At 59.7% G+C, this 57,671-nt stretch carries 47 protein-coding genes and 4 pseudogenes; 28 read left to right on the top strand and 23 right to left on the bottom strand.

All coding sequences use genetic code 11. The features are described 5' to 3' along the window. Positions 1-306: 306 nt before the first annotated feature. Both BKX96_RS33670 and BKX96_RS31350 read left to right on the top strand, forming a co-directional pair. Positions 307-408: pseudogene (locus BKX96_RS33670) on the top strand (transporter); the annotation flags it as partial. 65 nt (positions 409-473) lie between these two features. Continuing rightward, the gene (locus BKX96_RS31350; protein ID WP_082240522.1) at positions 474-2,120 is read left to right on the top strand and encodes an aspartate-alanine antiporter-like transporter; all 1,647 of its coding nucleotides are present in this window, start codon (positions 474-476) and stop codon (positions 2,118-2,120) included. Positions 2,121-2,313: 193 nt separating this feature from the next. On the opposite strand, the gene BKX96_RS31345 is transcribed toward BKX96_RS31350, so the two are convergent. From BKX96_RS31345 to BKX96_RS31335, 3 genes are read right to left on the bottom strand one after another with little or no spacing between them, the layout of a single operon-like run. Continuing rightward, positions 2,314-4,530, bottom strand: a complete 2,217-nt coding sequence (locus tag BKX96_RS31345; protein ID WP_077186349.1) for a DUF3604 domain-containing protein — start codon at positions 4,528-4,530, stop codon at positions 2,314-2,316. A 39-nt stretch (positions 4,531-4,569) separates the two neighbouring features. Then, positions 4,570-5,568 carry a HupE/UreJ family protein gene (locus BKX96_RS31340; RefSeq protein ID WP_077186348.1) on the bottom strand — a complete coding sequence of 333 codons (999 nt, stop codon included), beginning with the start codon at positions 5,566-5,568 and terminating at the stop codon, positions 4,570-4,572. Further along, complete coding sequence (locus tag BKX96_RS31335) at positions 5,565-6,476, bottom strand: peptidylprolyl isomerase (protein ID WP_077186347.1); 912 nt, start codon at positions 6,474-6,476, stop codon at positions 5,565-5,567. The genes BKX96_RS31340 and BKX96_RS31335 overlap by 4 nt, the downstream gene beginning before the upstream one ends. Before the next feature lie 184 nt (positions 6,477-6,660). Here BKX96_RS31335 and BKX96_RS31330 point away from each other — a divergent pair, with 184 nt between their 5' ends. Both BKX96_RS31330 and BKX96_RS31325 read left to right on the top strand, forming a co-directional pair. Further along, complete coding sequence (locus tag BKX96_RS31330; protein ID WP_077186346.1) at positions 6,661-7,008, top strand: hypothetical protein; 348 nt, start codon at positions 6,661-6,663, stop codon at positions 7,006-7,008. 205 nt (positions 7,009-7,213) lie between these two features. Continuing rightward, positions 7,214-8,632, top strand: a pseudogene (locus BKX96_RS31325) (IS1182 family transposase). A gap of 193 nt (positions 8,633-8,825) precedes the next feature. Here BKX96_RS31325 and BKX96_RS31320 read toward each other — a convergent pair. After that, positions 8,826-9,728 (bottom strand): LysR family transcriptional regulator, encoded by a 903-nt coding sequence (locus tag BKX96_RS31320; protein ID WP_046817340.1) that lies wholly within the window; start codon positions 9,726-9,728, stop codon positions 8,826-8,828. A gap of 107 nt (positions 9,729-9,835) precedes the next feature. Between BKX96_RS31320 and BKX96_RS31315 the strand changes: the two genes are divergently transcribed. From BKX96_RS31315 to BKX96_RS31300, 4 genes are all read left to right on the top strand, one after another. Continuing rightward, positions 9,836-10,675 (top strand): HalD/BesD family halogenase, encoded by an 840-nt coding sequence (locus BKX96_RS31315; RefSeq protein WP_077186345.1) that lies wholly within the window; start codon positions 9,836-9,838, stop codon positions 10,673-10,675. Positions 10,676-10,829: 154 nt separating this feature from the next. Beyond that, positions 10,830-11,795 carry an ABC transporter substrate-binding protein gene (locus BKX96_RS31310; RefSeq protein WP_046817342.1) on the top strand — a complete coding sequence of 322 codons (966 nt, stop codon included), beginning with the start codon at positions 10,830-10,832 and terminating at the stop codon, positions 11,793-11,795. Positions 11,796-11,899: 104 nt separating this feature from the next. After that, positions 11,900-13,018, top strand: coding sequence for an S-(hydroxymethyl)glutathione dehydrogenase/class III alcohol dehydrogenase (locus BKX96_RS31305; RefSeq protein ID WP_046817343.1), 1,119 nt, complete (start codon positions 11,900-11,902; stop codon positions 13,016-13,018). 68 nt (positions 13,019-13,086) lie between these two features. Then, positions 13,087-13,470, top strand: coding sequence for a VOC family protein (locus tag BKX96_RS31300; protein ID WP_046817344.1), 384 nt, complete (start codon positions 13,087-13,089; stop codon positions 13,468-13,470). Between the two features lie 534 nt (positions 13,471-14,004). On the opposite strand, the gene BKX96_RS31295 is transcribed toward BKX96_RS31300, so the two are convergent. Next, complete coding sequence (locus tag BKX96_RS31295) at positions 14,005-14,463, bottom strand: hemerythrin domain-containing protein (protein ID WP_077186344.1); 459 nt, start codon at positions 14,461-14,463, stop codon at positions 14,005-14,007. Between the two features lie 304 nt (positions 14,464-14,767). Here BKX96_RS31295 and BKX96_RS32725 point away from each other — a divergent pair. Both BKX96_RS32725 and BKX96_RS31285 read left to right on the top strand, forming a co-directional pair. Then, positions 14,768-14,910, top strand: a pseudogene (locus BKX96_RS32725) (methyl-accepting chemotaxis protein); the annotation flags it as partial. A gap of 83 nt (positions 14,911-14,993) precedes the next feature. Next, positions 14,994-15,650 carry a sensor histidine kinase gene (locus BKX96_RS31285; RefSeq protein ID WP_235431838.1) on the top strand — a complete coding sequence of 219 codons (657 nt, stop codon included), beginning with the start codon at positions 14,994-14,996 and terminating at the stop codon, positions 15,648-15,650. Between the two features lie 386 nt (positions 15,651-16,036). Here the strand turns inward: BKX96_RS31285 and BKX96_RS33385 are convergent, their stop codons facing one another. Continuing rightward, positions 16,037-16,477 (bottom strand): DUF2513 domain-containing protein, encoded by a 441-nt coding sequence (locus BKX96_RS33385; RefSeq protein WP_077186342.1) that lies wholly within the window; start codon positions 16,475-16,477, stop codon positions 16,037-16,039. Here BKX96_RS33385 and BKX96_RS33380 point away from each other — a divergent pair. The 4 genes from BKX96_RS33380 to BKX96_RS31265 all read left to right on the top strand — a co-directional run bounded on the left by BKX96_RS33380 (position 16,472) and on the right by BKX96_RS31265 (position 19,135). Then, complete coding sequence (locus BKX96_RS33380; protein ID WP_235431844.1) at positions 16,472-16,597, top strand: DUF1214 domain-containing protein; 126 nt, start codon at positions 16,472-16,474, stop codon at positions 16,595-16,597. The two genes, BKX96_RS33385 and BKX96_RS33380, sit on opposite strands and share 6 nt — an antisense overlap. A 10-nt stretch (positions 16,598-16,607) precedes the next feature. Further along, positions 16,608-16,769 carry a hypothetical protein gene (locus BKX96_RS33375; RefSeq protein ID WP_235431839.1) on the top strand — a complete coding sequence of 54 codons (162 nt, stop codon included), beginning with the start codon at positions 16,608-16,610 and terminating at the stop codon, positions 16,767-16,769. Positions 16,770-17,706: 937 nt separating this feature from the next. After that, positions 17,707-18,312, top strand: a complete 606-nt coding sequence (locus BKX96_RS31270; protein WP_410454555.1) for a LysR substrate-binding domain-containing protein — start codon at positions 17,707-17,709, stop codon at positions 18,310-18,312. 163 nt (positions 18,313-18,475) lie between these two features. Next, complete coding sequence (locus tag BKX96_RS31265; protein WP_082240524.1) at positions 18,476-19,135, top strand: c-type cytochrome; 660 nt, start codon at positions 18,476-18,478, stop codon at positions 19,133-19,135. Between the two features lie 126 nt (positions 19,136-19,261). On the opposite strand, the gene BKX96_RS31260 is transcribed toward BKX96_RS31265, so the two are convergent. The 9 genes from BKX96_RS31260 to BKX96_RS31220 all read right to left on the bottom strand — a co-directional run bounded on the left by BKX96_RS31260 (position 19,262) and on the right by BKX96_RS31220 (position 29,500). After that, positions 19,262-20,848 (bottom strand): arylsulfatase, encoded by a 1,587-nt coding sequence (locus BKX96_RS31260; protein WP_046817348.1) that lies wholly within the window; start codon positions 20,846-20,848, stop codon positions 19,262-19,264. A 124-nt stretch (positions 20,849-20,972) separates the two neighbouring features. Continuing rightward, positions 20,973-21,605 (bottom strand): SDR family NAD(P)-dependent oxidoreductase, encoded by a 633-nt coding sequence (locus BKX96_RS31255; RefSeq protein WP_046817349.1) that lies wholly within the window; start codon positions 21,603-21,605, stop codon positions 20,973-20,975. Further along, a complete protein-coding gene (locus BKX96_RS31250; RefSeq protein ID WP_046817350.1) occupies positions 21,602-22,249 on the bottom strand; it encodes a TetR/AcrR family transcriptional regulator in 648 nt (215 codons plus the stop codon). The genes BKX96_RS31255 and BKX96_RS31250 overlap by 4 nt, the downstream gene beginning before the upstream one ends. 123 nt (positions 22,250-22,372) lie before the next feature. Beyond that, positions 22,373-23,197 carry an SDR family NAD(P)-dependent oxidoreductase gene (locus BKX96_RS31245; protein ID WP_046817351.1) on the bottom strand — a complete coding sequence of 275 codons (825 nt, stop codon included), beginning with the start codon at positions 23,195-23,197 and terminating at the stop codon, positions 22,373-22,375. A gap of 30 nt (positions 23,198-23,227) precedes the next feature. Continuing rightward, entirely contained in the window at positions 23,228-23,644 is a 417-nt protein-coding gene (locus tag BKX96_RS31240) for a MaoC family dehydratase (protein ID WP_046817352.1), read from the bottom strand. A 14-nt stretch (positions 23,645-23,658) separates the two neighbouring features. Next, positions 23,659-24,099 carry a MaoC family dehydratase N-terminal domain-containing protein gene (locus BKX96_RS31235; protein ID WP_046817353.1) on the bottom strand — a complete coding sequence of 147 codons (441 nt, stop codon included), beginning with the start codon at positions 24,097-24,099 and terminating at the stop codon, positions 23,659-23,661. Positions 24,100-24,128: 29 nt separating this feature from the next. After that, entirely contained in the window at positions 24,129-25,313 is a 1,185-nt protein-coding gene (locus tag BKX96_RS31230) for a lipid-transfer protein (protein WP_077186340.1), read from the bottom strand. Positions 25,314-25,339: 26 nt separating this feature from the next. Then, positions 25,340-26,440, bottom strand: coding sequence for an acyl-CoA dehydrogenase family protein (locus tag BKX96_RS31225; protein WP_235431845.1), 1,101 nt, complete (start codon positions 26,438-26,440; stop codon positions 25,340-25,342). 246 nt (positions 26,441-26,686) lie between these two features. Further along, positions 26,687-29,500 carry a winged helix-turn-helix domain-containing protein gene (locus tag BKX96_RS31220; protein WP_077186339.1) on the bottom strand — a complete coding sequence of 938 codons (2,814 nt, stop codon included), beginning with the start codon at positions 29,498-29,500 and terminating at the stop codon, positions 26,687-26,689. A gap of 197 nt (positions 29,501-29,697) precedes the next feature. Here BKX96_RS31220 and BKX96_RS31215 point away from each other — a divergent pair, with 197 nt between their 5' ends. The 14 genes and pseudogenes from BKX96_RS31215 (at position 29,698) to BKX96_RS31150 (ending at position 47,814) form a co-directional block, all read left to right on the top strand. Next, positions 29,698-29,976: a CoA transferase gene (locus BKX96_RS31215; protein WP_046817357.1), complete on the top strand. Its 279-nt coding sequence runs from the start codon at positions 29,698-29,700 to the stop codon at positions 29,974-29,976. A 35-nt stretch (positions 29,977-30,011) separates the two neighbouring features. Next, positions 30,012-30,815 (top strand): enoyl-CoA hydratase/isomerase family protein, encoded by an 804-nt coding sequence (locus BKX96_RS31210; protein WP_077186338.1) that lies wholly within the window; start codon positions 30,012-30,014, stop codon positions 30,813-30,815. Positions 30,816-30,872: 57 nt separating this feature from the next. Next, positions 30,873-32,432 (top strand): annotated as a pseudogene (locus BKX96_RS31205) (acyl-CoA synthetase); the annotation flags it as partial. Next, entirely contained in the window at positions 32,432-32,866 is a 435-nt protein-coding gene (locus BKX96_RS31200) for a PaaI family thioesterase (RefSeq protein ID WP_046817360.1), read from the top strand. The pseudogene BKX96_RS31205 and the gene BKX96_RS31200, both read left to right, overlap by 1 nt. After that, on the top strand, positions 32,857-34,380 hold the full coding sequence (locus BKX96_RS31195; RefSeq protein ID WP_046817361.1) for an acyl-CoA synthetase: 1,524 nt from the start codon (positions 32,857-32,859) through the stop codon (positions 34,378-34,380). The genes BKX96_RS31200 and BKX96_RS31195 overlap by 10 nt, the downstream gene beginning before the upstream one ends. A 244-nt stretch (positions 34,381-34,624) precedes the next feature. Further along, a complete protein-coding gene (locus BKX96_RS31190; protein WP_046817362.1) occupies positions 34,625-35,764 on the top strand; it encodes an acyl-CoA dehydrogenase family protein in 1,140 nt (379 codons plus the stop codon). 31 nt (positions 35,765-35,795) lie between these two features. Continuing rightward, positions 35,796-36,989 carry a lipid-transfer protein gene (locus BKX96_RS31185; protein WP_077186336.1) on the top strand — a complete coding sequence of 398 codons (1,194 nt, stop codon included), beginning with the start codon at positions 35,796-35,798 and terminating at the stop codon, positions 36,987-36,989. A 233-nt stretch (positions 36,990-37,222) separates the two neighbouring features. Next, positions 37,223-39,055, top strand: a complete 1,833-nt coding sequence (locus tag BKX96_RS31180) for a DUF1302 domain-containing protein (RefSeq protein ID WP_046817364.1) — start codon at positions 37,223-37,225, stop codon at positions 39,053-39,055. A 43-nt stretch (positions 39,056-39,098) separates the two neighbouring features. Beyond that, a complete protein-coding gene (locus BKX96_RS31175; protein ID WP_046817365.1) occupies positions 39,099-40,466 on the top strand; it encodes a DUF1329 domain-containing protein in 1,368 nt (455 codons plus the stop codon). Between the two features lie 135 nt (positions 40,467-40,601). Continuing rightward, positions 40,602-42,758, top strand: a complete 2,157-nt coding sequence (locus tag BKX96_RS31170) for a LuxR C-terminal-related transcriptional regulator (RefSeq protein WP_077186335.1) — start codon at positions 40,602-40,604, stop codon at positions 42,756-42,758. 132 nt (positions 42,759-42,890) lie between these two features. Then, entirely contained in the window at positions 42,891-44,243 is a 1,353-nt protein-coding gene (locus BKX96_RS31165) for a coniferyl aldehyde dehydrogenase (RefSeq protein WP_046817367.1), read from the top strand. A gap of 28 nt (positions 44,244-44,271) precedes the next feature. Beyond that, positions 44,272-45,357: a Zn-dependent alcohol dehydrogenase gene (locus tag BKX96_RS31160; RefSeq protein WP_046817368.1), complete on the top strand. Its 1,086-nt coding sequence runs from the start codon at positions 44,272-44,274 to the stop codon at positions 45,355-45,357. A 107-nt stretch (positions 45,358-45,464) separates the two neighbouring features. Then, complete coding sequence (locus BKX96_RS31155; protein WP_046817369.1) at positions 45,465-46,658, top strand: acyl-CoA dehydrogenase family protein; 1,194 nt, start codon at positions 45,465-45,467, stop codon at positions 46,656-46,658. Between the two features lie 13 nt (positions 46,659-46,671). Further along, the gene (locus tag BKX96_RS31150) at positions 46,672-47,814 is read left to right on the top strand and encodes an acyl-CoA dehydrogenase family protein (protein WP_077186334.1); all 1,143 of its coding nucleotides are present in this window, start codon (positions 46,672-46,674) and stop codon (positions 47,812-47,814) included. A gap of 271 nt (positions 47,815-48,085) precedes the next feature. Here the strand turns inward: BKX96_RS31150 and BKX96_RS31145 are convergent, their stop codons facing one another. The 8 genes from BKX96_RS31145 to BKX96_RS31110 all read right to left on the bottom strand — a co-directional run. After that, complete coding sequence (locus BKX96_RS31145) at positions 48,086-48,745, bottom strand: TetR/AcrR family transcriptional regulator (protein ID WP_052760649.1); 660 nt, start codon at positions 48,743-48,745, stop codon at positions 48,086-48,088. Positions 48,746-48,774: 29 nt separating this feature from the next. Beyond that, a complete protein-coding gene (locus BKX96_RS31140) occupies positions 48,775-50,403 on the bottom strand; it encodes a methyl-accepting chemotaxis protein (protein WP_046817371.1) in 1,629 nt (542 codons plus the stop codon). Positions 50,404-50,467: 64 nt separating this feature from the next. Continuing rightward, the gene (locus BKX96_RS31135; protein ID WP_046817372.1) at positions 50,468-51,619 is read right to left on the bottom strand and encodes an acyl-CoA dehydrogenase family protein; all 1,152 of its coding nucleotides are present in this window, start codon (positions 51,617-51,619) and stop codon (positions 50,468-50,470) included. Next, a complete protein-coding gene (locus BKX96_RS31130) occupies positions 51,601-52,725 on the bottom strand; it encodes an enoyl-CoA hydratase/isomerase family protein (protein WP_077186333.1) in 1,125 nt (374 codons plus the stop codon). The genes BKX96_RS31135 and BKX96_RS31130 overlap by 19 nt, the downstream gene beginning before the upstream one ends. Next, positions 52,722-53,618 carry a 3-hydroxyisobutyrate dehydrogenase gene (gene mmsB, locus BKX96_RS31125; RefSeq protein WP_077186332.1) on the bottom strand — a complete coding sequence of 299 codons (897 nt, stop codon included), beginning with the start codon at positions 53,616-53,618 and terminating at the stop codon, positions 52,722-52,724. Before mmsB ends, BKX96_RS31130 begins: the two co-directional genes overlap by 4 nt. Positions 53,619-53,728: 110 nt before the next feature. Next, a complete protein-coding gene (locus BKX96_RS31120) occupies positions 53,729-55,237 on the bottom strand; it encodes a CoA-acylating methylmalonate-semialdehyde dehydrogenase (RefSeq protein WP_077186331.1) in 1,509 nt (502 codons plus the stop codon). A gap of 101 nt (positions 55,238-55,338) precedes the next feature. After that, complete coding sequence (locus tag BKX96_RS31115; RefSeq protein WP_077186330.1) at positions 55,339-57,042, bottom strand: AMP-binding protein; 1,704 nt, start codon at positions 57,040-57,042, stop codon at positions 55,339-55,341. Between the two features lie 351 nt (positions 57,043-57,393). Continuing rightward, positions 57,394-57,671: OprD family outer membrane porin (locus BKX96_RS31110; protein WP_143512492.1), on the bottom strand; the 278-nt coding region annotated here is incomplete at its 5' end.

Here is a 57,671-nt window from a genome sequence, read left to right as displayed (position 1 = left end):
ATACTGCAAGGCAGGGTCATGCCTCACTACACAGATAGCTACACCAACAGTGGTAATAGCGGGGTCAACTAAAACTAGTAGGAATCGAGAAAATTTCGAGTAATACGGTTTGGATCAGATAACTGCTGCGTAAAGATGTTTCCCAAATACTTCTCGCTTGAGAACAATTGCATATTTATCACTGTTGCCTACGCTTATCCCTTGCTGCGCTTCTGTCGACCAAAGGTGATGAAAAATGGAATTGAAGGAGCGATGGAGTTGCACCTTCTGGCATTAGTAGGGTTCGGCAGAATTGGCCAATCAAGCCCTCAACTCTTCCTTTCCTACACCACCAGCACCTTCACCACGTACGGTATGAATACCGAATCCACCTGCAACTGGCAGTCACGGGAATGGTCGGTACCCCTCGCCGGGCTGGCCGTTCGCGATTGGCCGAGGAACCGCTCCTGGCGCTATAGAAGGGAGTTCGCGTCATGCTTGAGTTTCTGCTTCATGCCTTGCGTACCGATCCGGAAATTGCGGTATTCCTGGCGATCGCACTGGGCGTGTTCATCGGTCGGATTCGTATCGGTAGTTTTCACCTAGGCTCAGTAGCGGGTGCGCTCTTGATGGGACTGCTGATTGGTCAGATCGGCCTGGAAGTGCCGACGGGTTTAAAGTCGGTATTTTTTGTGATGTTCATCTACGCCGTCGGCTTCAAGAGCGGGCCGGAGTTCTTCGGCAGCCTCAACCGCGGTACGTTGAAGCTGGTGGTGCTCAGTGTGGTGCTGTGCGCAACCGCGCTGGGCGCAATTTTGCTGATGAACGCAATATTCCACTTCGATGCCGGTTTCACCGCCGGGCTCGGTGCCGGTGCATTGACGGATACGGCGATCATGGGCACGGCCACCAGTGCGATCAATCAACTGGCGATCGATACCGCCGCCAAAGCCGAACTCAATAGCCATATGGCAATTGCCTACGCGATCACCTACCTGTTCGGCACCATCGGCCTGATTGTCTTCGTCGGCAGCATTGCGCCGAAACTGCTGGGCGTCGATCTGCGGGCGGCGGCCCGTGACCTGGAACTGGAACTGGGCATCGCCAAAGACGAAGACGCGATTACCATCCCCTACACCCGCATGGTGGTGCGCGCGCATCAGGTCGCGCGCAACAGTGCAGCGAATGGGCTGAGCATTGCCGACTTTGAAAAAATGCACGAGTCGCTGACCATCGAGCGGGTGGTACGCGAAGGTCTGATTATCGAGCGTGATGAAGGTGTGGCCCTCAGGGCCGGCGACATCGTCGGGGTCTACGCTTTACGTGAAGCCGTTGGCCCACTGTCGCAGTGGGTGGGCCCGGAGATCGACCATGCCCAATCGCTGTCCTTTCCAACACGCGAGGTCGATATTGTCCTGACCTCACCGGAATTCGCCGGCAAGACCATTGCCCAAGCCAAGTCGCGACTGGAAAACACTCGGCGCCTGGGCTGCTTCATCAACGCTATCACCCGCCAGGGCTACGAGCTGCCGTTATTGCCCAATACCGTGTTGCGCCGCGGCGACGTGCTCAAGATGACCGGACGCACCGCCAGCGTCGAGGCACTGGCCAAGCGCTTGGGGCGGATTCGTGAAAGCAGCTACAAAAGTGATATTGCCGTGCACACGCTCGGAATGGTCCTGGGTTCATTACTGGGGTTGCTGTCCACGCATATAGGGATGATCCCGGTAGAACTCGGCATCGGCGGTGGCGTGTTGGTCGCCGCGCTATTGATTGGCTGGTACAACTCCAGGCACCCGGAAGTCGGTGCATTGCCGCCCGCCGCGCAATGGGCGTTTTCAGAGTTCGGCCTGACCGCATTCGGGGCAGTGGTTGGCCTCCTGGCAGGGCCTGCCGCATTTGCAGCCATGAAGGAGCAGGGGTTGGCGCTGTTGTTCTCCGGGGCAGTGGTTACCATCCTACCGCCTCTGGTGGCCCTTTATTTCGGTCGCTACGTGCTGCGCCTGCACCCGATGATCCTGTTTGGCGCCTTGGCCGGGGCACAGACCGAAGCGGCGTCGATGAACAACGATGAAACCACCTATTTGAATTCCTTGAGGAAGCGTGGTTCACCGCTCCTCAAGAACCTCGATTTAGGTTGACTGACTTCCTCAGGGCGTGAAGCGGTCTTCCATCGATGGCTGCTTTCGGCAACAGCGACCATTCAAGTATCAATGTCTGAATAAGTACATTGGGGTCTATTCGCGAACAGCTTTCTTTCTGAGCTACGGCAACATCGGTCCGCGTCAATCTGCCAGTACCGATGTATGCAGAGCATCGGTACTGGCTTCGGCGCTACTTGACCTCCTCAACCTCATAATTCACATAGCCGAACTCGTTGCTGCGAGCCGCCATGTATTTGCCGTTTTGCTCGAATACTGTGGCCTCGAAGGGCGTGCCGCCGAGTGTTGTCACTAAATGCCCGTCCTTGATTTCATATTTAGCCGGCACGCCAAACTGGCCGTCGTGCAACATGTTCAGGTATTCCCCCTGCGTAGGCGGCTTGCCATCGACGCTGGTGACCAGGCGTTGACCTTCGGTGCCATAGACGATCTCGAACGTCTGGCCGGTGACGGTATTGCGCACCTTGACGGTTTTGCCCACCACGTAGGCTTGCAGCTGCTCGTTAGTGAGCGCTTTGGCGCCTTCGGTTTTCAACTGGTCGATGGTTTTGCCAGCAGTGACAAGCTTGCTGTCCTCAACGGTCGGCGTGTACCAGATCGGCGAACTCCACGCACGTTCCTGGACGGTGGCCGAGACATCGGCCGGTGGCGGCACTTGCAACTTGGCCGCGTCATAGGTGCTCCAGCGCGGGGTCGGAATCTGTAGCACGCGGGCGTAGTAGAACGCGTGCAGGGCCGGATCGAAATCCGGATCGACCCAGACTTTTTTCAGCTCGGTGGCACCAATGGTATTGGTGTAAGTCGCCTTGGAAACATCGACCGTGGAGCCCACAGGTGGGATTTTGCCGGTGGCCTGGTCCAGATGGCGATCACCGGACCAGGCGACGTCGTAGATCTTCTCGAAGGTCTGGCCGTTTTGGGTCCAGCCCTTGATGATCTGGATTCGGTCGAGGTTGCCATCGTCGGCATCCTTGACGGCCCACACCACGAAGGACGGCGTCTGTTTACCCTGTTTTGCCGGCAAGTCGCCACCCATGGGAACGCCCTTGGCGTAGGCAGCATGCACCCAGTCTTTTTCATTCCACACACTGCTGTCGAAACCCCAGCCACCAAACATACGCAGGGGGATGCGCACGCCGCTGGTGCCATAGACTTCTTTGCGCTTCATGGCATCGAAGATCGATTCACGGGTGTTCTCTTCGGCCCAGACACCGGCCAAACCGGAGGTGCTGGTTTGCAAGGCAATCATCCCCGAGTTCTGTTTGCCGGAAAGACGCGCCGCCGGGGTGCTGTCGGTAAAACCGTGGGAGCCGAAGTTGTAGCTCTGCGAATAAGGAATCACCCCGTTGTGCGAGTCGCTGGCGCCTACCACGCCCATTTTGTAAGGGTTGTATCCACGAGCTTGCTGCAAAGCCATGCCGTTTTGCCAGGCTTGCCTGATGTAACTGCCATTGATTTTCGACGTGCTGTTGTCGAGGCCGAGCAGGAAATTCATGATTTCATAATTGGCAAACTCGTCTGTCGGCGACAACTCGGGGTGGGTTTCCGAGGTGCCCTTTACCTGGTGAATTTCGGTGAGGGATTCATTGCGCATCCGCGACTCGGCCCAGGCGGCATCGATGGGGCGGCCACGGTCATCTACGTCCACCGGAAACATCAGGCCGTTGCTGAGGTTGGCATTGTGGGAGATCGCCAGCACGTCGTTGCCTTTTTTGCGTTGGTCGTCCATCCAGCCCCACAAATCCTCCGGTTTGTCCGAATCGAGGGCCGTGAAGGGCAGGTCCGGCACCTTCTTCGAGTCGCGGAAAAACACATTGCGGTGCATGTTTTGATTGTTGGGGGCTGAGGTCCATTCATAGGCGACAAACGTGGTGAACTTGCCGGGTTTGTAGTACTTGTCGGCGATGGCGATGTTCTGCTGCCAGATATTGCCGGCAACCTTCGGATCAATCAGCTCCTTGATCGGGTGGCTCAAGCTACCGGCGATCCATTTGAACACCCGGTTGAAATCTTCCGGGGTTTTGACAATCAGCTTTTGAGCGATGGGCAGCTTGCTGAAGTCTGACTTCGGATCGTTGGCCAGGGCGATCACGCCCACGTATTCCGAGTGGTCGGTCACGCCATGGAAATCCAGCGGGCGACCCTTGAGTTGCACTTCAAACCCCATGGGATGCTTGATCGGCATCCCAAGTGAATATTGGTACGTCTGCTCGGGATCGACCTGGTGGTTTCCGATCAGGTAGGCATCAATCGACCAGGAACTGTGCGAGTGCGTCTGGCCAAAGTAAACCTCGCGATCCGGGTTGCCCTCTGCCAGTGCCAGCGTGCTGACTGTTAATACGGCGCAACCGAGCAGTGTTGGCGCGGTGAAGTGTGTAGGGGTTTTCATATTCCACGTCTCCGGAATACGGCAATGACAGGGTGCAACTCAGGACAAGAAACTCGAGACTGTTTCGAACAACCAGAAGGCAGCCAGCGTGCCCAACCCGTAAGAAGCAATCGGTCGGGCATACAGGACTGCAGGCTGTGGCAGTCGACAACGCAGCAGCAGTTTGCGCAGGCTCAACACGACGGCGACGAACATCAACTGGCCAATCTCGACGCCGATATTGAAGGTGAACAGCGCCAGCGGCAGGTCGCGCTGCGGCAATCCGATTTGCGCGAGCGCACCAGCAAAACCGAAGCCATGCAACAAGCCAAAACAGAACGCTACCACCCATGGCCACTGGAGGGTGAAACTGGTTTCGTCACGGTTCTTGCGGGCGACTTCCACTGCCAGTAACAGGATGCTCAGCGCAATCGTCGCTTCCACAGGAGGGCCGGGCAATTGCACCGCACCCAGTGTAGCGAGTGCCAGAGTGACGGAATGGGCGAGGGTGAATGCGGTGATGGTTTTCACCAGCATCCAGCCATTATCCACCAGCAGCAAGAGACCGAAGACGAACAGCAGGTGGTCGAAGCCTCCCAGGATGTGGTGGATGCCATGGACCAGAAACGCGCCGGCCACCGAAAACGCTCCCGGCGTGGCAGTGATCTCTATCCAGGGTTGCGCAGGGTGGACGAGGGTGGTCGTCAGGCTGCCGTCCAGGTGCGATACACGCACCAGCACATCGGTGATGCTCGCTTGCAGGCCGATGAATTCAATACGTTGCCCGACCAATCCTGCGGGGCCGGCTTCAATGACCCGACGCTCGATCAGTGAATCGTTCAGTTTGCTTTCCACGGGCTCAACGACCGTGTGCACACCTTCGGCAAACCGGAGCGCAACCGGCAATCGCATGCCTGAAAGCACAGGCGTGCGCCACAGTACGTCAAAGCGCCCGGTGGCTGTTTCGTTGAGTTCCAGGTAAGCGGGGCGCGACTCATGGGCCATGGCTGTCAGCCCCACGAACCAGAGCACCAACAGCAGCCATACTGCGCGCCTCATTGCGGCCGCTGCGTCTGTGTGGCGGCAATCTCACCGGAAGCAGCAGGCATCATCACTACGACCTCATAGCGTGCTTTGAGCGCATCGAGACTTGCGCGTTTCGATGCGCTGCGTTGTTCGGACAACCAATCGGACTTGACCTGCAGGGCCACGGTTTCGAAGGACGGAGGAGGTGATTTGGCCAGCGCATCAATCCACACCAGGTGCCAGCCAAAACCCGACTCCACGGGACCCACCCAGCTACCTGGTGTTTGCTTGAACAATGAAATGGCGAACGTTGAACCAAAGACTCGCGCCACCTGATCCTGGGATTGTTCTGTGTAGGCGTTTTTAAACATAAACGCATCGCCTTCACCATTGTTCTTGTCAGACAGCCCACTGAGTGCGGACTGGGCCTGCGCTTGCGCATCCGCACCCCGTTTGTCCAAGGCGAAAAACAAATGATGGAACGTCAACAGTGGCGGCGGGGCGTATTGGTCCTGATGCTGGTTGTACCAGGCCTCAAGTTCACCGGGTGCCGGCTCGCGAAGTGAGGCCACATCTTCGGCAAGGAAGTCCATTTTTTGCGCCAGTCGGCGGCGAATAATAGTGTCGTCTTTATCCAGGCCAAGTTTAAGTGCTTCGCGATAGAGGATTTCCTCTTTCACATATTCCTCAATCAGGCCCTGCAACTGTTGCTCCGATGCAGGTCGCTGCCATCGCGCCAGCCAGGAAATCGCGATTCGCTGAACCACTTCAGGGGTGATATTGATGCGTTGCGGGTCTTGATCAAGGGTTGAAGGGTGTAAACCTCCGTACAACACAAAGAGTGCAAAGCCGGCGATCAGAAAGTGCAATAGCGGCTCGTGGAGGCAACGCTTAATTAACGAAAATCGAGATTCTTTCGCTTCGCAGACGGTTAAGTTCATGACTTATTGTCCCACGCTATACTGCGAATAGTTTTCGCGGCCGAATGGAGTATTGCTGCTGTGCCGGAACTTTCCACCAAGGCTAATCACGATAAGCACTAAGTCTTAGTAGCAATCGGATTAACCAATTCCCCAGGGCCGTCCAGTCTTGCACCTATACAACCCGGGATGGAGCGCCCATGTGATGAAAGGACTGGTTGTTTTCGCCGCGATCATCGAGGCCGCCACTGGTGTGGCGCTGATACTTGCCCCGTCGCTGGTCGGGCAACTTCTGCTTGGCATCGATCTGACGGGCGTCATCGTCCCCGTGGTTGGCATTGCCCTCATTGCATTGGCCATCGCCTGCTGGCCCGGACCAGCAATGCTCGGGATGTTGATCTATAACGCAGGCGTTACGCTTTATCTCGCCTATGTTGGTATCTCGGGGGAATTGAGTGGGGTTTTATTGTGGCCAGTGGTCGTATTGCACGGGATCGTGACGGTACTTTTGATTCGAGCAATAACAAGCCAGACGAGGAACTCACAGACGTAGTCAACACTTGGCAATACGCGTTTTCAGACACCGGCAAAACCTACGGTTTTAAGGGGCACGGTCATCTACTCCTTGTCGGTTGCAGTGCTCCAGATGATTTGAAGCCAGGACAAAAGTTCAACGACTGCTTTTGGCCCAGAGTGTGTAAAAACGCTTTCGCAAACCCTTGCTATGATTTCTGAGGATTTCATCGCAAGGATTGCTCATGAAGCGCTTTATCCAAGGTGAACATCGAGGCCAAAGCACCTTCCTTTCCGAGTGCCTCGACGACTACGTCAGCGATACCAATCCGGTACGCGTAGTCGACGTTTTTGTCGACGAACTCGACCTGGTCAAACTGGGTTTTGAAGGCGTCATACCGGCAGATACGGGCCGGCCTGCTTACCATCCCGCGATCCTCCTGAAGATCTATATCTACGGCTATCTGAACCGCATTCAGTCGAGCCGGCGCCTGGAGTGAGAAGCCCAGCGTAACGTCGAATTGATGTGGCTGACCGGCCGCTTGATGCCTGATTTCAAGACCATTGCCAACTACCGAAAAGACAACAGCAAGGCCATCCGAGGCGTCTGCCGCCAATTCGTGGTGCTGTGCCAGCAGCTGGGATTATTCGGAGAAAATCTGGGCAGTAAATTCAAGGTTGTCAACAATCGCGACCGCAATTTCACCAGCGAGAAACTGAAGCGGCGCATGGAAGAAATTGAATCGAGTATCAACCGGTATCTGACTGCGCTCGACGAAGCCGATCGACAAAAAAAAACCGATCGCACAACCCAAGGCTGCTCGTCTGCAAGAGAAAATCGACAAGCTCAAAGCTCAGATGAAAGAGTTACAGGTCATTGAAACTCAGCTCAACGAATCGCCGGATAAACAGGTCTCACTGACCGATCAAGACGCCCGCTCCATGATGACGCGCGGCACGGGAATCGTCGGCTACAACGTGCAGACAGCGGTCGATACCCAGCATCATTTGATCGTTGCGCATGAGGTGACCAACGTCGGTTCCGACCGCGATCAACTCAGCTCGATGGCCAAGCAGGCCCGCGAAGCGACGGCGTCGGAAACGCTGTCGGTGGTGGCTGACCGAGGTTACTTCAAAAGCGAAGAATCCTGGCTTGTCACGATGCAGGCATCACCGCCTATGTGCCCAAGACGATGACCTCTGGAGCCAAAGCAGACGGGCGTTTCAATAACAATGCCTTCATCTATGACGCGGCAAAAAACGAATACGTTTGCCCGGCTGGAGAGGCGTTGATCTGGCGCTATACCAATGTTGAAAAAGGTCTGACGTTGCACCGTTACTGGAGTTCTAATTGCCAGGGATGCGTACTGAAATCGAAGTGCACACCAAGCAAGCAACGGCGAGTTCGGCGATGGGAGCATGAAGCCGTATTGGAGGAAATGCAGAACAGACTGAGCAATGCGCCGGAGATGATGCGGATCCGAAAACGGACGGTTGAGCATCCCTTCGGGACGCTCAAGCAATGGATGGGTGCGACGCACTTCCTGACGCGAAAGCTGGCTGGGGTGAGTGCGGAGATGAGTTTGAATGTGCTCGCCTACAACATGAAACGGGTCATGAAAATCATCGGTGCTCACGGTTTGATTAAGGCGCTGTCGGCATAAAAAAGGCTGGTTCTGGCCCATTCCAGAGGCTGTAAAAACAGCGTTGATGTGTTCCTGGTCGCGATCGGTGCGACACGCGGCATTGACCGTGCGATCGCTCAGCCAACGAACGTCGATGACCCAAGACGATGAAGCCTGAGCGTTTCTACACACTCTGGGCCGGTTGCTGCCTGCCGTGAAGCATTAGCAGCGATCAGCCTTTTTCAACATTCTTGATCCAGGTCTCAAGCTCCATCACCATCCTGTTAACCTCGCTGTCCTGCCGTTCAGAGGGACGAACGATGGCGTTCCAGGCAATGTCGAGGCCGTCGTTGAGTGCCGCCCAGGCAAGCTCACCGCGTTCGAGGCTGGGGCTCACCAGGTCCCGCTGCAGGATGCTGATGCCGTAGCCTGAGCGGACCAGTTCAACGATGGCTTCGATCAGTTCCACGGTGATCATGCGGCGCGGCAAGATGCTGGCAGGGGCGAAGAAGCGGTCGTATTCCCAGCCGCTGGCGCGATCGGTTGAGTAGGTCACCAGGTTGTAGGTCTTGAAGTCCTGCGCGTAGATATTTTTCCTGTCCGCCAGGGGGTGGTCGGTGGCCATGATCGCGATCAGGTCGTCGCGAAACAGCGGCAGCTTGGCGACACCGCTGGGCACCATGCCGTCGTCGATGATGGACACATCGATCCGGCCTTGCATCAGGCTGGCGTACACGTCGTTGCGGGGCACGGTCACCAGGGTGATTTCGATGTCTGGCCGCAGGCTCGAGTAATGCTTGATGAATTTGGGAATCCAGCGAAACGGGCCATAGGAGGTCACCCCCATGCGCACGAACGCGGTGACGCCACCGGCCATCGACCGGGCTTCGGACTCGGCCTCGTTCAGTATCGCGATGATGTCCTTGGCGGCCCGTTCCAGACGCACGCCGGCAGGGCTGAGCCGCAGCTTGCCGCCTGATCTTTCGGTCAGGCCAACCCCCAGTCGCCGCTCGGCTTCGCGCAGGCGGTGACTGACCGCCGAGGGGGTCAGCCACAAACGCTCGGCAACGGCCGTGACCGAGTCGACTTCCGACAGGGTTTGCAACATCACAAGGTGATCGAGGGTAAGTCTCATGGCGAGCGACCTGAAAATAATTCACAAAATTGCGTAAAATTATGAGCGTGACTTGTTTTTAGTGGCGATGCAATCTGAATCCAGCAGAGCCACCGGAGACCACAACAATGACTAACCTGCCCACCACTGCTGCACAAACCCTTGGCGATATCATCGACCTCGAGCGTTACCCCATCACCGATCGCACCAGTCCCGCTTACCGGGCACTGGTCGCGCAAAGCCAGTCGCTGCTCGGCGAAGAGGGCGTGGCGATCTTCCCGGGTTTTGTCCGCGAGCCATCGGTTGTCGCCATGGCGCAGCAGACCCTTGCACTGCACTCGCGCATGTTTCGTTTTCGCGAGAACCACACGGTTTATTTCAAACCCCAGGACGAAAGCGTCGATCCGCAACACCCGCTGCGCCGCTTGATGACTACGGCCAAAGACACCGTAGCCTACGCCGATATTCCGCTCGACCATTCGATCCGGTCGATCTATGAAGCGGACGAAGTCCTGGCGTTCATCCAGGATGTGTTGAACCTGGAAACGCTCTATCGCCATGCCGATCCACTGGCCGCCCTCAACCTTCAGGGCTTCACGGCGGGGCAGGAACTGGGGTGGCATTTTGACCGTTCCGACTTCAGCGTCACGCTGTCCCTGCAGGCGGCGAACGCGGGCGGGGATTTCGAGTACGTGCGCATGCTGCGCAATGAACACGACGATTGTCATGAGGCGGTGCGGCAATTCCTCGATGACCCGCAAACACAGCAGGTAGAGGTTCTGCCCCAGGTGCCCGGCACCCTGACCCTGTTCCGTGGCCGCTATTCATTGCACCGGGTCACGCCGGTGGCGGGCGACAGGTTGAGGCTCAACGCGGTGTTGGCGTATGTGGACCAACCCAATGTCGAATTCAGTGCCTATGCACGCCAGTTGTTCTACGGACGTACCACCGTTGAACCATTGGCTTGAGTGTCGCCCATAACAAAAAAAGCTACTGATTCACTTCTTCGCTTCACATGTTTGCGCGCGCACCCGTCCATGTTAAATCTCATGGGCCCGTTTGTTCCTGTGTCGCCCACAACAGTTCGCTGCCCCCAATAATAATGATTCGGAGCGTCTGATCATGAAAAACAGGAAGAGTTTGCTGGCCTCGTTACTCACCCTTGGCTTGCTCGTCGGCAGTGCTTCAAGCCAGGCCTCGGGCTGGTGTGATTCGGGCAAACCGGTGAAGTTTGCCGGCCTGAACTGGGAGAGCGGGATGCTCCTGACCGATATCATGATGGTGGTGCTCAAGGAAGGGTATGGCTGTACCACGGATCAGCTGGTGGGCAATACCATCATTCTTGAGACCGCGTTGGCCGGTAACGACATCCAGGTGTTTGGTGAGGAGTGGATGGAGCGCAGCGAGGTCTGGAAAAAGGCCGCGGCGGCCGGCAAGGTCGTCGGGGTGGGCGCGCCGATCATCGGGGCAACCCAGGGCTGGTATGTGCCGCGTTATGTCGTGGAGGGCGACACCAAGCGCAATCGACCGGCACAGGCGCCTGAGCTCAAGACAGTCGCCGATTTGAGCAAATACCCGGCGGTGTTCAAGGATCCGGAGGAGCCGTCTAAAGGCCGTTTCTACAACTGTCCTGCGGGCTGGATCTGTGAACAGGACAATACCGAGATGTTGAAAGCCTATGGGCTGGAAAACACCTTCACCAACTTCCGCCCAGGGACGGGAGCGGCATTGGATGCCGCCGTGCTCTCCAGTTATAAACGTGGTGAACCGGTACTGTTCTACTACTGGTCACCGACGCCGCTGATGGGGCAGATCGATGCGATCAGGCTGGAAGAAACCGGGGCCAACAAAGACGTCGTCACCATGGTCGGGCTCTCCAGGACTTTCCATGAGCAGGCCCCCGAACTGGTCGCGGTGCTGGAGAAGGTCAACATTCCCATCGACCTGTTGAACCAGAACCTGGCGCGGATGACCAGGGAGCGCATCGAATCGCCAAAGCTGGCAAGGATATTCCTCAAGGAGCACCCGGAAGTCTGGCACGCCTGGGTCGATGAAACCGCGGCAAAAAAGATCGAGGCGGCGCTCTAACCAGTCTCAAGGGCACGGATGCCCGACCTTCGTAACACCTTCTACCACTGATTTTTACCGTTTCTGCACAGCGGCGACGCCTCTGTGCGCTCAGGAAAAACACCATGATCAAATCACGAGCCGCTGTCGCCTTCGCGGCGAACCAGCCTCTGCAAATCGTCGAAATCGATGTGGCACCCCCGCAGGCCGGGGAGGTGCTGGTGCGAATCATCGCCACCGGCGTCTGCCATACCGATGCGTTTACCCTGTCCGGCGCCGATCCGGAAGGCCTCTTTCCAGTCGTCCTCGGGCATGAAGGCGGCGGCATCGTCGAGGCCATCGGCGAAGGCGTGACCTCGGTGGCGGTGGGCGATCACGTGATCCCGCTGTACACCCCGGAATGCGGCGACTGCAAATTCTGCACATCCGGCAAGACCAACCTCTGCCAGAAAATTCGCGCGACCCAGGGCAGGGGCCAGATGCCGGACGGCAGCAGTCGCTTCTCCTACAACGGCCAGCCGCTGTTCCACTACATGGGTACCTCGACCTTTTCCGAATACACCGTGTTGCCGGAAATTTCCCTGGCCAAAATCCCCAAGGATGCGCCGCTGGAGAAGGTCTGCCTGCTCGGTTGCGGCGTGACCACCGGCATCGGTGCGGTGCTCAACACGGCAAAGGTGCAGGAGGGCGCCAGCGTGGCGATCTTCGGCCTGGGCGGCATCGGCCTGGCCGCGATCATCGGCGCCACCATGGCCAAGGCCGGGCGAATCATTGCCATCGATATCAACCCGGGCAAGTTCGAGATTGCCAGGCAACTGGGCGCTACCGATTTCATCAATCCCAGAGATCACGACAGGCCGATCCAGGAGGTGATCGTCGAAATGACCGAGGGCGGCGTGGATTACTCCTTCGAATGCATTGGCAACGTCCACCTGATGCGCGCGGCCCTGGAGTGCTGTCACAAGGGCTGGGGCGAGTCGGTGATCATCGGCGTTGCCGGCGCGGGCCAGGAAATCAGTACCCGACCCTTCCAGCTGGTGACCGGCCGGGTCTGGCGCGGCTCGGCATTTGGCGGCGTAAAAGGCCGCAGCGAACTGCCCACTTACGTCGAAAAGGCCCAGGCCGGTGACATCCCGCTGGACACCTTCATCACCCACACCATGGGGCTCGAGGACATCAACAAGGCCTTCGACTTGATGCATGAAGGCAAGAGCATTCGCACCGTCATCCATTTCGATCGCTGATTCAAACGCCCCGGTGCCGAGCGCACCCAGGCCCCAAACATCCTGTTTTGTATAAAGAGAGCATCAAGATGAGCATCTTCACCCACGTCACCGTTGGTACCAACAACCTGCAGCAGGCCCGCCGTTTCTACGACACCGTGCTCGCCACACTCGGCCAGAAACGCATCGCCGATCTGAACGACAATGGCTCGATCTGGGGTGAAAACGCCCCGTCGTTTTTCGTGCTCAGGCCCGCCAATGGCGCGCCTGCCAGTGTCGGCAATGGTGTCACTGTCAGCTTTGAAGCAGCGGATCGCGCCGCTATCGATGCCTTCCACGCGGCAGCCCTAGCCAGCGGTGGCACCGACGAAGGCGCTCCAGGTCCACGTGGTTGGGCACCCAATGCGTATGCGGCTTACGCGCGGGACCTGGATGGTAACAAGCTGGCTGCGTACTGCTTCAAGGCAGCGTAAGGCTCATAGGCGCTGCGCTTGACCGGTATCGCCCATGGGAACAGGGTCACTTCGCGAGTTTGCCAGTGACCCTGTTCCACCCGTTGTGTAGCGGGCAGCCGGTTGAATCCACAGCTTGCAGCAAGATACGTTGAGTGTGTTTCTGCGGGGGGCGCGTTGAAAAGCAGATTCTGGCCCATCACTGCCTGTCACGGCTGACGGAAATCGCCACCAAGTTGCCGGCGGACCGCCGCTACCTGTTGAGCCATATGCGCCCTCAGATCAGCCAACTAAACCAAGGGCAGCTCATCTGCCTAAAAGCATGGCCACTAAAATTTGCATCATCACCCGCAGTTCGATCAATAACCCCTGGCCACATTCGCCGTAGGCGGCTAGGGACTTATAATCGAAATAATACGATTAGCCGCAACGCTTATTTCACGTCTGGTGACTGTCTGAGTATAAGGCTCACAACCAATCTCATTTGTAACTATATATAAATAATCCTGCAGGCTATATGTGCCTAATTTTGAATAGGCGTGTTTAAAATTTCGATTAGTGCCACCCACGCTTTATTTCCTGCCACTGGGTGTCTGACAACCACTTATCTGCCACCGGAAAGAAAATATTCTCCTCTGCATCCATATGGTCGTAGTATTTCTTGATGAAGTCATCGATATTGTCGGCGATTACTCTCGCCTCCTGGGTCGATTCCTCCAATATTTTGAGCTGTCCAGCAATTCGCTCAAATGCTTGATGATCTCGCTCGATATCCTTGACCCGTTGGTGGATCGGTGCCTCAGTTGCTAGCAAGGCCAGCCGAATAAGCTCTTCATTTTCATGGTGGTGTCGCTCTGCATCACCATGCAAGGCGTCCAACTGCTTAAACAACAGCTTGCAGTCATCGGCACCCGCGGATCCATGCCTTATTCTCCCCAGTAATTCTTTGATCTGAGTAATTTGGATAGCTACTTCATGATGATAAGAGTGCAGTTCTTTCAATAATTTGTTCATATTAAATCCTCATCACTGCACCGAGCCATTACAGGTTAAATTGTATTAACCACCAATTTCTAAGAGTGCTCACGCCTATCAGTTCGCATTTAATCATTTTATTATAGTCTGGCTCGAAACTCTCGCTCCCAAAAACTTGCGATCCTTGGAAGATTTTGAAATATAAACTTGATGCTTATATGAGCTGCAAGAAAAAGCAGACTCACCAAGGTCGCTTGCTGGCTGACCTTGAACGGTGCAAGTGGCTTCGTTCTATAGCGACATCAATAGAAAAGCGTGGGCGCCCTGCAATCGGGTTGCCTAGCAGACCAGCTTGCTGGAACTCAACGCCGCCATCGTAGCGGTGCGGGCGGGGAACTGGGGCGAGGGTTTGCCGTGGTTGCCGACGGAGTTCGCTCTCAGACGCAGCGTACACAGTCATCAACCCAGCAGATCCACGGGATCATTGCTTCGTTGCATGCCCAGTGCCGATCGCGCTGTTTTGAATCGCCCCGGGTTTCGTAGGCCATGGGGCAAAAACAGTCTTGGGAGTGCTAGGACACAACCTTCGCACACCATTGGTTGCTGTGACGCTGGGTGCCGATCTGCTGAGACAAAAGGAAGAGTTGGGCGCTCGTGGGCAAAGAATAATTGCACAAATTACTACCAGCGCTCAACGCGCCAACCAGATGGTGAATGACCTGCTTGACCTGGCACGCTGCAACCTGGGTACTGGAATCCCGGTACGAACGGAAAAAACTGACCTGACGTCTGTTTGTCATTCAGTCGTTAATGAGCTCACCACCGCGCACCCAAAAGCACAAATTATTTTCACCGACTCGGGAACGGTAACCGGCCAGTACGACCCATCACGCTTGGCACAGGCTTTCTCGAATCTCATTGGCAACGCCGTGCGGCACGGCAAAGCGCAGAGTCCAATTAAAGTCACCCTGAGCGGGGATGGCGCCACCGCCTGCTTTTGCGTGCAAAATTACGGAGAGCTTATCCCTACCAACGCACTCGCCTCTCTCTTTAATCCGAACAGGCGTTTCTCCAAGTACTCCGAGGGAGAACAAGGAACATCGTCTGGCCTCGGGCTGGGATTATTCATAGCGGCTCAGATTGTCGAGGGCCATGGAGGAAAGATAGAGGTCGAGTCGACACTGGAGCAGGGCACAACTTTCCGTGTGAGTTTGCCCATTCGCTAATATCCATGGTTGGGACGTTGAAGTACCGCCGAATCTGTAGAGCTCATAGTGAATGGCTGTTATGGGACGTCTTCTACCGGTGATCGAAAGGAAGCGTGCTAGTTGAGTCGGCCCAAAGAACTGGTCAGGTTGAACGCAAACAATGGGGCAGGTCTGTGCAACGACCCAGGGAGCAATCTAGATCATTTGTTGCAGGGGTTGCCAGTATGGAAGGCGAGCATCGTTATAACGCTATTGTCGATGGCGCGCGTCCCGGATACGACTTCAGTAAGTCAACCACGTTTCGTACTCGTTGGCCTTTCTTGATATCCCACACTGGGAAGCAAAGTCACATCTGGTCCTGACGAGATACGCTTAAGCTTTTCATCTGCATGATGGCGGGGTCTTTAAGTGACAAGCCGCGTGACTAAGCAACCAGCCGTTCTTCTGTCATCGAGATAATCGTGTCCAGCCCACGTCAAGCGATAAAAAATATTCTCCGGAGTATCATAGTGTTCTGAGTATTTCTTCACAAACCCAGCATCTTCGAGGATCTCCATCTGATACTCCAAGCTTCTTTGGAAATCTCCAAGATGCTCACTATCATCAGATACGCCATAGTCGTGTTCGAGCTGATGCGTAATTTCCGAATATGACGACCCAACGGATATCAGGCTGGATTCAATGCACGACAAAACTCCAAAAATCAGCGTGTTGTCTCGTTTCACATTGCACCCCACAGAAATTGACTGCTTTGGATCGATTCTATTCTTGTCGAATTGGTATAGGAATCCGGTTCTGATGGCAAGCCACTCAAAGGCTCCAACGGCAAGAAATACCGAATCCATCTCAAGGCGCCGGATGTCAGCCAGTTCTGGTCTTTCACCGTCTATGCCTCCAAGAATCGCTTGATGGCCCATAACGAATTGAACCGCCATTGTCGCGGCGATCGCCCCCCTAAAGCCTGACGCCGACGGTATGTACACCATCGAACTGGCCGCCAAGGGCGACGTCAGTAATCCTCACTTCCTGCCAATCCTGGAAAACGACGCGTACATCATCCTTCGCATGTACGGCCCGAGCAAAGACGTCCAGAAAGGCAGCTATAAATTCCCGCCAATAGAAGTCATCAGTACCTGACGCCTCTCGCTTTCTGGTGGACCATCGCATGGTGCGTGGTTCACTGGGGAGCCCTATCGTCCTACCATCAATTTTGTGCTGCCGCGACCGTGCGCTTCGGGTCGTTTTCAGCCCTCCGCGACAGGCGAACCAAAAGCAGTCTTCTGCTTACGATGTCATGTCCAGGTATTCGGGAATGATTCTTCACAGGCATGGCGGCAGCGGTGCCCATCTGTGAGTACCAACAGCCAGGCCATGAGTCACTGAAATGCAGCCGTTTTCGTAGACACGTTTGAATGACCGTGATTTGATTCTAACGCTTAGATATTGAGCTTTGAAATCGGGCCGAAAACGAAAGTGCTCTCCACTGAGAGCGTCCTCTTCTGGCTGTTCTCTGCCGGTCATGGCCACGCAACATGATGATCAAGTCCGATGCAAATGATTGGCAGTCGAATGCAAATGGGCGGGTAAGTGTGCGCAAATAACCAGCGTGCTCCTGCTGTGAATCGCTGATCGCCAAAACACTGCCAGGGGAGGATTGTGTGAAGCGCTTGCAACCGCTTTCTACAGATTGCCTCTACACCTTACGATGACGGCCCGCTGATTGAATCCCCCCCACGCTTTACGTTGCGCGCCTGCGCTAACACCTATGGTTAATTGCCGCGCATCGGTTTTACTGCAAAGATTTTCAGTCGATTTTCTTCTCCGCGTTTCTCTCGGCTACGTTAGGCAGTGGCGGCGAGTGGCAGGCGGGTAACGGGGCCTGATGATCATACGTTTACCAACGGCTGCGAAAGCTATGAATGAAGGCATGCAGGTTCTATGGGACGACGCGGAACGCGTGCTCTGCCGGGGCAGACGTGCGGCAGGTGATTGCACTGTTGCGGTTCTCGTGGCATCCACTGCGGCTGAACAGCCTGGTCGCCCTAGCCTTGATCGCCTGGCTCACGAGTATTCATTGAAAGATGAGCTCGATAGCCGGTGGGCGATCCGCCCCTTGGAGTTGCTGCACGACAATGGCCGAATGCACCTGGTCTCCTCCCTTGGCATCAGTCACACGCTCGACCTGCCGGCGAGTGCTCGGCGCAAGTGCCTGCGTACGATCCGGCCGATGCTTCTGCGCGCCGACAACCGCGCGGAGCCAGTGACGCTGGAGGAGTTCTGCAAACGCCCGCATATCGTGGTGTCAGCGATGGGCAATGCCACTGACGAGACCGATCAGGCGTTGAGTCTGTTGGGACGGCGACGCAAAGTGGTGTTGGCGGTACCGCAGTTCAGCGCGTTGCCGAGACTGCTGGCGCAGAGCGAAATGCTGGCTATCGTCCCCGACTATGTCGCCAGAGCGATGGCGTTGGCCCAAGGCATCAGGGCCGAAGCTGTTCCATTGCCGCTGCCGACGCAAAGCCTGTCCATGGTCTGGCCCGGGGCGGCGCACAATGATGCCGGCCAGCGCTGGTTGCGATGGCGTTGTCAGGCCTTGCTCGGTACGCCGATCGAGTTGCGGGTGGTGCCGAAGCCGTCATCGGCATCGCACAGCGCCCAGTCGTTGTTGGCGGCGCGTTAGCCCGCCCGGATGATTCCGAACTGGCGGACGAAATCCTTGAGGTGTGCCGCGCCGAAAGGGCTTTGAGTTCCTCCCCCCCAAAGACGATTGGTTGAGGTTTATCAATAAAGAGCGCAATCCCCCAGGCGAAGATAGTGATTCGCCAACGCTTGGGGTAACAGTCATGAACGTATCCAGCATGCGCCCTTCGGATAGCGGGTCACCTCTTGTTCTGGCCCTTTGCCTGGCTACGCTCATGGGCTGTATGGGTACAAGCGAGGAGGCGCTCCAGCAAACGTCCACCCAGTCGGGGATAGCCATGGTGGACAGCGTTTGTTCACTGTGCCATGGGCTGACGGGGGAGTCTGTCTCACCCGTGTTTCCCAAGTTGGCGGGTCAGCAAAACGAGTATCTGCAGTTGCAACTGACCGATTTCAAAAACCATGGACGTAGCGCTGCAACTGACAGCCGGTACATGGGGGGATTGTCCCATTTGACCAAGACTCAGATTGCCGAACTGGCCGACTATTTTGCGAGCCAGCGAGCCATGCAGGCTGACACCGGGTCGACAGATGCGCGAGGCGAAGTGATCTTTCGCCAGGGCTTGCCTGCGAGGGGCGTCCCAGCGTGCAGCGCTTGCCACGGGACGGACGGCGGGGGCAATGGGCTGATTCCACGGGTGGCGGGCCAGCATGCCAGCTATATGAGCCATCAGATCATGGTGCTTCAGCAGACCGGACAACGCCCCAACGGTGCGCCGATGTTGCCGGAGGATCATGCACTTTCCCAGGCCGATGCCGAAGCGGTCGCCCGCTACATGGCGGCACTCGGCACAAAGCAATGATCGCCCTGTGGGGGATACGTGATGGAGTCGGCCGATAGCTGCCGGTGAAAAAAGGAAGTCTCCCCTATAACGCGAAGCTGAACCACTAATGTTGCCGCCGACCGGCAGGTCGGTGGCGGCCTCATCTCATGGCTTGGCTTGAGCTTTGTTTTTCTCTTCGATTTTCGCGTCCACCACCGCACGAATCTGATCGATGCTGAAGCTTGCCGGTTTCTGGCTAGGCGGGTATTCGACGAAGGTTTGGAGGAACCTCGCGGCCTTGGCCACTCCCGCCGCCAGCAGATAAGAGTTCTTCACCGTCCAATCGTAATATTGGTCAGAGACGATGTCCGCTCGCTCATAAGGGTCCATTCGCAGGTTGAACAGTTTCGGGACTCGCAACGGCACGAACGGGCTGCTCCACACCGTGAATCCACCGGGATCGCGTTGCTCGGCGAAGACGACTTTCCAGTTGTCATACCGCATCGACACCAGTACGCCGTCGTCGTTGAAGTAGTAGAACTCCTTGCGCTCGCCCTTTGGTTGCTGCCCGGTCAGGTAAGGCAATTGATTGAAACCGTCCAGGTGCACCTTGAAATTGGTACCGCCCGAAGTAGGTGCCCAACCTTTGAGCAGCTTGTTTTTCACGTCGGTTTCGCCCGCTGCCGCGAGCAGGGTAGGGAACCAGTCCATGCCCGAGAACATCTCGTTGGACACTTCACCCGCCTTGATCTTGCCCGGCCAGCGAATCAAGGCAGGGACCCGGTACGCACCCTCCCAGTTGGAGTTCTTTTCGTTACGGAACGGCGTATTTGCCGCGTCCGGCCAAGAGAACTGGTTCGGACCGTTGTCGGTGGTGTAGACGACGATGGTATTGTCGGTGATTTTCAGGTCGTCGAGGGTTTTCAGCAATTTACCGACGTCGCCGTCGTGTTCAAGCATTCCGTCGGCATATTCGTTGCCGGGCATGCCGCTCTGGCCTTTCATTGACTCACGCACGTGGGTGAACACGTGCATGCGCGTGGTGTTCATCCAGACGAAGAACGGCTTATCGGCCTTGGCCTGCTTCTCGATGAATGTTTGCGCCGCAGCAGTGGTTTCGTCGTCGATGGTTTCCATGCGCTTGGAGGTGAGGGCACCGGTGTCCTCGATCTTGCCGTCGGCATAACTGTGGATCACGCCACGTGGCGTTCTTGATTTGACGAAGTCCGGGTCATCCTTGGGCCAATACGGGCGCTCGGGTTCTTCTTCGGCGTTGAGGTGGTAGAGGTTGCCGAAGAACTCGTCGAAACCGTGGTTGGTCGGGAGGAATTCATCCTTGTCGCCCAAGTGGTTCTTGCCGAACTGACCGGTCGCATAACCAAGTGACTTGAGGGCCTGGGCGATGGTGATGTCACGTTTCTGGATACCGATCGGTGCGCCCGGCACGCCAACCTTGGACAGGCCGGTGCGCAGTGGTGACTGGCCAGTAATGAACGACGAGCGTCCGGCGGTGCAGCTGTTCTCCGCGTAATAATCGGTGAACAACATACCTTCATGGGCGATGCGGTCGATGTTCGGCGTCTTGTAGCCGACCACACCCATTGAGTAGGCGCTGATATTGGTCTGGCCGATGTCGTCGCCGAAGATCACCAGAATGTTGGGTTTTTCGGCAGCCCCGGCAGTTGCCGACAATGCCATGACCGTTGTTGCCAGGAGGGCGAGTTTCGGCAGCCATTTTCTTATGCGAGTCATCTGACTGGTTCCTTGTTGACGGGCGTCGCGCAGAGCGAACAGCGGCCATGTTCAAGCGTCGTCAAAAGGATCGCGCCACCCGTATCAGGTGGCTGGACAGGCGCCTGCAGTGAATGGTGTGGTGTCAGGCGTTGCGGTTGTCGATGTGCAGCACCGCGCCGGTGACGCTGGCTCCGGCGCCGCTGGCCAGCAACAGCAATGGACCGTCGAGTTCCTGCAGGCCTGCATCCTTGCCGCGACCGGCAGCGATAACGTTGACGCGAATACGGTGTGGCGTCAGCGACTGGGCCATCGCGCGGCTCATGCGGATCAGGCTGCTGTTGGAACGAAGGCACGGGTTCGGCTCGCTGATCGGGCGCGGCGGCGGGTCGATGTTAACGATGCTGCCACCGCGCTCGGCCCTGATCATGTGCAGGCTGGTGCAGTGGACGACGTGATTGTTCAGGGCGATGTGTTCGCGTTCGGCGCTGTTGTTGATCAGCACATCGACGCTGCCGAAGCGTTTTTGGACGGTATCCAGTGCGGCTTCGATGCTCGGTCGGCGGGCACTGTCGAGTGCAACGATCAAGACTTCGCCACCATCCCAACGCAAGTCCGCCGCCAGTTGCTCCAACTGTGCCGGGTGTTGTCCACCGAGGGCTACACGGGCTCCGGCACGGCTGATCAGGCGGGCAAAATGTGCGCCCAGTCGAGTGGCCGCATCGGCCACCAGAACCGTCTTGCCAGCCATGGAGAATGGTTGCATGAGATCGCTCATGGGTGCACATCCAAAAGCATGGGACGGCGGGTGATCACGGCTCGCGGAGCAGGCACAGGAGGCGAAGGGAGGGGGGCGGCGCCAAGCATTTTCAGTACCAGTTCCGAGTAATGGCGGATGACGACATCGATATTGCGGCGGCCACCGGTCCGGTACCAGACGCAGGCATGGGTCAGCATGTTGAACAGGGTGCGCGCCATCAGTTTGGGTTCGGCACAGCTCAGCGAACCTTCCTTGACGCCTTGTTCCAACAACGCCTGCAGCGCTTTCAGATAGTGGCGTCGGGCTTGGCGGACCAGCTCCAGATCCTCTTCGGGGAGACTTCGCAACTCCAGATTGCCGAGCATGGCCTCTTTCTGGTGTTCCAGGTGATAGCGTATGTGACAGGCGATGAAGGTGAGCAGTTTCACATCGGCGGTCGCCATCTTTTTGGGACAACGACGGGCCCACTCCCGGGATACTGCCTGGAAGTACTCGAGAATCAGCTCCAGCAATAACTCGTTTTTGCCTTTGTAGTAGAGGCACAGCGTCGAGGGGTTGACGCCGGCTTCAGTGGCGATCTGACGCAAGCTCAGCGAGCCGTCGCCATTGCGCGAGATCAGTTTGATGGCGGCCAGGCGGATGTTGCTATCAGTCATGTTCATGGTGTGATCCTGCGGCCTGTAGGACCGAGCTTGCTCGCGAAAAACGTCAGGACAACGCGGTCAGTCAGGCGGCCTGCGTCAGCGTTGGCGTCCATCGCGAGCAAGCTCGCTCCCACGGTTTGTTTATTGCAGATTCCCGGCGACAGCGATGGTTTGCGCCGTGATGTAGTTCGACTCTGGCGAGCAGAACAGGTACACGGCATCCGCCGCTTCCTGCACGGTGCCCGGACGGCCCAGCGGGTTGCGTTGGGCGAACGACTTGGCGGCTTCCGGGCTGATACCGACACGGATGTCGCGACCTTCGATGTTCACCGTAGCGCCTGCATGGGCATCGGCCTTGGTCATGCGGGTTTCGATGAAGCCGAAAGCCACGGCGTTGACGTTGACCTTGAAACGACCCCATTCACGGGCCAATGCACGCGTCATGCCGATTACACCGGCTTTGGCCGAGGAATAGTTGGTTTGCCCGGCGTTGCCATTGAGGGCCGACACCGAGGAAATGTTTACCACCTTACGGAACACTTCACGCTCTGCCGCCGCGTCAGCCTGGGCCTGGGCCTTGAGGATCGGGTAAGCAGCACGCAGGATGCGGAAGGGCGCGGTCATGTGGCAGTCGAGGATCGCGTACCACTGCTCGTCGCTCATCTTCTGGATCACGTCGTCCCAGGTGTAGCCGGCGTTGTTGACGATGATGTCGACGCTGCCGAAGCTGTCCATCGCGGTCTTGATGTAGCGGTCGCCGAAGTCCGGTGCGCTGACGTTGCCGTGGCACACGGCGGCTTCACCACCCATCTTGCGGATCATTTCAGCGGTATCAAAGGCCGGATCGGCGTCCAGGTCATTGATCACGATGCGCGCGCCTTCGCTCGCCAGTTTCAGGGCGATCTGTTGACCGATGCCACGACCGGAACCGGTCACCAGTGCGACTTTGCCTTCGAGTTTTGCCATGGGATGTTGCTCCTCAGTTATCAGTTTTGTTTACAGAGCGATCACGGCGTCGCCAACGATCTTGGTTTCGCCGTATTGATTGGTGGTGCGCACTTCGACCTTGATCCTTTGCTCGCCGTCCGCTTCGAAGCGGTCAACCACGGTGCCGGTGCAGGTGACCTGGTGACCCAGGTGCGTGATGCCGAGAAAGCGCACGCCGAACTCGCGCAACTGGCGCTGGTCAACCCACTGGGTCAGCAAGCGACCGAGGTAGGCCATCGACAGCATGCCGTGGGCGAACACGTCGGGCATGCCGGCCCGGCGGGCGTAATCGGTGTCGATGTGGATGGCGTTGTGATCACCCGACGCACCGGCGAACAGGGCCAGAGTGGTGCGGTTGATGGGCGGCAGGGCCAGTGACGGCAGGGTGTCGCCGATGTTGATTTTGTCCAGGCTTATCGCGTTCATCTGTGTTCTCCGCTTCAGCTGTTGCGCTGCACAAGCACGCTGCGCAGGTCCGCGACGTGCTCACCGTGCTGATTGGTGACTCGGGTTTCGCGCATCACGAATTCCAGGGCACCGCCTTTCTTGTCGTAGATGTCGGCGATGCGCACATCGAATCGCAACGTGTCGCCGGCATAGGCCATGCGGTGGTAACGGAACGACTCTTCGCCATGCAGGATGCGCGCAGTGACGATGCCCAATTCGTCACGCCAGGCGTTCGACGGGATCTGGAACTCCAGCGAGAACAGAAAGGTCGGCGGCAGCGGCAGGTTGGGGTGACCGGCATCGCGGGCAGCCTGCTCGTCGAAGTAAATCGGATTGGTTTCCCCGGTGGCCTTGGCGAAGAAGCGCAGTTGCCCGGCTTCGGCGTTGACGAGGAAGGTGGGCAGTTGTCTGCCGATGTGTTTCTTGTCGATCATCGAAATGGCTCCTTTGCTGAGCGGGCGCGTCAGTTCTTCTGGTACACGGTCACCACGCAGGCGCCGCCCAGGCCGAGGTTGTGCTGCACCGCGATGCGCGCGTTCTGCACCTGGCGTTGTTCGGCGGTGCCGCGCAACTGGTGGGTCAGCTCATAGCACTGGGCCAGGCCGGTGGCGCCCAGAGGGTGGCCCTTGGAGAGCAGGCCGCCGGACGGGTTGGTCACCCATTCGCCGCCATAGGTGTTGTCGCCGTCGTTGACCAATTGCTCGCCACCGCCCTCGACGCACAGGCCCAGGCCTTCATAGGTCAGCAGTTCGTTCTGCGCGAAGCAGTCGTGCAACTCGATGACGTCGATGTCCCGAGGCCCGATGCCGGCCTGGTTGTAGGCGATATCCGCGGCCATGCGCGTCATGTCGAAACCGACCACGCGGATCATGTCCTTGGCGTCATAGGTACTTGGCAGGTCTGTGGTCAGCGCCTGGCCAGCCATCAGCACGTCGGTGCGCAGGCCATGCTTCTTCGCGAACGCTTCGGAGACCACGATGGCGGCGGCCGCGCCGCAGGTCGGCGGGCAGGCCATCAGGCGGGTCAGCACGCCTTCCCATAGCATCGGCGCAGCCAGCACTTCTTCGGTACTGACCACATTGCGGAACACTGCCAACGGGTTATTGGCCGCGTGACGACTGGCCTTGGCGCGGATCTTGGCGAAGGTCTCAAGCTTTGTGCCGTACTTTTGCATGTGCGCGTAACCGGCACCGGCAAACTGGCGGATAGCCGTTGGCAGCTCCGGCATGCCGACCAGTTCGTTGGTCAGCTTGAGCGCCCGCTCGGTGGCGGGGGCACGGTCGGTCCAGGCGGACTTCAGCGCGCCCGGGTTCATTTGTTCGAAACCAAAGGCCAGCGCGCAATCCACAGCGCCGCTTTGTACGGCCTGGCGCGCCAGGAACAGGGCGCTGGAACCGGTGGCGCAATTGTTGTTGACGTTGACCAGTGGGATGCCGGTCATGCCCACGCGGTACAGGGCTTTCTGACCACAGGTCGAGTCGCCGTAGACGTATCCGGCGTACGCCTGCTGGATGTCATTAAAGTTCACGCCCGAGTCAGTCAGGGCTTGGCGAATCGCCTGTTCACCCATGACATCGTAGGGCTCATTGGTCCCCGGTTTCTTGAACTGGATCATGCCGACGCCAGCAACGAATACCTTTTGGCTCATCGTGTTTTTCCTTTTTGTTTTGAGGGTCAGAGCTTGCGCGCGATCATTTCGCGCATGACTTCACTGGTGCCGCCGTAGATGCGATTGACGCGTGAGTCGACGAAAGCGCGTGCGATCGGGTACTCCATCATGTAGCCGTAGCCGCCGTGCAGCTGGACCATGTCGTCGATGCATTTCCACAGGGTTTCGGTGGTGTACAGCTTGGCGATGGCCGCTTCTTCCAGGGTCAGGCGGCGGCGCATGTGCTCGCCCAGGTAGTAGTCGACCATCACCCGCATCGCCGTGGCCTGGGCCTTGATGTCGGCGAGCTTGAATTTGCTGTTCTGGAAGTCCCACACGGTCTGGTTGAAGGCCTTGCGGTCCTTCACGTACTCGAGAGTCTGCTCCAGCAGGCGCTCCAGCTTGGCGGCGGCGGACACCGCGATCGAGAAGCGCTCCTGCGGCAGTTCACCCATCAGATAGGAGAAACCCAGGCCTTCTTCGCCAAGGCGGTTGCCGACCGGCACGCGGACGTTGTCGAAGAACAACTCGGCAGTGTCCTGCGCATGCTGGCCAACCTTGTCCAGCTTGCGGCCATGCTTGAAGCCGGCGCGGCTGGCTTCCACGGCGATGAGGCTGATGCCCTTGGCACCGGCAGCTGGATCGGTCTTGCAGACGACGATGACCAGGTCAGCCGTCAGGCCGTTGCTGATGAAGGTCTTGCTGCCGTTAATCACGTACTCGTCGCCATCGCGCACGGCGGTGGTGCGCACGGCCTTGAGGTCGCTGCCGGTGCCCGGTTCAGTCATGGCGATCGCCAGGATAATCTCGCCGCAACAGATGCCTGGTAGCCACTTCTGTTTCTGTTCTTCGTTACCGCAGCGGTTGATGTACGGGGCGATAACGTCGGAGTGCATGCCGAAATAGGCACCACTCACACCCGCCCGGGCGAACTCCTCGTTGAATACTGCGCAGTGACCAAAGTCACCTCCACCGCCACCGTATTCGGTGGGCAGGGTAATGCCGAGCAAGCCTTCGCGGCCGGCCTTGAGCCAGGTTTCCCGGTCGACCTGACCGGCCTTGTCCCAGGCGGCCTGGCGCGGCACGCATTCGCGTTCGAAAAAACGGCGCGCGGTGGTGCGAAACATTTCATGGTCGTCGCGGAAAACGGTTCGGGCGATATGCACGCAAGACTCCTCAATGATCACGGGCCGGCTTGCTTGAGCCTGGCGCTGATGCAAGGCGCGAGGTGCGCCTTTGAACTGAGGGTTACGATAGGGTGGAGGACGTCTTGGAACGCCACCCGAGGCGGGTGGCAAGGTAAAAATCACTTTTTGTGGAAAGGCGCAGACGCCGTCGCTGGCAAGCCAGCGACTACAGGTCCACGTGAGGTCTTAAGTGTTTTCGCGGTGCTGCGATTCCAGATCCCGCACCCGTGCCACTGCTTCATCACGACTGCTGACGCCAAGCTTGCTGTAGATATGGCTCAAATGCCATTTCACGGTTTCCGGGGAGAGACCCAACGCGCGGGCGATTTTTTTGTTGGGCAAGGCTTGGGCGAGCAAGCGCACCACTTCAATTTCCCGTTCGCTCAAGGGTTCCATGCCGGCGGCAAGGGGTTTGCTTGCAGGGGGAGTGGAAGGTTTATCGCCCGGCACGGCGGGCGCGGTCGCCTGGGCCGCTTGCAGGCGCTCGACGTAGAACGCGAGCACCGGGTCCAGGGTCTCTTTGCTCGCGATATCGGAGATCAGTTTCAGTGCGTCCGGGTGAGCATCGAGCAGGCTGCGCAACAAGCCGAAGCGTTGTCCACGGCGCAGCGCCTCCATGACGTGATCACGCGCGGCATCGACATTGCCGCGCTGGAACTCGATCACCCCGCTCAACACGAGCAGGCGCACGGTGCCAAGCTGGCGGCGGTGCCGTTCGCAGGTTTCGATCAGTTGTTCGATACGCTTCAAGGCACCGACCAGGTCGCCTTGTTGAATCTGCCAGCGTGCCCGGGCGTTCTCGGCCAGGATGTGGATTTCCTTGAGGGCACTTTGCCCGGCATCCGGGTGGCGCGCATCGATGGCTTCCAGGCGCGCCAGTTTGGTGTGTGCCCGGGAGTGCTCGCCGAGAATCATCAGCCAGCGCACCTGCCAGGTCAGGCAATAGGCTTGCAGGCGTTCCAGGCCGAGTTTGGTCGCGTACTCATCGAGTCGCTCGACATAGGCCAGGGCTTCCTGATGATTGCCCGCCAGCCATTGCACATTCCACAGCACCTGCATTACGCGCAGCACCGAATCCGGAATGGAGATTCGTTCCAGGATATCGATCCAGCCCGACAGCAGCTTGAACGCGGCGTCAACGTCATTAGTCTCGTACAGCACTTCGCCCAGCAACGCAGCGGATAGATAAGTCGCGTCGGCACCGACCTTGCCGCACTGCGCGGCTTCATGCATCACATCCCGATAGACCCGCTCCGCCTGCTTCATCTGGCCTTCGAGAGCGTGGCTCAAGCCAATCATGCAGCGACCTTGCAGGCTGCCGGCGGTGGTACCCAGCAGGGGCTCGCCATTGATCAGCAGCAGGGGCCGGTCGAGTTGTATCTGGCGCGCTTTTTCGTACTCGCCCCGGTGCATGTACAGCCAGGAAAGGATATTGGCACATGAACCGATGGACACGCCGTTGCTGCCCTGGGGCGGATCGAGCAATTGCGGCAGTACCGTCATTGCCGCGTCCGTGTCATCGCGCTGCAGCGCCAGAGAGGCACGCAGTAACGCGATCATGAATCGATCATGGACATCACGCTCGGGCACGTCGTTGAACAGTTGATCGAGGCTATTGGCGCAGGCGACGAAATCCCGGGCATAGAGTTGCATGCGTGCCTTGAGAATGCGCAGTTTGACCCGCGCCTGCACCTGCTCGACCGGCAGCAGGCGAACCAGCTCGATCAACATGCGCAAGTCGCCGTGGGCATACAGCGTTTCGGCGTTTTGTTGCACCAGGTCGGCAGCGGCATCGGGGTCGCCAGCCATCACGGCATGGTGCACTGCTTCATCCAGATGCTGATGGTCACGGAACCAGGCCCAGGCCCGCGCGTGCACCGCCTGCTGTTCTGTCTTGCTGCGCGAATCAAAGTACTTGAGCAATGTTTCGCGTAGCAACGGATGCAGGCGATACCAGGTCTCACGTTGGGCGCTGTCCACCGGGATCAGGAACAGATTGTCCCGTTCCAGGTGTGCCAGCAGGGCATTGGCTTCGCGGACCGCTTCCGGGTTACCACCGAGGGCGGCGCATAACGAGGCGCAGAAACGGTTGCAGACGGCCATCAGCAGCAGCAGGTCCAGATCCGTCGGCGACAGATGGGACAGCACTTCGATTTCAAAAAACTTCGCGAACGCCTGATCGTCGCGCACCTGTGTCTGGTCGTTTGCTGCGACGACCGGTCGATTTTTCTTGCGGCTGACAGCCAGCAGTTGCAGCCCAGCAACCCAGCCGTCGGTCAGTTCATGCATCCGCTTGGCGTCCTGGGCGCTGATATCGCCCAGTTGCGCCTTGAGAAACTGTTCGGACTCGACGGGTGTGAAGCGCAAATCTCGCAGGTTCAATTCCAGCACCAGTTCCTGGCTGCGCAACCTTGCCAGCGACAAAGGCACGGCGCTACGTGACACGAGCGCCAGGTGCAGATTGGCGGGCGCGTAATCGATCAGCCACTGCAAGGCTTGGTGAATACCGACGTCGGTCAGATGGTGCAGGTCGTCGAGCACCACTACCAATTCGCGGGAACGGTTGGCAATGCTGCGCACAAGGGTGATGACCGTGCGTTCCACCGCCTCGCTGTCGACACCGCGACCTTCCAGTTGGATGGCTTCCTGAATGATCACAGGATCAACCTGGCCGAGGCTGGCCAGCAGATAGTCGAGAAACCGCGTCAGTTCGTTGTCGTCGGCCGACAAGGTCAACCAGGCCACATCAAAGCCCAGCGGTAGCAGCGCCTGACGCCAGGCGATCAGGGTCGAAGTCTTGCCGCAACCGGCCGGCCCCTTGAGCACGATGCAACGCTGGCGCCGTGCCTTGAGCATTTGCTCTTGCAGGCGCTCGCGGGAAATTAACCGCCCGGCGTTGCGTGGCGGGACCAGCTTGGTACTGACGATCGGCGACTGAGTCGGATTCGAGGCCAGGCTGGCAGGCGTGTCCGATGCATTGGACTTGCGGGGTTTGTCCATGGGGCTATCCGAGTTTTTTTTGTTATGAGATTGCACTGAATTCTCAGGAGTGTAACGCACCGTCGGGCAGTCATGACCCTGTGTTTTGCATCCGCCACCCGATCTGGGTGGTGGTCGCAAGTTAGCGGATTGATTTACTGGATGGGACAAAATAGGAGGGCTGGCTGGTGCTCTGTCAGAACAAGGGAACGGCGGCAATGGGCGTACTGAGCGACATTCGAGTAGTGGAGTTTGAGGCAATCGGTCCGGCTCCTTTTGGCACCAGACTGCTGGCCGATATGGGCGGCGAAGTTGTGCGTATCGACCGTCCGGTGAAGGCGACCGACCTGGGCCCGAAGCTGGAAGGCAAGCGTGCGGACATCGCTGGGCGCAACCGCCGCACGGTCGCACTGGAGCTGAAGCATCCGGAAAGTGTCGCCGCCGAGCTGGAATTGTTCGAGCGTTTGCATGCCCTGGGTCTGGGCTTCAAGGCCTGATCTTCCCCCCATAAAAACAACATAGAAGTTAGCTCATGGCCATTCAGTTCAAGATCATCGATCACGTGGCACTCATTATGCTCGATGCGCAACCGTCGAAAAATGCACTGACCGTCAGTGACCTGATGCACCTGCGCAAGACCCTGGTGGCTTGCCAGGATGATGAGCAGGTGCGGGTCATCGTGCTGACCGGTGCCGGTAATCGGGTGTTTTGCTGCGGCGCGAGCCACAAGGAGTCGTTGTTGCCGGCAGTCGGTCATGTCGCCAGTTCCATGAAGAGTCGCGAAACCGAAGCCGAGGAGGGCGGCTACACGCGCTTGTTCGACCTCAGCGATCTTGAGGTCTGGAAGCCGCTCATTGCGGCGGTCAATGGCGCTTGTCTCGGAGGGGGCCTTGAGCTCGCACTGCAATGCGACCTGCGCCTCGCTGCGCAGGGCGCCACTTTCGGTTTGCCCGAAGTGCGCGACGCCACCATTCCTGCCGCCGGCGGCGTGCAGTACCTGCTGCGTGCAGTGCCCTCGGCCTACGCCATGAAAATGGCCCTGACCGGGGAACCAATCAGCGCGCAGGAAGCCTTGCGGATCGGCCTGATCGTCGACCTGGTGCCCCGGGACCAGTTGCTGTCGGCGGCTATGAGCCTGGCCGAATGCATCGCTGCCAACGGTCCTCTGGCGGTGCAGTCGATCAAGCGTCTGGCGCTGCAAACCGCGCACCTGACTCCCCGTGACTTCGTCACCCAGGCCCATCTTCACTGGGGGCTGCTGCGCGACAGCAAGGACTACGCCGAAGGGCGCGTGGCCAGTGTCGAGCAGCGCGCGCCCAAATACACCGGCGCCTGACGGCGCACTTCACCCAAGTATTCGCCTCGGCCTGACAACAATAATTCACAGGAAACGACCATGTATCTGACCCAAGGACTACACCGTGTCTTGCAGCAACGCCCCAACGCTCTGGCGACGGTCTTCCGTGACCGGCGCCAGACTTACGCACAGTTGGCCGACCGCGTTGCTCGCCTGGCCAGCGCCTTGCAGCAACGAGGCATGCACACCGGCGACCGCGTGGGTTTGCTCGGTCTGAACTGCGACCGATTTCTCGAGTACTACCTCGCCACCTGGTGGGGCGGTGGCGTGGTCAACCCGGTCAACATCCGCTGGACCGTGCCGGAAATCGCCTACTCGCTGGACGACTGCGACACCCGTATCCTGATGATCGACGACACCTTTCTGCCGATGGCCGAAGCCATTGCTAGCGCTGCCAAAGTACGACCGCTGCTGATCCATATTGGCGATGGTCCGGCCCCCCAAGGCATGCTGTCTTACGAACAGCTCATTCGTGATGCCGAGCCGGTCGATGATGCCTTCCGTGGTGGTGATGACCTGGCCAGCATCATGTACACCGGTGGCACCACCGGCCGGCCGAAAGGCGTGATGCAGTCGCACATGAACCTGTGGACGGCTGCCGTGGCCCGCGCCGCCGATGTCCCGGTGCCAGCCGATGCGCTGACCCTGCACATCGCGCCGATGTTTCACCTGGCGGCGCTGTCGCGGGTGATTCTGATTTCGTTGCTGGGCTTGCCGAGCATCTTCGTCCCGGCCTTCGACCCGCTTGACGTGATGCAGGCCATCGAACGCGAGCGCATCACCGACATCCTGATCGTGCCGACCATGGTCCAGGCGTTGATCATGCATCCGGAGTTTGCCAGTCATGACCTCAGCAGCCTGCGCAGCCTGACCTACGGCGCCTCGCCGATTGCCGTGCCTTTGCTGGAACTTGCCCTGAAAGCCTTGCCCAATGTGGAGTTCACCCAAGGCTACGGCATGACCGAAGCCGCGCCGCCAATTTCCGCCAACGGCCCGGAAAACCACGGTCCCGAGGGCATCGCCAATGGTCGATTGCGTTCGGCCGGGCGTCCTGGACTCGGTGTGACCGTGCGCATCGTCGATGAACAGGACAATGAAGTCCCGCGTGGCACGGTTGGCGAAGTGCTTGTGCGTGGCCCGAATATCATGCTGGGCTACTGGAACAAACCCGAAGAAACCGCAGAGGCTCTGCGGGGCGGCTGGATGCACACCGGCGACGGCGCATACATGGACGACGAGGGTTATATCTATATTGTCGACCGCTTCAAGGACATGATCGTCAGCGGTGGCGAGAACGTCTATTCGGGGGAAGTCGAAAGCGCTATCTCCAGTCACCCGGCGGTCGCCTCCTGCGCGGTCATCGGCATTCCCTGTGCGCAGTGGGGCGAGGCGGTGCACGCGGTGATCGTGCTCAAACCGGATCGCCAAGCGGCTGGCGCCGAGATCATCGAGCATTGCCGTCGGCAGATCGCCGGCTACAAGACACCGAAGTCGGTCGAGTTCCGCGCCGCGCTGCCGCTGTCCGGTGCCGGCAAGGTGCTCAAGCGCGACCTGCGCGAACCGTTCTGGGCCGGCAGGGATCGGGGTGTGAGCTGATGGCGCTGGACAATGGAGGGGCAACGATTCCCGAGGGGTTCACAGCGCTGGAGGGCCTCTCGGGCTTCCTGCGCAATTGCGGTGACTTCTTCCTCCATGATGAACGGCCGATCATGGCCGTGCGTCTGCAACCGCACCACCTCAACTATGTGCGCATCGCCCATGGCGGTTTCCTCGCCACGGTTGCGGACAGCGCCTTCGGCGTCGTGTTACGGCGCCATTTGCGGCCGCCATCGGTTGCGCTGACGGTCAACCTGAACGTCGATTACATCGGACCGGTGCGCGAAGGCGAATGGCTGGAGGCGCATGTGGAAGTGCTCAAGACCGGTGGCACCTTCATCAACGCCAGCTGCCTGCTGAAGGTCGGCGAGCGCCTGGTGTTGCGGGCCAACGGTGTCTTCACCACCTGGAAAGGCAAGACACCATGTACATGACCCAGTGTCTGCAACGCACCCTGCAGCAAAACCCGGAGCACCTGGCGACGATCTTCGGCGATCGCCGCCAGACCTATCGCCAGTTTGGTGAACGTGTCGCTCGCCTGGCGGGCGCCTTGCAGAACCTCGGCATGGCGGCGGGTGACCGGGTCGGCATGCTGGCGCTCAACTCCGACCGTTATCTTGAATACATCATGGGCGTGTGGTGGGGCGGCGGGGTGCTCAACCCGGTCAACATTCGCTGGAGCGTGGCGGAGATTGTCTATTCGCTGGACGATTGCGCCACCGGCTTCCTGATTGTCGACGAGCACTTCGCGGCGATGGCCGAAGGTATCCGCAAGAGCGCCCGTCAGGCGCCACGGTTTATCTACGCCGGGGACGGTGAAGTGCCGCCGGGCATGCTCGGTTTCGAGCAGTTGCTGGCCCAGGCAACGCCGGTCGAGGATGCCGGGCGTGGCGGGGAAGACCTTGCCTGCATCATGTACACCGGCGGCACCACCGGGTTTCCCAAGGGGGTCATGCAGTCCCATCTGAACCTGTGGTCGGCGTGCATGCCACGCATGGTCGACATGCCGCCGATACGCGATGGCCGGTTGTTGCACGTCGCACCGCTGTTCCACGTTGCCGGCATGGCCCGCGCGTTGATCCAGTTCATGGCCGGTGAAAGCCATGTACTGCTGTCGAGTTTCGACGCGGATGAGGTGCTGCAGGTGATCGAGCGGGAGCGGATAACCGAGACGTTGCTGGTGCCAACCATGATCCTCGCGTTGCTGGCCCATCCAGACTTCGATCGCCATGACCTCGGTAGCCTGAAACGCCTGACCTACGGTGCGTCACCCAGCGCCGGCGAAATGGTGGAACAGGTGTTGGCCCGGCTTCCGGAACTGGAGCTTTCTCATTCCTACGGGCTGACCGAAGCCTGCCCGGTGGTGTCGAGCAATCTGCCGTGCAATCACACGCCGCAAGCGCGCCAGAGCGGTTTGTCCCGTTCAGTCGGGCGGGGCGGGTTGGGCGTCAACGTGAGGATCGTCGACCCGCAAGGCCAGGAAGTTCCGCGAGGCACGGTGGGCGAGATTATCGTGCGCGGGCCGAACATCATGCAGGGCTATTGGAACAAACCCGAAGAAACCGCCAGGGCATTGCGCGATGGCTGGCTGTACACCGGCGACGCCGCGTACATGGACGAGCAGGGTTACCTGTTCATCGTCGACCGCCTCAAGGACATGATCGTCAGCGGCGGTGAAAATATTTATTCGGCGGAAGTCGAAAATGTCCTCGCGCGACATCCGGCGGTGGCGCTGGCGGCGGTGATCGGCGTGCCCCATGAGCAATGGGGCGAGGCGGTGCACGCGGTGGTGGTGCGCAAGCCCGGCGCCCAGGTCGATGCCGAGCAATTGCGCTTGTATTGCCGGGAGTTCATCGCCGGCTACAAATGCCCGAAAAGCGTGGAGTTCCGCGACGAGCTGCCGCTTTCGGCAGCCGGCAAAGTCCTCAAGCGCGAACTGCGCAAATAACCCCTCCACAACTCCTGTGGGAGCGAGCCTGTTCGCGAAGACGGTATGCCAGTCAACATCAATGCTGAATGTGACGACCTTATCGCGAGCAGGCTCGCTCCCACAGTTTTTGCGCCAGTGCTTCAGATCGTTTTCCTCCAGCCATTCGCTACCCGATCCGGGTGGCTTCACTACCCGCCCGCGTCAATACAGTGGACTCACGAACCAGGCGCAAGCCTTGCCTGGCCACCCACTGGAGATCCCGATGCACATCAACCGTACTGTCTACCGTGAAGACCACGAAATGCTGCGTGAATCCGCGCGGCGTTTCTTCGAGCGTGAATGCCTGCCCAAGCAGGCGCAGTGGGACGCCGCTGGCCAGGTTGACCGGGAAACCTGGCTCAAGGCCGGTCGTCACAATCTGCTGTGCCTCACCGTGCCGACTGAATACGGCGGTGGCGGTGGTGACTTCGGTCACTCGGCGGTGTTGATTGAAGAGCTGTACCGCGCCGGTGTTTCGGGCTGGAGCCTGGGGGTGCATTCGGACATCGTCGCGCCGTACATCGTGCGTCTGGGCACCGAAGAGCAAAAACACAAATGGCTGCCGAAAATCTGCACCGGCGAAACCGTTTTGGCCGTGGCGATGACCGAGCCTGGCACTGGTTCCGACCTCAAGGCGATCCGCACTACCGCAGTGCGTGACGGTGACGAATGGGTAATCAACGGCAGCAAGACCTTCATCAGCAACGGCCTGACCTGCGACATGGTCGTGGTCGTGTGCAAGACCGACCCGAGCGCCGGCGCCAAGGGGTGCAGCCTGATCATGGTCGAATGCAACCGTGAAGGTTTCCGTCGCGGGCGCAAGCTGGAAAAGGTCGGCCAGCACGCCGCCGACACCGCCGAGCTGTTCTTCGACGACGTGCGCGTGCCGGTGGGCAACCTGCTCGGTGAAGAAAACAAAGGCTTCATGCACCTGATGGAAGAGCTGCCGCAGGAGCGCCTGGTGATCGCGCTGTATTGCGCCGCCAAACTCGAACGCCTGCTGGAGCAGACCGTCGAGTACGTGAAAGACCGCAAGGCCTTCAACCAGACTGTCTGGGACTTCCAGAACACCAAATTCAAGCTGGCCGATATCAAGGCCCAGGCCACGGCCGTGCGCCTGACTATCGACCACTACATCGGCGAACACATGCGTCGGCGCCTCACGGTGCAGGAGTCGGCCATCGCCAAGCTCTTCGCCACCGAAACCCTGTGGAAGTGCATCGACGACATGGTCCAGCTGCACGGCGGCTACGGATACATGATGGAGTACCCAATCGCCCGCGCCTTCGTCGACATGCGCGTGACCCGCGTCTTCGGTGGCACCAGCGAAGTGCTGCGCGAACTCATCGCGCGCCAGTTGTGATCCTTTCCCCCTCATTTTTTCAGGTGACAATATGAGCGAAAAAGTACTGGTAGCCGGCGTCGGCATGATCCCGTTCCGCAAGCCCAGCGAGAGCCCGACCTACGTACAGATGGGCGCCGAAGCGGTGCGTCGCGCCCTGGACGATGCGGGCATTGATTACAAGCTGGTGCAAGAGGCGTACGCCGGTTATGTCTACGGCGATTCCACCTGCGGCCAGACTGTTCTCTACGAAGTCGGCATGACCGGGATTCCGGTGGTCAACGTCAATAACAACTGTTCGACCGGTTCTACCGCCTTGTACCTGGCACGCAAGGCCATTGAGTCCGGTTCTGTCGATTGCGTACTGGCGGTCGGCTTCGAACAGATGCAGGCAGGTGCGCTGAAATCCCATTGGGACGACCGCCCGCCGACCCGCGAACGCTTCCTGCCGATCCTGCGTGGTCTGACCGCCGATATGGATGGCATGGCTCAGGCTATCCGTACGTTTGGTGGTGCGGGGCGCGAGTACATCCAGAAATACGGCATGAAAATGGAAACCTTCGCCGCTGTGCGCGCCAAGGCCAGCCGTCATGCAGCCAACAACCCGCTCGCATTGTTTCGCAAGGTGCTCAGCGTCGAAGACGTGATGAACGACCCGGTGATTCTGCCAGGCGTCATGACCCGCCTGATGGCCTGCCCGCCTACTTGCGGTGGCGCGGCGGCGATCCTGGTTTCCGAGCGTTTTGCCAAGAAGCATGGCCTGCGCCGTGACGTCGAAATCGTTGCCCAGTCGATGACCACCGATACCCCTGAATCCTTCAATTTCGAAAAGCCGTCGATGCTTGACTGGGTCGGTACGCACATGACGCACGCCGCCGTCGGCCAGGTCTACGAGAAAGCGGGCGTCGGTCCGAAAGACATCGACGTCTGCGAGTTGCACGACTGCTTCGCCCAAAACGAAGTGATCTGCTACGAATCCCTGGGCTTTTGCCCCGAGGGCGGCGCGGAAAAATTCGTCATGGACGGCGACAACACCTATGGCGGGCAAATCGTCATCAACCCGTCTGGTGGCCTGCTGTCCAAGGGGCACCCGTTGGGCGCTACCGGTCTGGCGCAGTGCTATGAGCTGACGCAGCAATTGCGCGGCAACGCCGAGCAGCGCCAGGTCGAGGGCGTGCGCCTGGCGATGGCGCACAACCTTGGCCTGGGTGGTGCCTGCGTGGTCACGCTGTACGGAAAAGTGTAGGAGCGAGCCTGCTCGCGATGGTCGTTAACGATCAAGCGAGCTCGCCAACCCAACACATTGCTCTTGAGTGTCACCGAGCGTAACGCCCGCCGAGCGCATCTTGAACCGGGCGTTACGCGTCAGAAAAAACCTTGAAAAACGCTTCATCCAAATCACCCATTCGGGTGTGAGGACAACAGGGGAGCCTCGCTAGCATGGGCACTCACCACGTCATCTTCAATCGGGGAAACCGCATGACAAAAACAACAATGCGCGGAGTCTTCCAGCCAAGTCTGCTGGCCGTAGCTGTAATGTTTGCCACTTGCGCGAGCAATCAGGCTCACGCTGTGAATTTCAATATCGGGGAGATTCAAGGGACGTTCGACTCGTCGTTGTCGATCGGCGCCAGTTGGTCTGTGGCTGATCCGGACAAACAGTTCATTTCCAACTTCAACTCTCAGGGCGTCAGCGGTGGCGAGTCCGCCTCGCGGACCACCGACGACAACCGCCTGAACTTCAAGAAAGGTGAAACTTTCTCGAAGATCTTCAAGGGTGTGCATGACCTGGAGCTGAAGTACGGCGACAGCGGCGCCTTTGTGCGGGGCAAATACTGGTATGACTTCGAACTGATGGACGAGAGCCGTCCGTTCTACGACATCGATGACTCGGGACGTGACCGCGCGGCGAAATCGTCCGGGGCGATGTTCCTCGACAGCTTCGTCTACCACAACTACAGCATCGGCGATCAGGTCGGCAACGTTCGCCTGGGCAAGCAAGTGGTGAGCTGGGGCGAGAGTACGTTCATTGGCAACTCGATTAACAGCATCAACCCAATCGACGTCGCTGCTTTGCGTCGCCCGGGTGCCGAGGTGAAAGAAGGTTTGATTCCGGTCAACCTGCTTTATGTGTCGCAGGGCCTGGCGGACAACATCACCGCCGAAGCGTTCTATCAGCTGGAGTGGGACAAATCGATCGTCGACAACTGCGGTACGTTTTTCGGCAATGATGGCGTGCCGCAAGGCTGTAACGACCGGCTGGTAATCGCCGGTCTTGACCTGCCCCCGGGCAAGGCCAGCAATACCGGCGGTCTGGCCGCCATTGCAGCCGGTTCGGATGACGCGTTCATTCCTCGCCTCAAAGACAACGATGCCCGCGATAGCGGTCAATATGGCCTGGCCCTGCGCTGGTACGTTCCGGAGGCGAACGACACCGAGTTCGGCGCCTACGCGATGAACTACCACAGCCGCAACCCGTACCTGAGCATCCATCAGATGAGCAGCGCTGCCGGTGGCGTGACCTCTGCACGCAGCACCGGCTACTTCATCGATTATCCGGAAGACATTCGCCTGTACGGCCTGAGCTTCCAGACCAACGTCTCGGGTGTGTCGCTAGGGGGGGAAGTCAGCTACCGGCCAAACATGCCGCTGCAACTGAACACCGCTGACCTGTTGTCCGCCGCCACCTTCGGTGCGACCTCGCCGTTGATTACCACCGGTTTCGCCGGTCGCAACCTGGGCGCCGAAGTCAATGGCTACAAGCGCATGCCGGTGACCCAGGCGCAAGTGACCGCGACCCAGTTCTTCGATCAGGTGCTGGGGGCCAGTCGTCTGACCCTGGTGGGCGAGGTGGGTTACAACCACATCAATGACCTGGGCAAGGCGGATGGTTCGGACCTGCGCTTCGGTCGCAGCCCGGCTTTCGGTTCCGGCGAACTGCCGGGCGCTGCGGGCGCGGCCACTTGTCGCGGCACCGCCTCCGGTACGCCATCGGCGAGCAACCCGGCGCAGGAATGCAATGACGATGGCTTCTACACCAGCAACAGTTGGGGCTATCGCCTGCGCGGCAAGCTGGATTACCAGAACGTGTTCGCCGGCATCAACCTGTCGCCCAACATCGCCTGGTCCCACGACGTCGAGGGTTACGGCCCGAACTTCGATGAAGGCTCCAAAGCCGTCAGTCTGGGCGTCGATGCCGATTACCAGAACACCTACACCGCCAGCCTGAGTTACACCAACTACTTCGGTGGCGATTTCAATACCAACGTCGACCGCGACTACGTTGCGCTCAGCTTCGGCGTGAATTTCTGACGCAACGCTGCCCCAGAGGTAATTGAACATGAACTGTCTGAACATGAACGCACGTCTGATCCTGCGCGCTGGCGCCCTGAGTCTGTCGCTGCTGGCCACGGGTGTAATGGCTGCGGTTACCCCACAGGAAGCCGCCCAATTGGGCACTAGCCTGACGCCATTGGGCGCCCAGAAAGAGGGCAATGCCAGCGGCAGTATTCCTGCCTGGACCGGTGGTTTGAAACCCGGCGCGGCGGCACTCGACAACGGCTTTCTCGGCGATCCGTTCGCCGGTGAAAAGCCGCAACTGGTGATCACCGCGGCCAATGCCGACCAGTACAAGGACAAGCTGACACCGGGCCAACTGGCGATGTTCAAGCGCTATCCGGATAGCTACAAGATCCCGGTGTACAAGACCCAGCGCACAGCGGCTTCGCCGCAGAACATCTATGACATTGCCAAGAAAAGCGCGGTGAGCACCGAACTGACGCCGGACGGCAACGGCCTGCTGAACTTCGCACAAACCCGTTACTTTCCGTTCCCCATTCCGAAGAACGGTGTCGAGGTTTACTGGAATCACACCAACCGTTATCGCGGCGGCAACATGGAGCGCCAGGCGGCCCAGGCCGCACCGCAAACCAATGGTTCGTACTCCATCGTCGAGTACAACGACCAGCTGGCGTTCCCGCAGTTGATGGAAGGCGTGGAAGGCGGTCAGGGCGAAAACGTTCTGTACTACTACAAACAGGAAATCACCGCTCCGTCGCGCATGGCCGGCAGTGTGATCCTGATCCACGAGACCATCGATCAGGTCAAGGAGCCGCGTCTGGCGTGGGTCTACAACGCCGGTCAGCGCCGCGTGCGTCGCGCCCCGCAAGTGGCCTACGACGGACCAGGCAATGGTTCCGATGGCATGCGTACCGCTGACAACACCGACATGATGAACGGTGCGCCGGATCGCTATGACTGGAAACTGGTGGGAAAAAAGGAACTGTACATCCCGTACAACAACTACCGCCTGCAGTCGCCGAAGCTTAAGTACGACGACATCATCAAGCCGGGGCACATCAACCAGGACCTGACCCGTTATGAGCTGCACCGCGTGTGGCACGTCGAGGCGACCCTGAAACCTGGCCAGCGCCATGTGTATGCCAAGCGTGACTTGTATTTCGACGAAGATACCTGGCAGCTTGCCGAAGTCGATCACTACGACGGCCGTGGACAGTTGTGGCGTGTCGCCGAAGGTTATGCAATCAACGACTACGAGCGTGGTGCCTCTAACTTCGCCATGCTCGGGATCTATGACCTGATTGCGGGTCGCTACAATGTGTTGGCGATGACCAATGAGGCCAAACATGCAACGGCCTATGGCATGACCGCGAAGATGACCGACTTCACCCCGTCTGCGCTGCGTAACGCCGGCATCCGCTGAGTGTTCAACCTCGCTGGAACCAACGCCCTGTTCGCAGGGCGTTGTGCATTCCGACAGCCCCCACCTGATGTGGGTGGCGCGCAAACAGTTTTCTCGTCCAATGATGGCAACCTCACACCATCAGCGAGGTCCGCCATGTTTGTGCCACGGCCGCATTTGTGCGACGAACTCAAGCGCGAGCAGCGCCGGTTGCAGCTGCTTTGCGCGCCTGCCGGTTATGGAAAAACAGCGTTGTTGCGCGAGTACTTGCGGGTAGAGGCTGAGCCGGGGCGGGTGGTCTGGGTAAGTCTTGGCGGGCGAGCGCAGACGTTGGAGTCCTTGGGCTTGATGCTGGCTGATGCCCTGGGGTGGGTGGCGGCTGATCCATCGCCTTCGCTGGCCAGCCAGCTCCTGCAAGGGCTCGCTGACTCCTGTAGCAGCTGGCTGGCCAGCGAAGAGTCCCTTTCAGGCAATAATGCCTCAGCGGTCGTGCCACTTCGATTGGTCTTCGATGATCTGCCGTCGCAAATGCCAACGGATCTGAACCACTGGTTCGACCAGCTCCTGTCCCTGCAAAACCCAAACTTGCAAATCCTGGTCACCTGCCGCCAACGCCCTGAATGGAACCTCCCGCAACTGATGCTCAGCGGCGAATTGCTGGAGCTGGACTCCCGGCAACTGGCCCTGCAACCTGATGAATTCGAATCGCTGGTCAGTTTGCTCATGCCGACCGCTGATACCGCCGCCAAGGAAGAACTGTGGCATCAAACGGCTGGGTGGTGTGCGGGAGTTCGTCTGCTGCCCTCGGCCTTGCTCGGTCCGTACCTTGAGCGTGAACTGTGTGCGCGCCTTAACGACGAACAGCGCGAGATTCTCTACGGGCTGGCCCACTTGTCCAAGGCCAGCGCCGACCTTTGCGAGCAACTCTGGGAAGGACAGCAGGGCGCCCGGGTGTTCAAGAGCTTGCTCGACGAACAGGCTTTTCTCGTCCAGATCGACCAGCAGCCCGGCTGGTTTCGCTTGTTGCCCGCTGTGGCGCAGGCGCTGCAAGACCGATTGAGCGGCCTGCCGCTCAATCGGCTGCGCTTGCGTGCCTGCCAACTGCTCAGCGTCCTGGGTCAGGTCGATGATGCAGTCGAGCAGGCGCTCAGTGCCGATCAGCCGGAAGTGGCGGCCAGTTACATGGAGCGGTTATGGCTGAGCTGGATCTTGAGCGAACGGCACCTGGACCGCTTCATGGACTGGCGCGAACGCATCGAACCGCAGTTGCTGCACAGCAGCTCGCGCCTGATTTACCTGTGCGCCAAGGCGCTGCTGTTCAGCGGCCGGCTGGACGAAGCCGAGGAATGCCTGGAACGGCTTGGGCATTTTTTCCCGCTGCCCGATCAGCAGCGCAATCAACGTCTGTTGGCGAACTGGCAGGCGCTGTATGGAACCCTGCACGCGCTGCGTGGGCAGCACGAGCCGGCGCGTCTGCACTGCCATTCGGCACTTCGCCATTTGACGGCCCAGGACTGGCTATCGGTGCTGTTGTGCCAGTGCACGTTGGCGCGCATCGCCATGAAATCCGGCGAACTGAGCGAGGCTCAGGTGTTGTTGGAGCACTCGCTGGAGCTTGCCCGGCGGCGGGGCAGTCGTGAGGCCGAAGTGCTGGTGAACAGCGATCGGGTGCGCTTGATGATGCTTCAAGGGCAGCCAGGGTTGGCGCAATCGCTGTTGCGCACCGAACTTGCGCAACTGACGGGCAGCCGGACCCAACCCTATCCACTGCTCGGACGGCTGATGCTCCTGCAGGGCGAGTTGCTGGTGCAGCAAGGACGGATGGTTGAAGCAGAACAGGTCCTGCAAGCGGGTCTATTGCAGGTCCGCGATTGCTGCGCGCCATTTGTGCTCAATGCCTACCTGCTGTTGTCCGAGATCGCCTCGCGCAGTGATGACAGCGAAAAGGCGCATTTACTGTTGCACGAAGCCGAGCGGCGCATGCACTGGGGCAAGATCGACCGTGTGTGTTATCAGGAGCCAATTGGCCTGCAAAAAGCCCGGAACCAGACCCGTGAAATCGATGGCTACAGCGATGAAACTCCCTCGGCGCGTCCTGCCGGCGTGGCGGATTACCAGGACGGCCTGACACCGCGCGAAGTCTCGGTGCTCAAGCTGCTGGCCGAAGGCATGTCGGTGCGCGAAGTCAGCCATCGTCTGTTAATTTCGGTGAACACCGTCAAGAGCCACGCTAAGAACATCAACGTCAAGCTCGGCGCCTGCCGTCGTACCCAGGCCATCAACAGCGCCAAGGCGATGGGCATTCTGGCCTGAACCGGTCGTCTTGAATCGCCACCCACCTGATCCGGGTGGCGGCGCGGCGCGACCGATGGACAACCATGCAGCCAACCCGACGCACTGCTGCGCAATCGCGGTGGCGTCCAGACAACAACAAGAGAGGTAGTGATGAGCGCCATCGAGAGTTGGACGAGCACGGACATCCGTTCGGTTCTGGAAATACAGCGGGCGGCCTTCCTGGGCAGCGAACCCTGGAGCGCCGAGCAGCGCTGCGAACTGCTCGGGCGGGCGATCGGTCTACTGGTCCGCCACGAGCAGGAAATCATCGACGCCCTGACAGCTGACTTCGGTCATCGCAGCCCTGGATTCTCCAGGGGCAGCGAAGTGTTGTCGCCGCTGGCCACCCTCAAGCAGACCCAGGCCGAAGTGGCCGAGTGGATGCGTCCTGAAAAGCGTAAGGCCAGAGCCGGTGAAGCCTGGGTTCAGTATCAGCCCCTGGGTGTAGTGGGCATTGTCACCGCGTGGAACGTCCCGGGCTACATGGTCTTCAGCGGACTCGCCGGCGCCTTGGCCGCCGGCAACCGGGTGATGATCAAGCCCTCGGAATTCACCCCGCATACTTCGGCCCTGATTGCGCGGCTGATCCGTTCGGTCTACGCCGAAGACGAAGTGGCGGTGGTGCTGGGCGGTGCGGATGTTGGCCAGGCGTTCTGCGGTCAGCCGTTTGACCATCTGTTGTTCACTGGGGCTACCAGCATCGGCAAACACGTTCTGCGCGCGGCGGCGCAAAACCTGGTCCCGGTGACCCTGGAACTGGGCGGCAAGTCGCCTACCATCATTTCCCGTACTGCGGATTTCAAGGACGCGGTGGCCAAGACCGTCATCGGCAAGCTGCTCAACGCCGGGCAGCTGTGCGTCGCGCCGGATTACGTGTTTGTGCCAAGGGAATCGGTCGATACCTTCATTGCCATTGCCAAAGCAGTGGTTGCCGGGTTCTTGCCGACGCTCAAGGACAACCCCGAATACACCTCGATCATCAACAGCCGCCATTACGAGCGTTTGCTGGGCTACCTCAGTGAAGCGCGCGACGCCGGTGTCGAGCTGATCGAACTGAACGCGGCCGCGGAAGACTTTAACGAGGGGACGCGCAACAAGATTGTGCCGACGCTGTTGCGCGACCCGGGAGACGACCTGCAAGTGATGCAGGACGAAATCTTCGGCCCGCTGCTGCCGATCAAACCCTACGACTCCATCACCGAAGTGATCGCCCGGATCAATGCGCGCCCGCGTCCGTTGGCCCTGTATTACTTCGGCAACGATGCCGCCGAGGAAGCGCATGTGCTGAGCCGCACCTGTTCCGGTGGCGTGACCCTCAATGGCGTGTTGAGCCATGCCAGTACCGAAGGCCTGCCGTTCGGCGGCGTCGGTCAGAGCGGCATGGGTGCTTATCACGGCATCGACGGTTTCCGCACCTTCAGCCATGCCAAAGCCGTGCTGCGTACCGCACCGAACCCGGCCTGAACCCCATTTCATTCTTGAGAGAACTGCCATGAAAGCTGCTGTATTCCACCAGGTTGGAGCCCCGCTGGTCATTGAAGAAGTGGGCATCAGCAAACCGGGGCCGCGTGAAGTGCTGATCCGTACCAAAGCGGTCGGTGTCTGCCATTCGGATTTGCATGTGATTGATGGCTCGTTCCCGTATCCGGGGCCGTTGGTATTGGGTCATGAGGCCGCCGGCGTGGTTGAACAGGTCGGTTCCGAAGTGCGTTCGGTCAAGCCGGGCGATCACGTAGTCACTTGCCTGACTGTGTTTTGCGGCCACTGCGATCACTGTGTGACCGGCCACTTGGCGCGCTGCGTGTCGCCGGAAACCAAGCGTGGCAAGGACGAAGAATCACGCTTGACCTACGTGCAAAAGCCAATCCCTCAGTTCGTCAACCTGTCAGGATTCGCCGAGCAGATGCTGGTGCATGAAAACGCCTGTGTCGCGATTCGTCGTGACATGCCACTGGACCGGGCCGCGCTGCTCGGTTGTGCCGTCACCACCGGCACTGGTGCTGTATTCAACACTGCCAAGGTGCGTCCGGGTGAAACTGTGGCCGTGATCGGTTGTGGCGGTATCGGTCTGGCAGCCATCAACGGCGCGGCACTGGCCGGGGCCGGGCGGATCATCGCCATCGACATGCTCGACTCCAAACTGGAGTTGGCCAAGCAGTTCGGCGCCACCGACCTGATCAATGGCAAGAACGGCGATGCGGCCAAGCAAGTGATGGAGCTGACCCGGGGCGGCGTGCACCACGCTTTCGAATGCATCGGCCTCAAGCAAACCGCCGAACAAGCATTCGCCATGCTGGCGCGCGGCGGTACCGCCACCGTGATCGGCATGCTCAAGCCCGGTCTGAAAATCGAACTGGACCCGCTGCAACTGCTGCACGAACGCCGCATCCAGGGCTCGTTGATGGGGTCGAACCGCTTCCCGGTGGACATGCCGCGCCTGGTGGATTTCTACATGGCCGGCAAGCTCAAGCTCGACGAAATGATTTCCCAGCGCATCAAGCTGGAGCAGATCAACGATGCGTTCGATGAGTTGCGCCGTGGTGAGTTGGCTCGCTCGGTGATCATTTTCGACGAGTGAAATCCTTGAATAGCCTCTGATCCCTGTGGACGCGGGCAAGCCCGACTCCACAGGTTTTTGCAGCATTCGGATAAGTGCCTGAGCAAAGGTTTTTTTGGAGTGGATGGATGGACATTGATTTCACAGCGGACGAACGCGTCTTTCGCGAGGACGTCCGGGCGTTCCTGCGCGACCACCTGCCGACCGAGTTCGCCGAGCGGATATCCCAAGGCAAGCGCTTGAGCAAAGAGCATCAAGTGCAGTGGATGCGGACGCTGAACCGCCGGGGCTGGCTGGCTCCAGGCTGGCCCGTCGAGTTCGGTGGCACGGGCTGGTCGGACGTGCAGAAGCATATCTTCGACGAAGAGTGCTTCGCGGCCGGCGCTCCCAAGGTTGTGTCGTTCGGCCTGAAGATGGTGGCCCCGGTCATCATCAAGTTCGGTACGGCGCAGCAGAAGGCTCGGTTTCTGCCGCGCATACTCAGCTGCGATGACTGGTGGTGCCAGGGTTACTCCGAACCGGGTGCGGGCTCCGATCTGTCGTCATTGAAAACCCGTGCCGTACGCGAGGACGATCACTACGTGGTCAACGGCCAGAAAACCTGGACCACCCTGGCGCACTATGCCGACTGGATGTTCTGCCTGGTACGCACCGACCCGGAGGCTCGCCAGCAGCGGGGCATTTCCTTCCTGCTGCTCGACATGAAGACACCGGGCATCACTGTACGACCAATCATCACCCTCGACGGCGAGCATGAAGTCAACGAAGTGTTCTTCGACAACGTTCGGGTACCGGTGGCCAATCTGGTCGGCGAGGAAAATCAGGGCTGGACCTGTGCCAAGTATTTGCTGACTCATGAACGCACAAGCATTGGCGGAATTGCGCACAACAAAGCGCTGCTCAACCGTCTGAAACACATCGCCAGTGAAGAACGGCGCGATGGCCGGTCATTGATAGACGACCCGCTGTTTCGGGCACAAATCGCCGAAGTCGAGATGCAGTTGATGGCCGCTGAAATGAGCAGCCTGCGTACTTTGGCAGCGGTTCGCGATGGTGGAGTCCCTGGCGCGGAGAGCTCGTTCCTGAAGATCAAGGGTACCGAGATCCGGCAGGCGATCACCTGGTTGATTAGCAAAGCCGTGGGCCCGTATGCCATGCCGTTCATTCAGGATGAACTGGATTACGGCAGTGAGCCGTTGCTGTACACGGACTACAGCAGCGCGGCCACCTATCAGTATCTGGATGCGCGCAAGGCCTCGATCTATGGCGGGGCCAACGAAATCCAGAAAAACATCATCGCGAAAATGATCCTCGAACTCTAAGGCGCACCCGATCATGGATTTCAAACTGACAGAAGAGCAACTGATGCTGCAGGAAACCGCCGCGCGCCTGGTGCGCGATGTTTACGGTTTCGAGCATCGTGAACAGTATCGCCAAAGCACCCACGGCTTCAGCGCGTCGTTCATGCAGCAGTTGGGCGAACTGGGGTTGTGCGCCGTGCCTTTTGACGAGGCGTATGGCGGCTATGCGGGTACTGGCATAGAGAACATGCTGATCATGACCGAGCTGGGTCGCGGGCTTTGCCTTGAGCCTTACTTGCATTCGGTGATTTTTGCCGGTGGCCTGATCGCCCAGTTGGGCAGCGAAGCGCAGAAAGACAGACTGTTGCCGCAAGTCGCCAGCGCCAGCCTGCAACTGGCGGTGGCGGTCGATGAGCCGCAGAGTCATTACCAATTGCGTGACGTGCAGACCTTCGCCGAGCCGGTAACCGGTGGCTGGAAACTCAACGGCCGCAAGTCCGTGATTGTCGGTGGGCAAAGCGCCGGGTTGATCGTGGTTTCGGCACGCACCAGCGATAACGTGCGCGATGAGAACGGCATCAGCCTGTTCCTGCTCGACCCGCAAGCTCGCGGCGTGCATCGGCGCGTCTTCGACACCGTGGATGGGCGCAAGGCTTGCGATCTGTTTCTCGAAGATGTGTTCGTCGACAGCGACGCGCTCCTTGGCGAACCGGGCCAGGCCTTGCCGGCTTTGCGTTACCAGCAGGGCCGCAGCATCGCAGCCCAATGCGCGGAGGCCGTTGGCAGCATGGAGGTAGCCTGTGCGTTGACGCTCGATTACTTGAAGACCCGCCAGCAGTTCGGCCAGCCGATCGGCAAGTTCCAGGCATTGCAGCACCGCATGGTCGATATGCGAATCGAGCTGGACCAGGCCACTTCAATGACCCTGTACGCCGCCTGCGTCGCCGATCAGGCCGACAGTGACGAGCGCAGCCGGGTCCTGTCCGCAGCCAAGTTCATCGTCAGCCGCGCCAGCCGCTTTGTCGCCGACCAGGGCATCCAGTTGCACGGCGGCATCGGCCTGACTTGGGAATACATGCAGTCGCACCATGCCAAGCACCTGTTGATGGTTGCCCGTCAGTTTGGCGATGACGACCACCATTTGCAGGTGTATGCGAAGTTGATGCAGGTGGCGTAGTCGCTTTGTGCTGCTGTGCGAGCCTGCCCGCGAAGAAGCCAGAAGCTTCAACATCCCTGTCGAGTCACCCACCGCTTGCGCAAGCAAGCTTGCCCTCACAGGTTTCGACTAATGAGGGAGGCTTCCGCTGGGGTCAGGCGCTGATTTAACCCGCCAACATGTTAACGTGCAGCCGGTGGAAGGGACTGCCTCAACGAGCTACAGCCGAATGTACATGTTGGCATTTAGGGGCGCTGTCTCACGCGCGTTAGATGATCGGTTTTTCGAGATTTCAACCGGATGCATGAGTCGCCTGCAATGCACCGTGGAGGGCTCCCATGGCTATCTCATGCAGCAACTTGCGCCGTGCTCCCTTACCAGCCTGGGACTCTCCAATCCAGGCCGGCAGCTGGTTTAGCAGGGAAACAATGCTGCTCAAGGTAGCGCGCTGGATGGCGCTCGCCGCTGTACCCGTGAGCTGCTCTATCGTTCCCACCAAGTGTGCCTCATAGCGCCGACGTAGGGTCAGGATCAAGGCTTGCTGTTCGTGGCTCAGGCAATGGAGATCATATTCCGCCAGGCGGAAATGCTCCCCCATACGCTCATGCAGCAGGAGGTGCGCCTCAAACAGGCCGTGGAGTCGTTCGGCGGGTGCGGATTTGCGACGGCTTACCAGGATGGCGCCATGAAGCAACTGTTCGTAGAGTTCCTCGATCAATTCGTACAGCAGTGCTTCCTTGCTATCAATATGGTTGTAAATGGAGCCGACCTTGATGCCCAGATGGGAGGCCAGGTCGCGCATGCTTACCCGGCTGAAGCCACACTTGGCGAACAGCTCGAGCGCTTTACTGCGGGTTTCCAGGAAGCGCGAGTGGTGCACTTGTTCGGTGGGGCTCGCCCTGACAGATTTCGGGCTGGTGCAACGGGACGTCATTGGCTGGGAGGCAGTCATGGGATCATTTCCATCCGCGCTTATCCATCTCATACGCGAAACTGCCCCAATAGCCCATTGAGCTGGCCCGCCAGTTGACGCAGTTTCTGGCTAGCTTCGTTGGACTGGTCTGCTGCCAGGGCATTTTCGTGGGCCAGCGAAGCTGCACGTATGACGTTCTGGTTGATGTCCTCGACGACGTGGGACTGCTCCAGGGTGGCACTGGCCATTGAGGCGTTCAGCTGCGTGAGGTTGCGCAGCGCAGTGATGATCTGGGACAGGCTTTCACCGGTTTCGCGGGCCTGCTCCACGGTTTGTTGAGCGGCTTGGCTGCTGGCATTGATGACTTTTACCGCCGCTTGCGAGTTGCCCTGCAGGCGCTCAATCATGACTTGGATCTGCGTGATGGACTGCTGAGTGCGCTGGGCCAGCAGGCGCACTTCGTCTGCTACCACGGCGAATCCGCGGCCCTGTTCTCCAGCTCGCGCCGCCTCAATGGCGGCATTCAGCGCCAGCAGGTTGGTCTGCTCGGCGATGGCGCGGATCACTTCCAGTACGCTGCCGATCTGGGTGCTTTCCTGGGCCAGGCTCTGGATCACTTCGACGGCCTGGCCGATGGTGTCGGACAACTGGTCGATCTGGCGCAGGCTGCTGTCGATGTTGTGCTGACCTTGGCGCGCCTGCTGATCGGCCTGACGTACCTCATTTGCAGCGTGCTCGGCGTTCTTCGCCACTTCCTGCACAGCGTAAGAAACTTCGTGAATGGCGGCGGCCACCAGTTCCATTTGCTGTGACTGCTGCTGGCTGTGGCGTTGGCTGTCGCCAGCAATCTCTCCGAGCGAATGCGAGGCCTTGTCCAGGCTGTCGGCGGTCTGCACGGACTGCCCGATCACAGAGCGCAGTTTGCTGGTAAACCCGTTGAAGTGGCGGCTCACAGCGGCCAGCTCATCACGCCAGCGACTGTCCAGGTTGTGGGTCAGGTCGGCTTCGCCGCTGGCGATGTTCTCCATTGCATTGACCACCTGCGCCAGTGGCGAGGCTATGCTGCGGGCGATCAGCAGGATCAGCGCGCTAAGCAGCAGGGCGATCGTCATCACAATGACGAAGGCCTGAACCAGCTGGCGGCGGAACTCGACTTGCACGTCGTCGATGTAGATACCCGAGCCCACGATCCAGCCCCAGGGCTTGAACAGTTCGACGTAGGAAACCTTCTCCAGCGGCATGTCGGAGCCCGGCTTTGGCCAGCGGTAGTGCACCAGGCCGGAGCCGTCGCGGTTCGCCACGGTAACCATCTCGTCGAACAGTGCCTTGCCATCAGGGTCGCGGGTGCCGGCCATGCGCTTGCCCTCGAGGTTGGCATTGGGATGCATGACCATGCGGGTGTCGAGGTCTTCGATCCAGAAGTAATCCCCACGGTCATAGCGCAGCTCACGTATGACCGCGCTGGCCCGTTGTTGCGCTTGCTCACGATCGAGACCCTGGCCTTCAAGGTTGTGAAAATGGCGCAGGATGCCGCTGACCGTCTCGACCACGTGGCGGGTTTTCAGCGCCTTGGCCCCATGGAGGTCGTCATGGTTCTGTTTGAGCATCAGGCCAGCGAGCGTCAGCAGCATCAGGATGGACGTCAGCAGGATCAACCACAGGCGGCGGCTGATGGGAATATTACGCAGGCCGAGCATGGGCAACTCCGGAAGGCGGGCAGAAAAAGGGGCGGCCGCACGCAGGGAGCGTCCGGCCTGGGGCTCAGAGCGCGTAGTGGGCCAGCTCGCGGGCTATCAGCAGGCGCTGGACCTCGCTGGTGCCTTCGTAGATTTGGGTAATGCGCGCATCGCGGTAGTAGCGTTCCACCGGGTAATCCTCCAGGTAGCCATAACCACCATGGATCTGCATGGCGCTGGAGCACACGCGCTCAGCCATTTCCGAGGCAAACAGCTTGGCTTGCGAGGCTTCTGACAGGCACGCTTGCCCGGCGCTTTTAAGACGCGCGGCATGCAGCACCAGCAGGCGGCTGGCATTGAGCCGGGTGTGCATATCAGCCAGCAGGTTGGACACGCTTTGGTGTTCGATAATCGGCTTGCCGAACTGGATGCGTTCGCGGGCATACGCCAGCGCGGCCTCGAAGGCGGCACGGGCGATGCCCAGGGCCTGGGCGGCGATGCCGATGCGACCGCCTTCCAGGTTGGACAGGGCAATGGCCAGGCCTTTGCCGCGCTCACCCAGCAAATGATCCTGGGGTATCGTGCAGTTGTTCAGGGTCACCGCGCAGGTATCGGATGCCTTGATGCCCATCTTGTGTTCGCTGCGATCGACCACGAATCCGGGATTGTCGGTCGGCACCAGGAAAGCCGACAGGCCCTTTTTACCCAGCTCCGGATCGGTGACGGCGAAGACTATAGCCAGCCGGGCGCGCTTGCCGTTGCTGACGAATTGTTTGGCGCCATTGAGTACCCACTGGCCGTCGCGCAGTTCGGCGCGCGTGCGCAAGTTGTGTGCTTCGGTGCCGGCCTGTGGCTCGGTCAGGCAGAAACAGCCAATGGCCTGGCCGCTGGCCAGAAGCGGCAGCCAGCTGTCTTGCTGGGTTGGGCTGCCATATTTCAACAGCGGGCCACAGCCCACTGAGTTGTGGATGCTCATCAATGCGCCGAGGGCGCCGTCGCCCGCTGAGATTTCTTCCACGGCCAGGGCGTAGGCCACATAGTCGGTGTAACTGCCGCCCCAGGTGTCCGGCACGACCATGCCCAGCAGGCCTAGTTCGCCCATTTGCGCCACCACGGCGTCATCGATCCAGCCGGCCTTTTCCCAGGCCGGGGCGTGCGGGCCGACTTCGCTGCGGGCGAAGTCGCGCGCCATGTCGCGGATCATGCGTTGTTCTTCGTTCAATTCGATATCGTGCATTGCGAGTCTCCTGCCGAACGGGCGGTGCGAATAGGTTTGCCAGAGGCCGGGTGAAAGTCGCTGAAAAAGGCCTGCACCCGCGCAGGTATCAGTTCCGCCAGGGTTGGCGGGTTCCAGCGTGGGGTCTTGTCCTTGTCGATGATCAGGGCGCGCACACCTTCCATCAGGTCACCCTTGTCGAACCACTGGTAGTCCAGGTGCAGCTCCAGGGCAAAACAATCGGCCAGGCTCAGGTATCGACCGCGCCGCAACAGTTCCAGTGTCGTAGCCATTGCCAGCGGCGAGCGGCTGTCGAGCAGCTCGACCGTCTGTTCGGCCCAGTCGCGCAACTCGGGGCGCTGCTCGCGCTGCAGCGCATTGCGAATCGCCGGCACATCGGGCAGGGCGAAATATTCATCGATCACCTGGTGATACGCCTTGAGTTCCGATCCCGCAATACGCTCGGTGGCCAGGCCCGCGAGCAGGTCTTGCAAGTCTTCGTCGGGCGCGCAAGTCCAGTTCAAGTGATCCAGCGCGGCATCCAGTTCGGCCAGCCGCTCGCTGGGCAGATAGTAGTCGGCCAGCTTGGCATAGAGCGCGTCGGCGGCACGTACCTGGCCGCCTGTGACCCCCAGATAGATACCCAACTCACCCGGGAGGCGCGGCAGGAAATAGCTGCCGCCGACATCGGGAAAAAAGCCGATGCCGACTTCCGGCATACCCATCCGCGTGCGTTCGGTGATCACTCGCAGCGAGGCAGCCTGCGCCAGTCCCATGCCGCCGCCCAGGACGAAACCATCGAGCAGCGCCAGCACCGGTTTGGAGTAGCCATGCAGGTACTCGTCAAGGGCGTACTCCTCCTCGAGAAACCGCTCGTGCAGGTTGTCGCCGGCCTTGTGACTGTCGTACAGCATGCGGATATCGCCACCGGCACAGAACGCTTTTTCCCCGGCGCCACGCAGGGTCACGGCGACGATCTCGGGGTCCTGTTCCCAGACCCACAGGTGCTGGCAAAGCAGCGTCACCATGGGCAGGTCCAGGGTGTTCAACGCGCCTGGCCTATTCAGCGTCAGGTGACCGATGCGGTTGCGCACACTGGCCAGCACCGGGGCTTGCTGCGGGCTCATGCTTGGGCTTCCCCACGGAACAGTTTGATGATGGCGGAGAAGTCCAGACCGCCGTTACCTTGCAGGCTGAAGGTCTGGTACAGCTGCTGCGCGGCAGCACCGAGTACCACCGGCTGACGCGCTTGTTTAGCGGCTTCAGTGGCAAGGCCCAGGTCCTTGAGCATCAGGTCGGTACCAAAGCCGCCACTGTAACCGCGCGAGGCCGGAGCATTTTCCAGCACGCCCGGGAACGGATTGTTGATCTCCGAGCTCCAGCAGCGACCCGTGGAAGTGCCGATGACCCCGGCCAGCACCTTGGCGTCCATGCCCAGGGCCACACCCAGGGCCATGGCTTCGGCGACGCCGACCATGGAGATGCCGAGCAGCATGTTATTGGCGATCTTGGCCACCTGGCCGTTACCTGCTGCACCGCAATGCACGATGTTCCTGCCCATGGCCGAAAGGATCGGCAGGGCCTGGTCGTACACGCTGACCGGGCCGCCGACCATGAACGTCAGGGTGCCCGCCGTCGCGCCGCCGGTGCCGCCGGAGACCGGCGCGTCGAGCATTGGGTTGCCTTGGGCAAGGGCGAATTTGGCCACCTCGCGGGCACTGAGCGGGTCGATGGTCGAACTGTCGATCAACAGCACGCCCTGGCCAATATTGGCCAACAGGCCGTCCTTGCCGCGATAGACCTGCTTCACGTGGTCTGCGGTTGGCAGCATGGTGATGATCACTTCAACCCCGGCTTTGGCCACGCCGGCAGGCGAGTCCGCGGCGCTGGCGCCGGCCTCGACCAAGGCGGCGATTGCCTGCGGGAAGGGATCGAAGACGGTCAGGCTGTGGCCAGCCTTGAGCAGGTTGCGGGCCATTGGGCCGCCCATGTTGCCCAGGCCGAGAAAACCGATATGCATGATGACTACCTTTTGCGAGTGGTGACGCGCTAGTGCACATCGACCAGAAATGGCTGGTATTGCACCGTTCAGTTTCTGGCCGGCCGACGTTGTGCGCCGGCCGGCAGAGATCATTTCAGGGTGATGGTGGTGTTCACCGTACCGCCGGTGTCATCCTCGTCGAACCAGCGCTGGGTGATCGTCTTGGTCTGGGTGTAGAAGGTCACCACTTGCTTGCCGTAAGGGCCCAGATCGCCGAGCTTGGAGGCGCGCGAACCGGAGAAGGAGAACAGCGGAACCGGTACTGGAATGGGCACGTTGATGCCCACCTGGCCGACATCGATTTCTTCCTGGAAGTGCCGGGCCGCAGCGCCGGAGCGGGTGAACAGGGCGGTACCGTTGCCATTCGGGTTGGCGTTGATGATCTCGATCGCCTCGCTCAGGCTCGCGGCGTGCATGACACACAGCACCGGGCCGAAGATTTCCTCGCGGTACACAGACATGTGCGCAGTGACGTTGGAGAAGATGGTCGGGCCAACGAAATTGCCGTCCTGATAACCCGGCACGCTTGGGTTGCGTCCATCCAGTTCAAGCCGGGCGCCTTCTTCGATGCCGCTGGCGATCAGGCTGTTGACCCGATCCAGGGCCGCGCAGGAGATCACCGGGCCGATGTCGGTGCCTGGTTCGGTGCCGCCATTGATCTTGAGGGTTTTGGTCCGCTCGATCAGGTCTGGCAGCCAGGTCTGCGCTTCACCCACCAGGATCACCACCGGCAGGGCCATGCAGCGCTGGCCGGCGGCGCCGAACGAGGCGCCCAGCAGGTTGTTCAACGTCTGCTGCTTGTTGGCATCGGGCAGGACGATGGCGTGGTTCTTGGCGCCCATCATGCACTGTGCGCGTTTGCCGTTCTGGGTGGCGCGGTTGTAGACGTGGGTGCCGACCTTGGTCGAACCGACGAAGGACACGGCCTTGATGTCCGGGTGGTCACAGATCAGGTTCACCGCATCGACGCCGCCGTGGATGACGTTGAGCACCCCCTTGGGCACACCGGCCTCCAGCGCCAGTTCGACCAGGCGCATGGTCACCAACGGGTCTTGCTCGGATGGCTTGAGGATGAAGGTGTTGCCGGTAGCGATGGCCATCGGGAACATCCACAACGGGATCATCGCCGGGAAGTTGAACGGGGTGATGCCGGCGCACACGCCCAGCGGCTGCATCAGGGTGTAGGTGTCGACGCCATTGGCGACGTTGTTGGCCAATTCACCCATCTGCAGGTTGCCGATGGAGGCGGCGTGCTCGACCACTTCCAGTCCGCGAAATACATCACCTTCGGCATCCGGCAGGGTCTTGCCCTGTTCGGCGGTGAGCAGGGCGGCCAGTTCCTTGATGTTCTCGCGGATCAGTTGCTGATATTTGAAGAAGATCCGGGAGCGAGCGCCGATCGGCGTCTTGCGCCAGGTCTTGAAGGCTTCCTTGGCACTGGCCACGGCGGCGTTCATTTCCTCGGCGGTGGCGAAGGGTACGCGAGCCAGGACTTCCTGAGTGGCCGGGTTGACCACGTCGCGCCACTCGGTGGTGCGCGATTCGACGAATTCGCCGTTGATGAGGAGCTTGACGCTTGGAATGCTGGAAGAGGTCATTTTCAGTTCTGCCTACTTTCTTTGGGGCGAGTTAAGCCACTCGGCCAGGTTGGCCGAGCGGTCGGAATTGAATTCAGGAAGGCCGGCGTACCGGCCCGGGTTCAGCCCTTGAGCTGTGGGAAGTCTTCTTCGAAGTACTCATGAGCGCCGCGTGCATCACTCTGCCGGCGCTGCACTTCCATTTGTCGCAGTTCCACCCGGCGGATTTTCCCGGAGATGGTCTTGGGCAGTTCGCTGACGAATTCGATGCGCCGCACCCGCTTGTACGGCGCCAGGTGCTCGCGGGCGAAGGCGAGGATATTGCCGGCGAGCTCGGCGCTCCCGGGTTCGTCATGGGCCAGGATCAGAAACGCCTTGGGTACGGCCAGGCGCAGCGGGTCAGGGCTAGGCACCACGGCCACTTCCATCACTGCCGGATGCTCGATCAGTGCGCTTTCCAGCTCGAAGGGACTGATGCGGTAGTCGGAGGCTTTGAACACATCGTCGGCGCGGCCGACAAAGGTGACATAACCGTCCTCGTCGATCTGAGCGGTATCGCCGGTGCGGTAGAAACCGTCGCGCATCACTTCGGCGGTTTTTTCCGGGCTGTCCTCATAGCACAGCATCAGCCCGAGGGGACGCACGTCCAGCGGCAGGGCAACCTCGCCCTCATTGCCGGGGACACCGTCAGGGTCGAGCATGGTCACCTGGTAGCCCGGCAGCGGACGGCCCATGGAGCCGGGTTTGAGCAGTTGACCGGGCGTGTTGCCAACCAGGGCGGTGGTTTCCGACTGGCCGAAGCCGTCACGCAGCGGCAAGTTCCAGGCATGCAGGATCTGCTCGATGATCTCCGGGTTGAGCGGCTCACCGGCACCCACCAGCTCGCGCAGGTTCAAGCGATCCTTGTAACTGGTCAAGTCCTCCTGGATCAGCATGCGCCACACGGTGGGCGGAGCGCACAGGCTGGTGACGCCGTAGCGCTCCAGGGCGCCGAGCAGGGCCGGGGCGCTGAAGCGCGCGACGTTGTGGATGAAGATGCAGGCGCCGGCGTTCCACGGGGCGAAGAGACAGCTCCAGGCGTGCTTGGCCCAACCCGGTGACGAGATGTTCAAGTGCAGGTCACCCGGCTGCAGGCCGATCCAGTACATGGTCGACAAGTGGCCGACCGGGTAGCTCTGGTGGCTGTGCAGCACCATCTTCGGTTTGGAGGTGGTGCCGGAGGTGAAGTACAGCAGCATCGGGTCGGTGGCCAGGGTGCGCCCTTCGATGTCGAACTGTTCGGAATACTCGCTGGCGGCGCTGTGCGGCGTCCAGCCGGCGGGGGCCGGGCCGACGCAAATGCGACTGCAGCCGTCACCCAGGCCGTCGAACTTGTCGACGTGGGCGGCACCGACCACCAGGTGACGAACCTGGCCGCGCTCGATACGGTCGCCGAGGTCATCGGGAGTCAGCAGGGCGGTGGCAGGGATGACAACCGCGCCGAGTTTGAAGGCGGCCAGCATGGTTTCCCACAGGGCGACGTCGTTACCGAGCATCAGCAGGACGCGCTCGCCACGGCGCACGCCAAGTGCACGCAGGTGGTTAGCCACCTGGTTTGAGCGCGCGGCCAGTTGCTGGAAGCTGTAGCGCTGCTCGCTGCCGTCTTCTTCGACGATCCACAGGGCGTTGGCATGGTTGCCCTCGGCCATGGCATCGAAGTAATCCAGTGCCCAGTTGAACTCGTTCAGTTGCGGCCAGCGGAAGTCACGCGCGGCAGTGGCGTAATCGGTGCGGTGGGCCAGCAGGAAATCGCGAGCGGCGAGGAAGGGTTGGCAGTTGCTGTTCATTAAAGTCTCCATCGATCGCGAGGGCGATCGGCGCGGTAACGGGTACGGGATGGTCAAGCGGCGAGGGGAGCTTCGCTGCGCGCAGCAATGCGTACGGGACGCGTGCAGGTACCTGAAAGCGGGGAGACGATGGCAAGCATGGATGTCTTCACGGTGGATGCCCTTGTTTGTTTTTGTTGGGACTGGCCCGGTTCGAGACCGGGCGCTTGAGTTCAGTATATGCATGCAAAAATCAATTAAAAACGCTCATAAACACCGGTGCGTTGTGCAAAAAAATCATAGCTAAGGCGCGTTGAACGCGAGGCCACTCGCACCATCAGGCGATACGAGCGGCCCCGTCTTGCGGGGGGATTACCAGAGCGCCAGGGTATAACTGAGGATCAGGCGGTTTTCATCCAGGTCGCTGCCGAAGTTGGTGGAGCGCACCGTCGCGTTACGCCATTTCACCCCGACATTTTTCAGCGGCCCGCTCTGTACGACGTAACCAATGTCGGTATCGCGTTCCCATTCCTTGCCTTCGGGACGGTTGCTGCCCAGGTCAATGTTGTCGCCGGTGAGGTAGCGGGTCATGAAGGTCAGGCCAGGCACGCCCATGGCCGCGAAGTTGTAGTCGTAGCGTGCCTGCCAGG

This window comes from Pseudomonas putida (genome assembly GCF_001976065.1).
GTDB classification, from domain to species: domain Bacteria; phylum Pseudomonadota; class Gammaproteobacteria; order Pseudomonadales; family Pseudomonadaceae; genus Aquipseudomonas; species Aquipseudomonas serbica.
Note: the sequence above shows the minus strand (reverse complement) of the source record. Positions and strands in the feature narration are given on the sequence as shown.

Coding starts and splice junctions, on each gene's coding strand:
- BKX96_RS31225 (WP_235431845.1), bottom strand. CDS start 26,440: ATGTTTCGCACCACCGCGCGCCGTTTTTTCGAACGCGAATGCGTGCCG.
- BKX96_RS31345 (WP_077186349.1), bottom strand. CDS start 4,530: ATGAAAACCCCTACACACTTCACCGCGCCAACACTGCTCGGTTGCGCC.
- mmsB (WP_077186332.1), bottom strand. CDS start 53,618: ATGCATATCGGTTTTCTCGGCCTGGGCAACATGGGCGGCCCAATGGCC.
- BKX96_RS33385 (WP_077186342.1), bottom strand. CDS start 16,477: ATGGATTCGGTATTTCTTGCCGTTGGAGCCTTTGAGTGGCTTGCCATC.
- BKX96_RS31230 (WP_077186340.1), bottom strand. CDS start 25,313: ATGAGCCAAAAGGTATTCGTTGCTGGCGTCGGCATGATCCAGTTCAAG.
- BKX96_RS31330 (WP_077186346.1), top strand. CDS start 6,661: ATGAAAGGACTGGTTGTTTTCGCCGCGATCATCGAGGCCGCCACTGGT.
- BKX96_RS31180 (WP_046817364.1), top strand. CDS start 37,223: ATGACAAAAACAACAATGCGCGGAGTCTTCCAGCCAAGTCTGCTGGCC.
- BKX96_RS31340 (WP_077186348.1), bottom strand. CDS start 5,568: ATGAGGCGCGCAGTATGGCTGCTGTTGGTGCTCTGGTTCGTGGGGCTG.
- BKX96_RS31210 (WP_077186338.1), top strand. CDS start 30,012: ATGGCCATTCAGTTCAAGATCATCGATCACGTGGCACTCATTATGCTC.
- BKX96_RS33375 (WP_235431839.1), top strand. CDS start 16,608: ATGTACACCATCGAACTGGCCGCCAAGGGCGACGTCAGTAATCCTCAC.
- BKX96_RS31260 (WP_046817348.1), bottom strand. CDS start 20,848: ATGACTCGCATAAGAAAATGGCTGCCGAAACTCGCCCTCCTGGCAACA.
- BKX96_RS31200 (WP_046817360.1), top strand. CDS start 32,432: ATGGCGCTGGACAATGGAGGGGCAACGATTCCCGAGGGGTTCACAGCG.
- BKX96_RS31220 (WP_077186339.1), bottom strand. CDS start 29,500: ATGGACAAACCCCGCAAGTCCAATGCATCGGACACGCCTGCCAGCCTG.
- BKX96_RS31240 (WP_046817352.1), bottom strand. CDS start 23,644: ATGAACGCGATAAGCCTGGACAAAATCAACATCGGCGACACCCTGCCG.
- BKX96_RS31140 (WP_046817371.1), bottom strand. CDS start 50,403: ATGCTCGGCCTGCGTAATATTCCCATCAGCCGCCGCCTGTGGTTGATC.
- BKX96_RS31235 (WP_046817353.1), bottom strand. CDS start 24,099: ATGATCGACAAGAAACACATCGGCAGACAACTGCCCACCTTCCTCGTC.
- BKX96_RS31150 (WP_077186334.1), top strand. CDS start 46,672: ATGGATTTCAAACTGACAGAAGAGCAACTGATGCTGCAGGAAACCGCC.
- BKX96_RS31170 (WP_077186335.1), top strand. CDS start 40,602: ATGTTTGTGCCACGGCCGCATTTGTGCGACGAACTCAAGCGCGAGCAG.
- BKX96_RS31135 (WP_046817372.1), bottom strand. CDS start 51,619: ATGCACGATATCGAATTGAACGAAGAACAACGCATGATCCGCGACATG.
- BKX96_RS31315 (WP_077186345.1), top strand. CDS start 9,836: ATGACTAACCTGCCCACCACTGCTGCACAAACCCTTGGCGATATCATC.
- BKX96_RS31295 (WP_077186344.1), bottom strand. CDS start 14,463: ATGAACAAATTATTGAAAGAACTGCACTCTTATCATCATGAAGTAGCT.
- BKX96_RS31130 (WP_077186333.1), bottom strand. CDS start 52,725: ATGAGCCCGCAGCAAGCCCCGGTGCTGGCCAGTGTGCGCAACCGCATC.
- BKX96_RS31305 (WP_046817343.1), top strand. CDS start 11,900: ATGATCAAATCACGAGCCGCTGTCGCCTTCGCGGCGAACCAGCCTCTG.
- BKX96_RS31265 (WP_082240524.1), top strand. CDS start 18,476: ATGAACGTATCCAGCATGCGCCCTTCGGATAGCGGGTCACCTCTTGTT.
- BKX96_RS31300 (WP_046817344.1), top strand. CDS start 13,087: ATGAGCATCTTCACCCACGTCACCGTTGGTACCAACAACCTGCAGCAG.
- BKX96_RS31215 (WP_046817357.1), top strand. CDS start 29,698: ATGGGCGTACTGAGCGACATTCGAGTAGTGGAGTTTGAGGCAATCGGT.
- BKX96_RS31115 (WP_077186330.1), bottom strand. CDS start 57,042: ATGAACAGCAACTGCCAACCCTTCCTCGCCGCTCGCGATTTCCTGCTG.
- BKX96_RS31350 (WP_082240522.1), top strand. CDS start 474: ATGCTTGAGTTTCTGCTTCATGCCTTGCGTACCGATCCGGAAATTGCG.
- BKX96_RS31255 (WP_046817349.1), bottom strand. CDS start 21,605: ATGAGCGATCTCATGCAACCATTCTCCATGGCTGGCAAGACGGTTCTG.
- BKX96_RS31320 (WP_046817340.1), bottom strand. CDS start 9,728: ATGAGACTTACCCTCGATCACCTTGTGATGTTGCAAACCCTGTCGGAA.
- BKX96_RS31160 (WP_046817368.1), top strand. CDS start 44,272: ATGAAAGCTGCTGTATTCCACCAGGTTGGAGCCCCGCTGGTCATTGAA.
- BKX96_RS31250 (WP_046817350.1), bottom strand. CDS start 22,249: ATGAACATGACTGATAGCAACATCCGCCTGGCCGCCATCAAACTGATC.
- BKX96_RS31185 (WP_077186336.1), top strand. CDS start 35,796: ATGAGCGAAAAAGTACTGGTAGCCGGCGTCGGCATGATCCCGTTCCGC.
- BKX96_RS31175 (WP_046817365.1), top strand. CDS start 39,099: ATGAACGCACGTCTGATCCTGCGCGCTGGCGCCCTGAGTCTGTCGCTG.
- BKX96_RS31155 (WP_046817369.1), top strand. CDS start 45,465: ATGGACATTGATTTCACAGCGGACGAACGCGTCTTTCGCGAGGACGTC.
- BKX96_RS31190 (WP_046817362.1), top strand. CDS start 34,625: ATGCACATCAACCGTACTGTCTACCGTGAAGACCACGAAATGCTGCGT.
- BKX96_RS31310 (WP_046817342.1), top strand. CDS start 10,830: ATGAAAAACAGGAAGAGTTTGCTGGCCTCGTTACTCACCCTTGGCTTG.
- BKX96_RS31335 (WP_077186347.1), bottom strand. CDS start 6,476: ATGAACTTAACCGTCTGCGAAGCGAAAGAATCTCGATTTTCGTTAATT.
- BKX96_RS31145 (WP_052760649.1), bottom strand. CDS start 48,745: ATGACTGCCTCCCAGCCAATGACGTCCCGTTGCACCAGCCCGAAATCT.
- BKX96_RS31165 (WP_046817367.1), top strand. CDS start 42,891: ATGAGCGCCATCGAGAGTTGGACGAGCACGGACATCCGTTCGGTTCTG.
- BKX96_RS31245 (WP_046817351.1), bottom strand. CDS start 23,197: ATGGCAAAACTCGAAGGCAAAGTCGCACTGGTGACCGGTTCCGGTCGT.
- BKX96_RS31195 (WP_046817361.1), top strand. CDS start 32,857: ATGTACATGACCCAGTGTCTGCAACGCACCCTGCAGCAAAACCCGGAG.
- BKX96_RS31120 (WP_077186331.1), bottom strand. CDS start 55,237: ATGACCTCTTCCAGCATTCCAAGCGTCAAGCTCCTCATCAACGGCGAA.